The organism is Nostoc parmelioides FACHB-3921 (genome assembly GCF_014696625.1).
GTDB lineage: Bacteria > Cyanobacteriota > Cyanobacteriia > Cyanobacteriales > Nostocaceae > Trichormus > Trichormus parmelioides.
Window position 1 is genome coordinate 1 of sequence record NZ_JACJQL010000019.1, and the last position, 57,671, is coordinate 57,671.

Genomic DNA, 57,671 nt, shown 5'->3' on the forward strand with positions numbered 1-57,671 from the left:
TTATTGCAGACGTTCTGGTAAGCCGAGGCTTGAGCCGGATGATTGGTAACAATCTTGTCCGGTTCTTAGGGGAGGAGGATACGGCGACGTATGCCTCCTTACCCGACGGCATGGCATAAATCAGGAAAGTGCCTAAAAATAGTTCTTCTATCGCATTTTAAACGCCTAGCTACCTCTTCCATTGATGGTGCAGGATACTCATCACTCTCAAGTACTGCTTCTAAGTTTTGTTTTACTTTATCAGCATCAAAACGTTTGATAGCTAATCTACGGCTGGAATCCCACGCTATAACTAATGATTAATAATGGTTGTGACGTGTTGTAGCTTTGTTTGATACACCTTGACTAATCTATCAATTCCTTTAAAACGATAATCTCCCATTTTTTGAAAATCATAACGTTGTGAAAGTAATTCATAAGTGGCTTCACTAATGACGCATTCGCTAGGTGGACAAACTGCTTCCATACGTGCAGCCAAATTAATTGTTCCGCCTAAGGCTGTGTACTCTACCCTTTGAGAACTACCAACATCGCCGACAACGGCTTTACCACTGTTAATGGCTATACGTAACTGTAGCGGTTCTTGCCAGAAACCGTTGGCGTTGAGATGTTCCATCCGAATGAGCATAGCTTTCGCCGCAGCAGTGGCGCGATCGGCGTGGTCTGCTTGGGGTTCGGGCGCGCCAAAAAATGCCATGATACAATCACCGATATATTTATCTAAAGTGCCGCCACAGGCAAACACTTCTTGCAACATCTCTTCAAATAAGTTATTTAATAATTGAGCGATCGCTGTTGGTGTTAATCTTTCGGAAATGGCTGTAAATCCCACTAAATCAGCAAACAAAATACTGATTTCGCTTTCCGCCGGCGGTAAGCGACCATCTGGTAAACCACCAATAGAAATCAACTGTTGGACGACGGCCGGAGAATGATAACGTTCTAGGCGATGGCGAATGACTTCTTCTGTTTTCAGTTTCTCTGCTAATAACCAACGCTGGACGCTAGAAGCCACAAGATTTGCCAAAGCGGAAAAAAAGCTCAGTTCTTCTTCGCCATCTCTTTCCCAGTGATAAGAAGATAAATGAGCATCAGCATAAAGCACGCCTACAACTTTATTTTCATCCCATAACGGTACAGCCATCGCGCTACGAATGCCTTTGAGTAAAATGCTGTGTTCACTAGAAAACCGCTCATCTTTGTGAGTGTCGGCAGTTTGGATGACGATTTTTTCTTCAAATACCTTTTGACAGATACTACGACTAATCCAACTAGCATCAGCTAATAAATATTGCTGTTGAGTTTTACTTCGAGTACCAGCATTGACTAACTCTAGATGACCGCAACCATTGACATCAATTAATAATGCTAAACGGTCAATACTACCGAGGTAACGAAATACAACCTGTTGCACCTGAAAAAAGATTTCCTCAATGGATGCAGCTGCACACAGATTTTTGGCAATGTCTACTAAGTCCTTAAGCCGGGCAATTGTTTTATTCTTATTGCTGATGTCACCATCATCACTATCAGCTTCTATCCATTGCTGTTGTAGTTGCTTGGCACTGCGAAAAATGGTTCTCTGTTCGCCAACATCAGAAATTTGTACTGCCTTAATCGGAACGACTGACACAGGCGTTTGCAACATAACGACTAAACTCACATTCCCCAACCAAATGACATCACCATGCTGCAACTGTCGTGGATGGCTCACTATGCTTTGATTAACTTGTGTTCCGTTTTTACTACCCAAATCCTCAATTATCCATTTACCATCGGCTTTTTTTACCAATTGAGCGTGCTTACGAGAAACACCAGCGAATGGTAAGTATAAATTACATTCCGGCAACCGACCAATTGTGAACACATTTCGATTCACGGTAACAGTTGTTTCCGTATCTCCTTGTTGTAGGCGTAAAGTCAGTTCAGTCATGGGTGTAATATATGTATCCTGACAGATGGGAACACAAAGTTGTCTAAGGCAAAGAATAGAAGGATCGTCTTTACCTTTTCTTTATGGCATTCTTAATGAAGATCGACAACTATATGTAGTAAATATTACGCATTTATTATATTAAAAACTTTTTAATGTTCTGTGAGGGGCAACTCAGAGAAATTACTTAATTTTCTCTAAATGTCACTTGTATATGTACAGAAAATAATCTCATTTTGTCTTGGGTTATACAATGTTTATCACTAACCAAAATAAAATCCACAATTTAAGTATCAGCAAGGGTCTTTATTTTTAATTTATAATATCTTTATAGGAAAAATATATTTACTTAAGCATAATATTATTTGAGCAAATAATATTGGAGTGGTGTCAGCATTATCTAGATTTAGATACTGAGTATTCACCAGTAGTTATTAACAGTTATTCCTTATGGTGAGAAGCCAACAAAATCCACAGAAATATAATTGTCTATTTTTCTTTATTAGCATTTTTATTGTATTAATAGCTACTCTTTACCCTTTTAATTTTTCAAAATTAGTAAAATTTTCAATTCCTGAACTTATTGCCAGCTTTAATAATTCAAGCTCTTTTCAAGACCAGGTTAATAATATTTTATTATTTTTACCTGTGGGTTGGAGTTTCGGGAATTTATGCCAAAAGTCGATAAGAAAAATTACATTACAAATTCTTTTTGTAATTTTGATCAGCTTTGGCTTGTCATTAACGGTTGAGTTTCTCCAGATATTCTTACCTTCTAGAAGTCCTACACCTGCTGATTTATTGAATAATAGTTTAGGTGGATTATTTGGTTTTATTGCTTTCTATATCTGGAATGCAAAAAGTTTCGGTAGTACGGTAGAAAAACTAGAATCAAGTAGAGTAAGTAAATCATCTAAACTAATTATTTGCTTTTTCTGTGGATATTTGGTTTTGATATTGTTTATCTCCCTACTCTGGCAAAGTACAACTAATTTAAGTAATTGGGACAGTAATTATTACTTAAGTGTTGGTAATGAAATTACAGGTAATAAAGCATGGGCAGGATATGTATCGGAAATCTCTGTCGTTGATATAGCTATATCAAAAAATGAGGCATCACAAGCTTTAACTGATGCCAATTACTTTCATAAACTCGGTAATTCTTTAGTAGCTCACTATGAACTGAATGGTGAATGTTGCTATCAAGACCAAACAGGAAATCAGTCAGAACTATTGTGGCAAGGAAGGTCTGACAGTACACCAAAAAGCCAAGGTGCATTTTTAGATGCTCATCATTGGTTGAAAACATCTGCTCCTGTCAGTCATCTTAGTCAAAGAATGAGTCAGACATCGGAGTTTACTATTAGTACAGCGATCGCTACTTCCAATGTAAATCAGAAAGGCCCAGCACGGATTATCTCTGTTTCTGGCGGTTCTCAACGCCGCAATTGGACGCTAGGACAGCAGGGAAATAGTCTAGACTTCCGTTTACGTACACCGCTTACGGGAGAAAATGGCACAGAATTGAAACTAAATATACCTAATTTCTTTACAGACACTTATCTTCATCATCTTGTTATTACCTATTCCAGAGGTAATATCCAAGTATATGTAGATAAGCCAGAACATTTTCACTCTTTTAACTTGCTGGATTTAATACCCAAAGAGCAGCGAATTTTCTATTATGCACTCACCTTCATGCCTTTAGGAATAGGTTTAGGAATAATCACTTTCCTAGCTAGAAAGAGACTAATATTTTATAGAATTTTATTTTATAGTGGAATCTTGATACCTTCTTTGATGTTAGAAGGTATTTTAGTTAGTGAAAGTGGCAAAGATTTCAGTATTAAACACTTACTGCTGGGTATCTCTTTTACAGCAGTGACTATGATATTTTTGAGAATCCGGGCAGCTAGATTAAAAATGATCAGTTAGTGGTCAGTCAAACTATTTGGGAATTCACAAAAGGTCAGCAGTGGTTTAATTCCTGCGATTTACATTGGTGGTAACTCTAAAGGTAAAGTTCCTAATAAGCCTTTGCGATAGTCAGTTAATAAGTGCCTTGCCGTTCTTTCCACGTCCCCCTTGTGGCGATATTCTGCTAAAGCGTGTAAATATCCTTCTCCTGTGTGGGGTGTGGGGTCGAGTTCGTACCGTGCGTATAGGGGTGATTTTGGTAATAACTCACCGGCTTGTTCTTGGAGGGAGTTGACTAGATCAATCAAGGCCGCAGCTACTAGCTGATTGTCGTAAGATGCTTGACCAATATCATCACAAATTGCTAGTTTCACTGCTGCTTCTTGATTACCCAATTTGACTGGGATAACTCCAGGAGCATCCAACAGTTCCAACTGGTCAGAAATTCGCACCCAGCGTAGTTGACGTGTTACCCCAGGACGAGCAGCACTTTCTACAACGCGTTTTCCTAATAAACGGTTGATTAAGGCTGATTTACCAACGTTAGGAAAGCCGATAACCACTGCACGCACTGCGCGAGGTAGCATTCCTCTATCGCGTCTTCTTTGATTCAGTTCTACCCCTGCAGCTTGGGCTGCTTTTGCCACACCAACTACACCTTGACCATGTTGGGCATTGGTACAATAAGGAACTTCACCGCGATTTTGGAAATAATCTATCCACAGCGATCGCACCTGTGGAGGTATCATATCTAATCGGTTTAAAACCAAAATTCGCGCCTTATTTCCCACCCACTCATCTATTTGTGGATGATGAGTAGCCAAAGGAATTCGCGCATCTCTAACCTCAAATACCACATCTACCCGCGATAGCTGTTCTTTAAGATTCTTTTCCGCTTTGGCAATATGCCCCGGATACCATTGAATTAGATTTAATTTGTAGTTATCAGTTAAGCCCATAATTTGAGAGAGTAGGGAGTATTAATTTTGAATTTTGTTGGCGCAGCCTTCCCGAAGGGTATTTTGAATTTTGAATTTATTACCCTGCTTCCTAATTATTAGCTGTGATGGCTTGATGTAAAATCAGACGGTTGCCATCTGGGTCGTAAGCGTAAATTTCTCTACCGTGGGAGGCGATCGCAATTTCTCCTGGTGGGGGATAACCTAAATCGGTGATATGTGCGATCGCTACTTCTAAATTACTGACTTCTAAACACAAACTCACCTTACTTTTAGTTGAATTTTGAAATTCTGACTCGTGAATCTGTTTAGGTTGAAAAATACCTAATCGCATTCCAGCGACATGAAACTCGGCATATACATTAGGTATGGAAGTTATTGGTTGTTGTTCTAAGAAGTTAGTGTAAAAGGTTACCAATTTATTGATATTGAGTGTTGCGAGAGTGATTAGTGCATCTGTGTAATGGAAACCCATAATTATTGATGAATATAGCGTCTGCCATTGAGTCACTAGAGGATAAATTGTCAAAGGAGTATCGATCATGCTCAATACTCCTGTTGATTTTCGCACTTTTATTAACTTATTAATCAGTTTATGCAGTTACAACTGCTGGTTGCGGCCAGCGTCCTACAGCTTTACCAATAACGGCTAATTCCTGCATTAAGCGATCGAAATGTTCTGGTGTGAGGGATTGCGGCCCGTCGGATAGAGCTTTTTTAGGATTGGGGTGTACTTCAATCATCAAAGAATCAGTACCAGCTGCGATCGCTGCCATTGCCATTGATGGTACATACTCAGCCCAACCCGTACCATGACTGGGATCAATCATAATTGGTAGGTGAGTTAATTTCCTCAATACTGGAACTACCGACAAATCTAAAGTGTTACGTGTATATTGACGGTCAAAAGTACGAATACCTCGTTCGCATAAAATTACATTAGGGTTGCCTGCTGCTAGAACGTACTCGGCTGCCATCAACCAATCTTCGATAGTAGCTGCCATCCCTCGCTTCAGTAATACTGGTTTTGGTTGCGCCCCTACTTTTTTCAGTAGGGAGAAATTCTGCATATTTCTTGCACCTACCTGAATGACATCAGCCACTTCTGCAATAATATCCAGTTCCGACGCATCCATCACTTCGGTGATAATACCCAAGCCGCTAACATCTCGCGCCTTTGCCAACAATTCCAAAGCGCTTTCGCCATGACCTTGAAAAGCGTAAGGTGAAGTACGGGGCTTGTATGCACCACCGCGTAAAAACTTAGCGCCGGCTGCCTTGACACGTTGCGCCGTCTCAATAATCATTTCCTCATTTTCGACGGAGCAGGGGCCAGCAACCACCACCAAGGCTTGGTTTTCACCAAATACGACTGAACCATCTGGAGTATTAACCACTACTTCTGAGGCTTCACCGTGACGATATTGGCGGCTAGCACGTTTATAAGGCAGTTCTACCCGTAAAACTTGCTCAATCCAAGGGCTAACTTCTTGAATTTGTAAGGGGTCTAAGTCGGCGGTTTCACCTACTAAGCCAATTACTACTTTGTGTTTGCCGATAATTTTTTCTGGTGTCAGCCCCCAACCAGTTAATTCATCATTAATCCGGTTGATTTCCACTTCTGGGGAACCGACTTTCATGACTACTATCATATAAAAATCCCTATTTATATAGTGATCAGTTCTCAGTCACCTTGGTTCTTATATATTAATTGGTGACTTCCTTAACGATTTAAATATAGGTTTAATAAATATAAAAAACACAAGCGCTCAGTGCTTTTGTGACTGTTTATTGGGTTTATTTGATGATTATTAATTTTTACTTAGTAATGTTGAAGTTATTCAAGTGTAAACTTCAACATCGACTCCAAAACTTACCCAACAAGACAGTTATCTGAACACTTGAGCGCCGTTTTTCACACCTTTTTTTGCCGCGTTTCGCGCCAACCTTCTACCATTCGTCCCCAGTTGGTGCCAAATTCACCTAAACCTAAGAGACTACCAGCCCTTTCTTCATCCCAAGAGGCAGACAGAACACCATAGGTGATCCCCAAAACCCCCAAACCAAAAAATCCCATATTCACCAATAAAACAGCGATGGGAGCTAGTTGGATATCAGAATAAATGGCCAGCAGGTAACTAGCAACTAAAGTAGTGATACCCAAAGCTGTTGGTATACCGCAGAATGCCGCTACACGGCGGATCATCCTTTGGCTTACCACTTGGGGAATTGCCATCTCTTCTTTAGTGTAAGGTCGTTGCTTTTTGTCCTGCTTGTCGGCTTCTTTTAGCTGTACTGTTGGCTTACTGGGAGCTTTTGCAGGTTTTTGGCGCTTTGTTTTTGGTTCAAAAGGCAAACGACCGCGTTCAGATTCTTCAGCAGGCATAAAGAGTATTCCTTATCCACGAATACCAAGACGACCAATCAAAGCCTGATATTTTTCCCGACTTTCTTGTTGCAAGTAAGCTAGAAGGCGCTTGCGATGACCAATCAGTTTTAGCAATCCCCGACGAGAAGAATGGTCTTTTTTATTGGCTTGTAGATGCTCGCTGAGACGGTTAATCCGTTCAGTCAGCATAGCGATTTGGACATCGGTAGAACCGGTGTCAGTTCCGTGAACTTGGTAGTTATTAATTATTTCTTGTTTGCGCTGTTGCGTCAGAGCCATGATTGATTCAATTTATATTCATTCTAAATGTATGCAGCAGTCTCCCATCATATCACAGCCCTTAATTTGTGTGGTGTTTTGCCGAAATATAGGGACTAAGGGTTGAGGGTACTCTGGTTCGTCAAGCATTTGGCATGGTTTCCCCTCACAAGTTCCTCAAATTATTTTCCTATAAACAATAGATATAAGGTCAAAACTTGAGTTATGAGTGCTGAGTAAAAAATTACTTCTCACGCCTCAGAGGTAAATATGTTAAAAAAAATTTTAGTTGCATTGGATCGCTCCGACATAGGGCAGCAAGTTTTTGAACAAGCGCTGGTTTTAGCAAAAGCAACACAAGCAAAATTATTATTGCTGCACGTCCTATCGCCAGAAGAAGAAGGTAGTCCGCATATACCGATGGTTTCTGGTTATGACTACTATCCTGGTTTAAGCGGTCAAAGTTTTGAGATATATCAAAAACAATGGGACACCTTTAAAAATGAAGGTGTGCGGATGTTACAAACTCTGTGTGCCAAAGCAAATGCCCAAGGAATTTCCACTGAATTTTCCCAAACCCTGGGCAATCCTGGCCGCACCATCTGTAAATTAGCAACTAATTGGGATGCCGATTTAATTGTGATGGGACATCGGGGCTTATCCGGGGTCAAAGAATTATTTCTTGGTAGTGTCAGTAACTACGTCCTGCACCATACCCCTTGTTCAGTTCATATAGTGCATGATTTAGGCAGGGTTAAGGATACACAACCAGTACAGGATTCAACTCAAGAACCCCAGGTATTACCTGCATAGTTAGAAATAGGGGTGTAGGGATTGAAAACCCTCACACCCTCACACCCTCACACCCAGTAACGACCTCCAATTCCCTATGAATACTACAACACCACCTCATCCCCATCCCAGTGGTGACAAACGCTTGAAGATGCTAGATGCAGCTATCAAGCGTCACCAGTATCAGCAAGACGCTTTAATTGAAATTCTTCACAAAGCCCAAGAACTGTTTGGTTACTTAGAAAACGACTTATTGCTTTACATAGCCCATAGCTTGAAGCTACCACCTAGTCGAGTGTATGGGGTAGCAACTTTCTATCATTTGTTTTCTCTAGCGCCCCAGGGAGTCCATAGTTGTGTGGTGTGTACAGGTACGGCTTGTTATGTGAAAGGCGCACAAGCAATTTTGACAGATTTAGAAAAATCTACTCGCATTCATGCTGGGGAAACTACTGCCGATGGTCAATTATCACTGCTGACGGCGCGGTGTTTGGGTGCTTGTGGGATTGCTCCGGCTGTGGTGTTTGATGGCAAAGTCTCAGGTAATCAAACTCCGGAATCAGTGAATGAGCGCGTGCAAGGATGGCTATAAACAATTAAAAATTCAAAATACCCTACGGGAAGGCTGCGCCAACAAAATTCAAAATTAAGAAAGCCTGGTTTTATTTGAGTTTTTAGGTTGATATTTGTTGCCTTGTTTTGGAGAGTTGAGAGAAAACATGGAACTGACTGAATTACTAGATATTGGCAGACAAGAACGCTCTCAACAGAAACCAGTGCAGATTCGTTGCTGTACGGCTGCTGGTTGTCTGTCTGCTAATTCGCAAGGGGTTAAACAACAATTAGAACAGGCGGTGAAAGCTGAAGGTTTGGAGTCCGAGGTGCAAGTCACTGGTGTTGGCTGTATGCGCTTGTGTTGTCAGGGGCCGTTGGTGGAGGTGGCGGAGAGTGGGGAAAAAAGAACAAAACAAAGGCTTTACGGGAAGGTTACGCCTGAAGATGCGTCAGCAATTATTGGTGTTTTGAGGGGGAAAGAGTCACAATTGTCAGTTGTTGACTTAGAACAGCCATTTTTTACTTATCAAACGCCAATTGTTTTAGAGAACAGTGGCAAAATTGACCCGGAAAGGATTCAAGCTTATATTGCGGCTCAGGGTTATCAGGCGCTTTACCAAGTGTTGCGGGAGATGACACCGGCGGGAGTTGTAGACAGCATTAGCCGTAGTGGTTTGCGGGGGCGTGGTGGTGCTGGTTATCCTACAGGGTTGAAATGGGCGACGGTGGCTAAGGCGAAGGGAGAGCGCAAATTTGTCATCTGTAACGCGGATGAGGGAGATCCAGGGGCTTTCATGGATAGGAGTGTGTTGGAAAGTGATCCCCATCGGGTGTTGGAAGGAATGGCGATCGCTGCCTATGCTGTCGGTGCTAGTCAAGGTTATATTTATGTTCGGGCAGAATATCCCATTGCTATCAAACGTCTGCAAACTGCTATTCATCAAGCCCAAAGGCTCGGTTTGTTAGGTAGTAATATTTTTGATTCCCCCTTTGATTTTAAAATCGATATCCGCATCGGTGCGGGAGCCTATGTATGCGGCGAAGAAACAGCCTTGATGGCTTCCATTGAGGGTAAACGTGGTGTTCCTCATCCCCGCCCCCCTTACCCGGCTGAGTCTGGTTTATGGGGTTATCCGACTTTAATTAATAACGTCGAAACATTCGCCAATATTGCCCCCATCATTCGTAAAGGTGCGGACTGGTTTGCTAGTATTGGCACTGCTAAAAGTAAGGGGACGAAGGTTTTTGCTCTGGCTGGTAAGATTCGCAATACTGGCTTAATTGAAGTGCCAATGGGTACTTCTTTACGGCAAATAGTGGCAGAAATGGGCGGCGGTATTCCCGATGGTGGTGTTGCCAAAGCCGTGCAAACAGGCGGCCCTTCTGGGGGTTGTATTCCAGCTTCTGCCTTTGATACTCCTGTAGACTATGAATCCTTGACTAACCTGGGTTCCATGATGGGTTCTGGTGGAATGATTGTTATGGATGACACCACCAACATGGTAGATGTTGCCCGATTTTTTATGGAATTTTGTATGGATGAATCCTGTGGTAAATGTATTCCCTGCCGGGTGGGGACGGTACAACTACATGGACTATTAACCAAGATTAGTGAAGGTAAGGCTTTAGTTACTGACTTAGAACTATTAGAAGAACTGTGCGATATGGTAAAAAATACTAGCTTGTGTGGTCTTGGTCAGTCTGCACCTAATCCCGTATTTAGTACATTACGTTACTTCCGCGATGAATATTTGGCATTGATAGCTCTAGGATCTGTTTCTCTAAATTCAACAGATTAATTAGACATCGCACTCCTCAAAACTACCAAAAAGCGATCGCACTTCCCAACATTACACACGCTATCGCACTCAGCAAATTGTTTTGATGTGTGGATAGTTGAGAATTTTTTGATCGCAGGTCATGAGTTCTATATTGCGGCGGTAGGCGATCGCAACAATAATACGATCAGCTGGGTCTTTGTGGAAGTCGCCAGGTAATTGTGCTAAATCGCCAAAAGAAAACCCCCATAGTGCTTATGAGGGTTTTGTTTTGTCCCTATGTCATCTTTTAGGTACGGAAACGTCTTTTGCTCTGTTTGTGCAAGGCGAGTTTTTTGCGCTTGCTTTTTTCAATAGGCGTTTCAAAGTGACGGTGCTTCCTCATGTCTTGGAAAATTCCCGCTTTGGAAACTTCTCGCTTGAATCGGCGTAAGGCTGACTCAATGTGTTCATTCTCACCCACTACTATTTGGGTCATTATCTCTCCTGCTAAATTAGCTTAATTAATGGCTCATAATGGTAAGCCGTTCAGTTGACTCAAGTTTAAAAAAAAGGCGTACTCTTTGTCTAATCTGAAAATCGGCTACAAAAATTTCAGCTTTAAAAGCTTAGTAGCGGTTGCGTCCACCGCCTCCACCGTATCCTCCCCGATTACCACCAGAAGGACCTCGGTCTTCTCTGGGCTTGGCTTTGTTAACTTTTAGGTCACGTCCCATCCATTCAGCACCATCAAGAGCTTCGATAGCGGCTGCTTCTTCAGCTTCACTTCCCATTTCCACAAAACCAAAGCCCCGTGGTTGTCCTGTTTCGCGGTCAGTAGGTAGTTGAACACGCTTTACAGTACCGTATTCTGCAAAAACGGCACTTAAGGTGTCTTGGGTAACTTCGTAAGAGAGGTTGCCTACATAAATTGACATCGATGGTCTCCAAAATTGTTACTGTCTAGAGATGTAAATTTCGGAGAAAAGCCTGTAAATACTAAAAGGGAAAAGCCCGTCAATACTAAAAACAAAGATACTCACCGAATTAACTCTCCTTTTCTAGGATGACATAGAAGCCAATTCTCTGCATCTATAATTTAGATGATTAATTACATAAGATCGGCCAATTGCCGAAGATAGGGCTTTTAATTCCGATTAATCCGAATCAATTCCGTTAAAATGCTGTCTAAACTGCCATTGACTTGGATTTTCTCAATCTTCTCGGCAATTCGCTCTAACACCTCCAATTCTTTTAAACGCAAGGCTACGGGGTTATCTTCCATGACCTTGGCAGTATTCAACATACTGCGAGTGGCGGCTGTTTCTTCACGACGACGAATTACGTTGGCTTGGGCAGCTTTCTCTGCTTCCACAACTTTGCTTAAGATTGTTTTAATTTCACCAGGAAGAATAATATCTTTCACCCCAACAGAATCTACTTCGATTCCATAATCGGCAGTTTTCTGACGAATGTATTCAAAAATGCTTCTATCAATTGCGCCTTTATCCTCCAACAAAGCATCCAAGCTTTTCTCACCTACAGCTCCACGTAAAGCAAACTGCAATTCCTTATATAAGTAGTTGATGATATCAGATAAGCCGTTTTTGGCTCTCAAGGGGTCGAGAATGCGATAGCCAGCAGTTAAGTTCAAGCGTAAGGGTACTTTATCCTTGGAGAGGATATCTTGCCCGGATACTTCCAATGTTTGTTGACGTAGGTCAAAAACTTCCGTTTGCCAAGAACGTCCAAACAACCACCATGCGTGCTTCCCTGAGGGTAGTTGTGTCTGAAACTCTTGATTGATGTATAGCAAGCCAATGTGTTGTGGTGGTACTTCGCAAAGGTGTAAGTAATTGTGGCTCAAGGCTACAACCTCTCGTGAACCAGACACTAACTCACCAATAAGGGAGGTTGGCAATTTAGCATCGCTGCTGATGTCAATTACTTCTACTTCCACGCCTTGCCAGAATAGCTTGCGGCTAGTTGGTGGTAGGATGGCAATGACTTTACCTTGATAACGAGCGATCGCTACTTGTTGACTTTGTAACTGTACCGTTTCGCAATAAGTAGCCACAAAATCAGGGTGTCGCTCAATCAATATTTCTTCTAAGGGAAAGTCTGGATTGGGGATAAGACGACTGATAGTCCGCACCGAAACATCTCGATCAACCGACCAAAAAGCGTACTCTCCGGTAGAGAGCGATCGCACAAAGTTGTTCTGCACATACAGCAAACCAAGCTCATACTCAGAAATTGGGAACTTCTTAATTCCACTCAAAATAATTCCCCGTAGTTGCTGTACAAACTCAGCAGGTAATTCCAAATTTGTTTCCAAATTGAAAAAATGAGCTTGTACCTCAATAAAACCGCGCCAAAACACCCGCAATTGATTAGGTAAAACACTAAGCCACGTTTGCCCACACCTGACTAAAGCAGCTTGATTAAATGCTGTCCTGACTATTAGTAAATGTTCCTGTAATTCTGCACCATGATTTCGGAGCAATAATTCCAAGTTCTCAATCTTAGCTTCAGGTTGATTGAGGTCATAAGTTTTAACTTGCCAATGCCTACCAAAATAAATATAAGTCCCAGGTTGTAAGATTTTCTTGAAATCACTGCGATTATATAAAATACCGATTTCGTTAGGTTTAATATAAAAATATTTCCACATATCAATTTGCATAAAAAATTCAGATGATTTGATTCAATTTCAAGGCATTTATAACTTAGTAATTTTGTTTTGTAATGCTAAATTTATAGTTTCCTCAATTCGCTTCAGCCTTGTTTCCGGACGTTTAGCGCTGGCAAGCCGTAAAAGAATATTTTTCTTAGATGAGTTACTTAATCCTAAAAAATATGTACTAGCTGTTTCATTAGCTGCTAAGGCTTGTTGTAAGTCATCGGGAATAATTAATGCTTCTATGTCATCTAACGTAGTCCATGAACCATCTTGTTTTGCAGCAGTAATTTTCGCTAAACCAGCCTCAGTCATCAAACCTTGCTCACTCAGTTCTTGGATATATTGTTTATTTAATTTCGACCATACACTTTTCTGTTTTCGGGGAGTAAATATCTGCATATAACGTTCTTCATCCAAGGATTTAACTTTACTGTCAATCCAACCAAAACATAAGGCTTCCTTGACTGCCTCATTATATTTAATACTTGGTTTGCCACTTTTGACTTTGTAATAAATTAGCCATATTCCAATTGATGTTTGATAGTTTTTCTCCAACCATTTCCGCCATTCTTGGCGATCGCTGGCTTGGAATGTTTGTAATTGATTATCAAAGTTTGACATAGCAGTAACTTATGAATGAAGAAGTCGATATCCTATCAAACCTACTTATATTACATATACTACATTATATTTTAAAACTCTGCAAATGTAGGTGTTTACAGTTCAGTTGCGGGCGAATATGTCTCCAAAACTGGATTAAGATTACTGCTACTTGCGTCTAGAGTACCCAAGGGTTATCTAGAAATAGACAACAGCATCAAATATGTCGTTCAGTTTGCCTAAATAGGAAACCGAAGGAACATACTCAAGTTAGAGAGAGAACATCCGCTCTAGCTCCTTCACTGCTACTACTGAACATCACCAGGTGATGACCAACAGTAAACCTACATTACAGAGTTTTTCTAAAGTTAAATGGGCTACTTTTGCAGAGTAGTGTCTTTTGACCCTGACAGGGTGGGGAGAAAGTATAGGAATCGAACCTACAACATATCGATTTACAGTCGATCGCTTCTACCAATGAAGCTCACTTTCGGTGTGTTTGATGTAGCATAAGCTTTATCGGCTCTGCCACTGACCTTATCAAACGGTGCAAAACAGTAACTTATTACTTTGCGGTATACGCTCAATCCAAAGGTTGGCGCACCAGTTGGGTATACAGAACCCAAACCATAGCTCGGCAAATGTATTACTATCTTGTAACCCAATGTAGCATAGGAAAATTTGAGGCGGTAGTCTAAGTATTAAACTAGACCGTCTCCCCCTGGTGGACTAATAACCAAGCGCAAAACTGACAAAGCTAAAATTATCAAAAATAGTACGAGTCCAATGGTGCAGGCGTAGCTGATTTCTAAATTACTGAAGGCTTGCTCATAGAGATAATAAACAATGGTTTTCGAGCTATTAAGCGGCCCGCCTTGAGTCATGATGTAAACTTCCTCAAATACCTTAGTAGCAGAAATCGCAGAAATTACTGCTACTAGTGCTAAATAAGGTTTCATTAAAGGGATGGTAATATCCCAATGTTTACTAATACCATCTGAGCCATCAATGGCGGCGGCTTCATACACATCTGCGGGAATTGATTGCAACCCAGCTAGATAAATCACCATGTAATAGCCTAGTCCTTTCCATATCGTCACAGCCATAACGCTGGCTAAGGAAATTGGCACAATCCCGAAAATTTTAGCGGAAGTTGTGAGCCAGGGAATTCCTTCTGGGAAAAGACCGATTGTTTTGAGCAACTGATTAAGTAAGCCATTTTCGGCGTATAGCCATTTCCACGCGATACCTGCAACCACCATAGAAATTACTACTGGTGTGTAGTATGCGGCTCTAAACCAATTAATTCCTCGTAGTTTTTGATTAACTAAGATTGCCAACCCTAGAGGCGCAATCACCAAAATCGGCACTACAGCGACAAGATAAAGAAATGTATTTTCTAAAGTTTTCCAGAAAACAGCATCTTTCCACAACCGGAGAAAGTTTTTAAAACCTATCCACTGCGGTGGTTGGCTTAAGTCTTCGTAGCTAGTAAAACTCAGGTAAAAGGCTTGCAACGCTGGCCAAAAGACGGTTAACCCCAACAGAATCAAAGCAGGTAGCAAGAACAGATAGGGAGTCATCCGCCCTTTGATGAGTATCCAATCTTTAACCGTCAATTGATTCATAAAAGCGTTTTATCTATGCTATCTACCAAAGCTAATTAATATTACACGAACAGTTGCCACTAATTTCGCAGGAGACGGGCGAAAAGCCAATAGCTATCTTGAAGTGGCTCAAGCTAGTAGATGTTTTCTTGTCATTCCCCTTGCCGATCTGATATGTTATGCTATATTAAACGTAGTCGTTATGAGTTCGCTATAAATATTATGTCTAACCCAACTGTAGAAAACTTAGTCATTATTGGTTCTGGGCCAGCAGGGTACACGGCTGCTATCTATGCGGCGAGAGCTAACCTAAAACCCGTTGTGTTTGAAGGTTTTCAAGCTGGGGGTTTGCCTGGTGGGCAGCTCATGACCACAACTGAAGTAGAGAACTTTCCAGGGTTTCCCCAAGGAATTACCGGGCCGGATTTAATGGATAGGATGAAGGCTCAAGCAGAACGCTGGGGGGCTGAGTTATATACTGAAGATGTTATATCAGTTGATTTGAGCCAACGTCCATTTACTGTGCGCTCAGAGGAAAGAGAATTTAAGGCACACACTATTATTATTGCTACTGGTGCAACTGCCAAGCGTTTAGGTTTACCTAGTGAGCATCAATTCTGGAGTCGGGGGATTTCCGCTTGTGCAATCTGTGATGGTGCAACCCCAATTTTCCACGGTGCAGAATTAGCCGTGATTGGTGCTGGTGACTCGGCGGCGGAAGAGTCCATATATCTCACCAAGTACGGCTCGAAGGTTAATTTATTGGTGCGTTCTGAAAAGATGCGGGCTTCTAAAGCCATGCAAGACCGGGTTTTGAGTAACCCCAAAATCCAAGTGCATTGGAACACAGAAGTTGTCGATGTGTTTGGTAATGGTTTCATGGAAGGGGTGAAAGTCCGCAACAACCAGACTGGGGAAGAAACCACAGTACACGCCAAGGGTTTATTCTACGCTATTGGTCACAAGCCCAACACTTCTTTATTTCAGGGACAACTAGAACTGGATGAAGTTGGTTATGTTGTCACCAAACATGGTTCGCCTGAAACCAGTGTAGAGGGTGTGTTTGCGGCGGGTGACGTACAAGACCATGAGTATCGTCAAGCAATTACGGCGGCTGGTAGTGGTTGTGCGGCGGCGTTGTTAGCGGAACGGTGGTTGTCATCGAATGCGTTGATTCAAGAGTTCCATCAAGAAGCAACAATCAATAATGAGTTAGAAACTCAGCCAGTAGCGCAAAAAACCGAAGCGGAACAAGAAGCGGGATTTGAATTGAGCGCAACTCGCCATGCTGGTGGTTATGCTTTACGGAAATTATTCCATGAAAGCGATCGCCTACTCATTGTCAAATATGTCTCCCCTGGTTGTGGCCCTTGTCATACCCTCAAGCCCATCTTAAATAAAGTAGTCGATGAATTTGACAGCAAAATCCACTTTGTGGAAATTGACATCGACCAAGACCGGGATATTGCCGAAAATGCTGGCGTAACTGGTACACCAACTGTCCAGTTCTTTAAGGATAAAGAATTGGTGAAAGAAGTTAAAGGTGTCAAGCAAAAGAGTGAATATCGCCTGTTGATTGAAGCTAATCTTTAGGAAATGGGGAATGGGTACAATTATTTCTAGTGCTTAGTACCCAATACCCATCATCCTTTTACGTGGTGAATCAAGCTATGCCATATCCACTAGCACCTTGGACACTTAAAGGTTATGCTATCGAAACTTTGCATTTGGTGAATATTGACCAAGTGCGCTCACTAATTCCTACTGGGTTAAACCTGTTCTCTGTATGGCCAGGTAAAACCATCGCCACAGTATATCTATCATCTTACGGTTCTGGCTCAGTGCTGGAGTATAGCGAGTTAATTGTAGCTTTAGCTGTGGTGGCTGATAAGGGAAAAATCGGTGGTTGGATTTCTCATATATATGTAGATAATGCTGACTCTGTAGCTGGCGGTCGAGAAATTTGGGGATTACCAAAGGAATTTGCCGAATTTACTTGGCAGGAAAAATCCGTTACAGTCCATCAGGGAAACCAACAATTGTGTACTCTGAATTACGACCAACAAAGTTTGGCATGGCGGCAAAAGTTAGCTGTACCGGGTTTTAGTAGGCTGGCTAACGATTTACTGACATTTACTGCTAAATTTGAAGCTTTAGTTGGTTTTATAGGCTCTAGTTTGGATGTTCCTACTACAAGCCCTTTTTCTAGTATGGGCTTAGGTAATCCTTTTTTAACCGTGCGTTCTGAGCAGATGACTTTACAGGTGGACGCACCGAAAGTGCTGGGAGTAGGGAGTGGTAAATGTTAGAAATTGGGGCAGAAGGAAGGGGGGAAATATTTGAGTAAGTTCCCCTGCTTCTGCTTACCTCTACACAGGACAGATGTGATTACAAACAAATTCAATTACATCGTTGAGTCCTTGTTGAGTTTTTAAATTAGTAAAAATAAAGGGTTTATCGCCGCGCATTTTTTTTGCGTCTCTTTCCATGACGCTTAAATCTGCGCCAACGTATGGGGCTAGGTCAGTTTTATTAATTACTAATAAGTCAGATTTGGTAATTCCTGGCCCACCTTTGCGGGGGATTTTATCACCGGCTGCTACATCAATTACGTAAATTGTTAAATCTACTAACTCAGGGCTAAAGGTAGCAGCTAAATTATCTCCACCGCTTTCTAAAAAGACTAAATCTAAATCGGTGAAACGCTGTTCTAGCTGTTCAATTGCTGCCAAATTCATGGAAGCATCTTCTCGAATTGCTGTGTGTGGACAACCGCCTGTCTCTACGCCTAAAATGCGATCGCTTGTCAAAGCTTGCGAACGTACTAAAAACTGGGCATCTTCTTGAGTATATATATCATTTGTCACCACTGCCAGCTTATAGCGATCGCGCAATGCTTTACACAAAGCATCAACTAAAGCCGTCTTCCCCGAACCTACCGGGCCTGCTACCCCAACACGAAAAGCGTTCATAAGTCAATAGTCAACTGTTAACTGTTCACTGTTCACTGTTAACTGTTCACTGTCAACCGTCAACTCCTAAACAATCTTGTATATTGGGTTTCGTGCTGCATACTGGCTAAAGATAAACCCCAACTACAACAACTGAGTTCATCATCTTTTAACGACATAATTTCCACTGTTGCATGACTAATTAACGGTTGCAACTGGAGTAATAATTCTTGTCCTGCTGTTTGTCCGAGGGGGATGAGTTTGACACCAGCCGTAATTAAATTAGTTGCCCAACTATGCAGATATGCTAGTAAGGCGGCTTGAATATTAATTTGCCAATGTGCAGACGCAATTCCAAAAGCGATCGCATAATTACAAGGATTACCTACAGCATTGGCTAAAGGTAGAATTTCTGGTTGTATTTTACCAAGTAACTGCATGAGCGATCGCCCCATTTGCCAGCTAGAATTGCGTAATTCTTGGGTTTCCCTCGCCGCAGATAACCACAGATTCCAATAGCGTAGAGTTTCCATATCATCCATTGTGGCAGCTTGATAGGCTCTCACCATCACCGCAGCTTCTAGACGAATCGCCCCATAACTGAGTTCAGCCTCTAACCATTGTTGCAGAGTTGATTGACTAGCAATTGTCCCATTTTCTACGAGTGTTTCTAATCCTTCCGAATAGCTATAGGCTCCCACAGGTAAAGCGGAACTAGCTAGTTGCAAGATATGTAAAAAATGCTGATCAGTGAGGGTGATGGTGTCCATAAGCGCCCAATTCTGGCTGAAAGGGGAGAATTTCTGCGGTAATTTCTAACCCCATGTGTTCCAACATTGTCTGCAAAACGGTATCAGGCGATAAGCGTAAATAAGTCGGGGTAATCTCTACAGGTACATGACGATTACCTAAATGATAGGCTGCTCGCATTAATAAAAGTTGAGTTTGAGCAACCACCGTTAATACTGGTTCTGGTTTAGCCGCAATTCTGATTAAATTGCCATTGGTTTCATCTTGGAGGATATCCCCATCCTGCAAAACTGTACCTCTAGGTAAACGCAAAAACACAACCTGACCATCTTCTGTCTCAAAGCGGTGACGACTACGACAGCGTTCTTCTGCTGTGAGAGGCAAAGTTAGAGTGACTGCTATATCAGGATTGGGTGCTACAAGTTGCGTCAAAGTCAACATTATTTAGTCATTAGTCAATGGTTATTAGTCATTAGTTTAGGACTTACGCACGGAAGTTGGAAATTTTGATTCCCCTTTAAAAGATCATTGCCCAGATGTCTCACCAACTCTTACAACCTTAGTCCAGAGTCTGTAGGGGCGAGTTCACAGATATGCTCGAATCATTCATGAGTATTTTGCTCAACCCGCCCCTACTGTTGGTGAGAAATGCGGGATTAGAGCATTTGAGTGGGTCAGTTTTGTATTCAACAGCCAACAGTCAACTGTTAACAGTTAACAGCCAACCATTTTCAAGTTAATTCCAACCAACCTTGATAACCAGTAACAATGCGGTTTCCATCTTTGAGAATGTGAACTTCTATTTGATCACTAGCCCAGGTAACTTTATCTACAAAGGCGGGATTAAAAACATGAACTTTTTGATTTTTGGAAGAAACTGGGGAATCGGGAGAATTAATGGCTAAAGACTCCACAAATGGCCCATCAATTAAAATATCGAGTTGTTCTAATAATGCTTGAGAACCAGGGGGAGCAGATTCAGATTGTAGTTGTTTCAGGGTGAAGCCTGTAAAAGACATGACACTTAAACCAGCAGCTTTCAGTTTACGAGCTAATTCCGCCAATGCTGTTGCTTGATGAAAAGGTTCTCCACCAGAAAATGTCACACCTTGATTTTGCGGTTTGCTCAAAATTTGCTCGACAAGAGAATCTACAGAAACTAGTTGGTTGATTTCAAATGTCCATGAATCAGGATTAAAACATCCTGGACATTCACGGGGACAACCTTGTACCCAAACTACTGCACGACAGCCAGGGCCATTTACCTCTGACTCATCAATGTAACCCATAATGTTGAGATAGCCAGGGGGAATTTCTGGAAGTGTAATTGGTGGGTTGGTTGACTGAGTTTCCATCTGTTTCTCCTTGGAAGCGTTAGTTGTTAACTAGTTGAACGACGCAGAAATATTGTTGGTGGTGGGTGTAAGGGAAAGACAGATTTACCCCCACACCCCTAGTTTATCGGGGCGCAACGTACAGGAATTTTTGTGGCATAGTGGATTGTGTCAGCCAGTGGCTTGAGGATATTCGCACTGAGACATTTAAGTTGACGTATACTATCTGAGATAGATTCAATTGCATCATTTCCCCTAGCATCTAATTGTCGAACTAAAACACGGGGACGAGTAGGAACGTTAAGTTGAATTTCTTGAGGGTTGACACGTTCTATTTTTTGGATGTAAATCTCTATCATTTCTGTTGTCCACGGAGACAACACCATCGTTTGAATAGCGAGATTCCCTTGATATTCCTCTCGAAACTGCTCAATACCTGCAAGGATGTGTGGTAGATTAATTGTCGCTACAGGTTGATTGATGCGCTGCAATTGATTTGACGAAATAGCATCTAATTTAACAGCCACAATATCTGCTGATTGCAAAGCATGACGGACTTTAATGTCACTCAGCAAGGTACTGTTGGTCAAGACTACTGTTGGTCGTTGTGTTACCTGTTTTGCGATCGCCAAAATTTCCTCTAGGTTTAGTGCTAAAGTAGGTTCGCCACTGCCACTGAGGGTGACGACATCTACCTGGTCATAAGGTGCAAGTGCTTGCAAATCCTCCCATAATTGGCTTGTAGGTACGAAAATTTGACGCTGACTGGTATGTGCTTGAATTTGCCCTAACTGACAGTAGACGCAGTTAAACGAGCAGGTAGACACAACCCCAATGGGATCGATACCAAGAGAATTTCCAAATCGCCAAGATTTGACAGGCCCATACACAGAGGAACAACTAAAATTTTTGGGGGATTGCATAGCACTCATATTTGTTCTATCACCGTAATGGCGATCGCCTAAGAGTCATTAGCAAAAATTTATAGCCATAACATGAGGAACTTGTGAGGCTGGTCGTACAAAGCAGCAGTTAAAAGTTCTTGTTCTTTCTCTTGTCTCCATACTCACCAGTCTTTTGTCATTTATGTAACAAATGTGCGTTATAGTTGTGGATAATTATCGGGAGAATCATTACTAATTAAGTTGTTTTGGCGAAAATATCGCCAAATTGCTGACTTTTCATGATTTTGTTCATATTTAATTTTTTTGATTAGTTTATCTCTTTTAAAATTTGCTGCCTAATTTGATAGTATGCTCACAGATTATCAACGAACAAAAATTTTACTAATTGATAATTCTTTGGAAAATTGGCACTGTTTATCAGGTTTTCTAGCAGAAACAAAGTACTTATTAAAAAGGGTTAGCACTGCTAAAATATCAATCGACAGTGTTATTGAATTCATGCCTGATTTAATTTTAATAGATAGTTCTATCGATAAAATAACCGGACATTCTTTCTGTGAAAATTTACAATCTGATAAAGCTCTCCAAAATATATCTGTTCTCTTGCTAACTTATGCTGATCAACTTTCCGAATATAGCAGTTATTTTCAAATAGGCGTATGCGACTTTATTAGTAAGCCATTACGCCAAGAAGAAGTTTGCCTGAGAATGAGAAATCAATTAAAAATCTCCAGTAAACATAAAAATCAATTAGAAGAATATCATGATAATTTGGCGGTTTTGAATGGGTTAATATTAGTGAATAACTCAGTAAATCAGAATATCACAAGTAATAAAAAAGAATGTTGTTTGCAACTATCAGACTTAACTAACGAAGAAATTATTAATAGAACATTAAACTTAAATTACCTAGTAAGTAGTAACAGCAAAATTACAATAACAAGAAATAATACACAGGACTACCAGATTAATACTATCAAGCTGTATAAGCATAATTTAATATTAACGAAACTGGCAAAAAATCAAGTCCTATATCAAGGGAACTTAAAAATAGCCTTTGCAGAAATTACAAACATTGCTGCTCATAATTTAGGTATAGAGCGAGCAAGTATTTGGTTATACGACGAAACATTTACCAAAATTCAATGTGCTGATCTATTTGAATATAGTCGCAATCAACACAGTGCAGGACTGTCTTTATCAGCAAAAGATTATCCCACTTATTTTCAAGCCTTACATCAAGATGAAGCGATCGCCGCAGATGATGCTTATACAGATCCGAGAACGAAAGAATTTGCTCAATCTTACCTCACCCCTTTGAATATCACAGCCATGCTAGATACACCCATTCGTCTAGCAGGTGAAACCGTCGGGGTTTTATGTTTGGAAGCAGTAAAATTACCTCATCACTGGACACCCGAAGACCAAAATTTTGCTCGTTCTTTAACTAATTTAGTATCCTTAGCCTTAGAAGCACGAGAACGCCAGCGTGCAGAAGCAGCACATCGGATTTCCGAACAAAAACTAGCATCAGCCTTCAGAGCATCCCCTGACCCCATCGCTCTTTGTACTTATCCAGAAACACGTTATATCGAAGTTAACGACAGTTTTTGTCGCTTATTTGGTTATTCTCGTTCTCAAGTCATTGGTAATACTGATAAAGAATTAAATATTTGGGTAAATCTAGAAGAGTGCCATTTTCTGTCCCAAATTCTGGAAAAAGCCAAAGCCATTCGCAATCATGAAGTCGATTTTCGCACTAGCAATGGAGAAATTAAAACGACGCTGTTTAGTGCAGAAATGATTGAAATTGATGGACAAAAGTACATCCTGGGTACAGCAAAAGATATTACAGAACGCAAGCAAGCCGAAGCGGAAAGCCGTTTATTACTATTAACAACCCAAGCGATCGCCCGTGCAGTTGATGTGAAAAGCGCCTTAACTTTAGTATTGCGGGTAATTTGCCAAACCATTGGCTGGGATTTTGGGGAAGCATGGACACCCAATCGTGAATCTCACGTTTTAGAACATAGTTTGGTTTGTTACTGCGAGGAAGCAAGTTTAGAGGAATTTTGTCACCAAAGTCAAAATATGACAATTGCACCGGGTGACGGACTACCAGGACGAGTTTGGCAAACCAAACAATCCGAATGGATTGAAGATGTTTCTCAGGTCAAGCAAGGACAATTTTTGCGATCGCCACAAGCAGCCAAAGTAGGTTTAAAAGCAGGTTTTGGTATTCCCATTATTGCGGGAAAAGAAGTATTAGCAGTTTTGATATTTTTTAAGCGCAGTTCTATCCCCATAGATAAGCGTTTACTCATGCTGCTAGGTGCAGTTGCTACCCAATTAGGTAGCTTGATTGAGCGCAAGTTAATAGAATCTGCTCACAGAAAGAGCGAAGAACGTTTACAACTAGCCTTAGAAGCCAGCGATTTAGGGTTATGGGATTGGAATATTGCTACTGGTAAAATTTATCGGGACTGGCAGTGGCAAAAGATGTTAGGTTACGCACAAGAGGATATAGAAGATGATGAACGAGTCATTGAGCAATTGTTACATCCTGAAGATTTAGCCGCAGTCACATCAGCCATCACCACTCATTTGCAAGGTGTTACTCCCGTTTATGAAATGGAATTTCGGATGCGTTGCGCCGCCGGGGGTTGGAAATGGGTACAGTCTCGTGGCCAGATTGTGGAACGCAACGAGCAGGGTCAGCCTTTACGGATGACAGGTACGACCAAAGACATAACAGAGCGGAAAATTTTAGAAAAAGAACTAGAATTGCGAGAAGCTCGTCTCAATGCCTTTTTCAGTGGCGCTCCCGTGGGTATGAGTATTTTCGATAATCAACTACGGTTTGTGCAAATTAATGAATTAATAGCAGATATTCACGGTAAATCTGCTCAAGAGCATATTGGCAAGACTCTGGAAGAGATAGCACCCCAAATCGCACCTTTAGTCACACCATTCTGCCAACAAGTACTCTTAACTGGTCAACCAATTCTGAATGTAGAATTGAGTCTGCCCGCAGTCAACCAACCAGATAGCCTACGTCACTTTTTAGTTTCTTATTTTCCCATTCCTGGGGAGGGTAATCAGCTTTCTGGTGTAGGTAAAGTGATAGTAGAGACTAGCGATGTCTACGACGAGCTGCGCTTACGCAAACGAGCAGAAGAAGCTCTCAAAGAAAGCGTCGAGAGGGAAAGAGCGATCGCCCAAGTAATTCAACGAATGCGCCAAACCCTAGATTTAGATACCATATTTGCTGCTACCACCGAAGAACTAAGACAAGTCCTCAACTGCGATCGCGCCGTAGTTTATCGTTTCGATTCCCAAGGGAGTGGTGAATTTGTCGCCGAATCTTGGGGAAAAGGTTGGATTTCTCTCATAGAAACACAAAAAAATGCACCCCATCTGACGGAAAATAAAGTGAAAGATCAAAGTTGTCTAGGCAAGCTGTTAGAATACACGCCACAAGCTACCCTAGACAAAAATTTTCTCTGCGTTTGCGACATTTATCAAGCTGGATTTGATTCTTGCTACATTGAATTTTTAGAGCGCTTGCAAGCAAAAGCGTATATTATTGTCCCCATTTTATCTGGTGATCAAGTTTGGGGATTATTAGCAACTTACCAAAACTCTGGCCCTCGTCAATGGAAAACTGGCGAAATTAATATCGTCATTCAAATCGGCAATCAGTTAGAAGTTGCTTTGCAGCAAGCACAACTGCTGACACAAACCCAAAGACAATCACAAGCCCTAGAAGCAGCTGCGATCGCCGCAGATGCAGCAAACCGAGCCAAAAGTGAATTCCTCGCCAACATGAGCCACGAATTGCGAACACCACTCAACGCAATTTTAGGCTTCACTCAAATTATGAGCCATGACAAAACACTGTCGAAAGATAACCAACAGAACCTAGCGATTATTAACCGTGCAGGAGAACATTTACTAGACTTGATCAACGACATTCTAGAAATGTCAAAAATCGAAGCAGGTAGAACCACCTTAAACATTAATAGCTTTGATTTAATTCACCTCTTGGATAACTTGCAAGAAATGATGCAAGGCCGAGCCACAGCTAAAGGTTTACACCTCAAATTTGAATACGCCCCTAACATAGCCCAACATATCCAAGCTGACGAAAGTAAACTACGTCAAGTCTTACTCAATATCTTAGGTAATGCCATCAAGTTCACCGAAACGGGCAGTATCATCTTACGGGTAAAGATGGGGACTGGGGACTGGGGACTGGGGACTGAGGAAGATACCAAAACTCATCTCTCCATACCTAACACCCAATCCCCAATCACTAATCCCCAGTCCCTAATATTTGAAATACAAGATACTGGCATCGGCATCTGTGATGATGAAGTATGTGTATTGTTTGAAGCATTTGGACAAACGGAAGCCGGACGAAAATCCCAACAAGGTACAGGATTGGGTTTGGCTATTAGCCGCAAATACGTACAACTGATGGGGGGTGATATTAGCGTCAGTAGTGCTGTGGGGGTGGGGAGTACATTTAGTTTTCAGATACAAGTGGGCTTGGTTTCTGCCCATGAAATTCCCTATCAGCCCACTACACGCTCAGTCATTGGTTTAGCACCACAACAACGAGAATGTCGCATCTTGGTAGTGGATGATGTAGCAGACAGTCGATTGTTATTGGTGAAACTCCTGTCATCTGTTGGTTTTATGGTGCAAGAAGCTGCCAATGGTCAAGAAGCTCTGGCTATATGGCAACAGTGGCATCCACAGTTAATCTTGATGGATATGCGGATGCCAATAATGGATGGTTACGAAGCCACCCACTTCATTCGTTCTGCTGAAACAGAGAATCACTCCAGCATCCCCAACCCCCACACGATTATCATTGCTTTGACTGCTCACGCTTTTGAAGAACAACGTCAGGCAATGCTGCAAGTGGGCTGTGATGATTTAATTAACAAGCCGTTCTCCGAAAAAGAAATACTAGAAAAGCTTAATAAATACTTAGGAATCCAATACCTTTATCAAGAAGACAGTTATCCAGCACTCAAGGCTAAGACAACAATATTTACACACGATAATTTGTTACCTTTGTTATCTACATTACCAAGAGATTGGCTAATAAATTTATATAATGCCGCCGCCCAATGTAGCGATGATTTGATTTTAAAGCTAACCGAAGAAATATCTTGCGAAAATACCGCTTTGAAAGAGTATTTTGTAGATTTAGCCCATAATTTCCAGTTTGAAAAAATTATGGAGATAGTTGGTACTATCAAAGATATTTCGTAATCCTATCCTTACACCCAGTCTTAACAAACAACCTGGGTGTAAGTCCTCATTGAATCAGTATAACCATCACGTACTACGAATTAAATCTGGCTCAATTAATGAGTTGAGTAACGTCCATAAATGTAAATCTGTAAAATCAGGAATCGCCATAAATGAGCCAACTTCCAGCAAAACATTAGGGTCGTGAGTAGAAGCAATCCCAATAGTACGAATACCTGCACCAACTGCTGCGCGAATCCCAGAGGGGGAATCTTCCAAAGCGATCGCCTTTTCTGCTGGAATCCCCAACTTACTCAAAGCAACTTGATAAGGTGCGGGATCTGGTTTACCCGCTACGCAATCATCAGCCAAGACAATTTGATGAAAACTATCTGTTATTCCCAATACCTCCAACATAAACTCTGCGTTTAATCTCGGAGCATTCGTGACTAAAGCACGTTTTAACTGATGTACTTCTGTCCAAGCTATGAGTTCAGCAAATCCGTTTAATGGTTGAAGATGGGAGGCTAGTTCCCGAAACAAGGCTTCTTTTTCATCGGCAAATTCTCTACCTGCGGCTGATGATAATTCTGGCAGTATGTCCTTAACAATTTCTGGGTTTAAACGTCCACTAATTCGAGATTTATAAAATTTTTCATCAATTTCTATGTTGTATTTGCACAACATTTGTTGCCAAGCTTGGTAATGTATAGGATCAGTATTGACGATAGTACCGTCTAAATCAAAGAGAATCGCAGTTAGCATGATGTTTGGATGTAATGTAAATAATTATTAACTTAATTTAGATAGTCTACATTGTTTTGTGTTCCTAGGTCATCTCGGACTGCCATGAAGCTTAAAGGTTAGATTAAAGGTATTACCCAGTCCTCAGTTCTCAATATGGTAGCCGCTACAAACTTTTTTCGTGTTGATCATCTGTCAGTCCAAATTTACGAATCTGAAGCCGACATGGCCCAGGATGTGGCAGCGATTGTACGCAAGTATCTACAATCTTTACTAGAAGAAAAAAAGACTGCTGCTGTGTTGTTAGCAACAGGAAATTCTCAACTCAAATTCTTGGATGCGTTGATAGCTTTGGGTGGTGTAGATTGGTCAAGAATTACCTTATTTCATTTGGATGAATATTTGGGAATTACGGCTGATCATCCGGCAAGTTTTCGCCGTTATCTGCGGGAACGTGTAGAAAAGCGAGTTGTTCCCCAACAATTTCACTATATTGAGGGTGATACATTAGAACCCTTGGCAGAATGCGATCGCTATACTAAATTACTGCAAGCACAACCAATAGACTTGTGTTGTCTTGGCATTGGTGAAAATGGACACTTAGCTTTTAATGATCCATCTGTAGCGAATTTCCAAGACCCTTACAGCGTCAAGCTGGTGAAACTAGATCCGGTAAACCGTCAACAGCAGGTTAATACAGGACAATTTCCTCACCTTGATAGTGTTCCTCAGTACGCTTTTACTGTCACCTTGCCATTGATCTGTTCAGCTAAAAAAATATTCTGTCTAGCACCAGAACAACGTAAAGCACAGATTGTCAAACAAATGCTACAAGGGTCAATTAGTAAGACTTGCCCAGCTTCTGTATTACGCCAACAAGCACAAGCAACTTTATTTTTGGATATCAATTCAGCTAACTTATTAGCCGCTTAACTTTTCACGTTGCGTTTGATCTAATTTTTCCAGTATTCATGTCCAGAGTTTTACACCAGTTGGTGGTTAAAACCTTGGGCATTTAAATATCGATTGATTTTCATTCTAAGTATAAAGACATAGATACATGAGTATATTAATTAACATACAGAATATAACTGTAGTCAAAGATATTATGACATCAAGCTAATATGAAACCCTGGCAAGAAAAGGTTTTTAAGTCTGTCAACAGTCAACAGTCAACAGCTATATATAAAAATCTGATTATGTATTCGCCTAATTCTTCACAGTAATTATCTGGACTAAATAGGTTTTAAGTTTTTAATAACTTCATTATGGCAATTGATTTATAAAGAATTGGTATAGCTTATATCCGACATTTTTAATACAACCACTCTTTATATTACTATAACATTGATAATTTTCCGAAAAATCAGGTTAATTTAACAACCATGCTACAGCATATAAGTCTTAAAAAATTAAGCCATATCATGATGTTTTTATCTTTGATATGGGGAATTTATATTTTAAGTTTTGTTGTCATAAATTTCAGTGATTATAGTGGCGATCAAATCAACGATGCCTACAGAATTATGGCAGCATGGGATGGCAAGTGGCCTACATTAGGTTCAGGCCCTACTGCTTGGTCAGGGCTGGTCGGCGAATTTTATCTGCCACCTTTATATTACTATTTAGTATTTCCTTTCACCGCTTTGACTGCTGATTTATCTGCTCAAGCAATGCCGAATGCGCTCCTTACTTTCTTTTCCATTCCTTTAATTATTTTAACAACTTATAAGCTGCTGGAAAATGTTGAGCATGATAAAAGGTTATTTTTATCAGCATTAGCAGGATTTTGGTATATCTGTCTATTTCAGAATATTGTCATGAGTACAGGCAATAGTATTGCTGGGAATCCCGTATCAATTACATTTTTCCTGCTTTGTTTTGTATTGCTATACACTTATCAAATGGAAGGCAAATTATCTTCAAAAATAGAGATATTGTCTTGGATAGCTTATGGTGTTGTACTAGCAATAATATCAAATTTACACTTTTCTACTCTCTATGTAATGCCAGTAGTTTTTATTATTACGATTATTTTTTATCTTTCTATAAATTTCCGCCAAAAGAGAAGATGGATGTTATCTGGTGTAGCTGCTTTATCTGCTATCATTGCTATGACACCGTATTGGGTAGGTGAAATTGGCAGAAACTGGATAAACACCGCCAGAATTATTGCTGTAGCGACAAAATCTAGTGGTAGTGAAGAATATGGCACTTCACTATTATCAAGATTCAAGGCTATATTCAACGGTTATTTTGGACTAGGTCAAGAAGTTTATTTTGCTGGTGAATCTTGGAAAAGTGGCTTAATTTCTCTCATCTTTCTCTCTTTGATATTAGGATTAGGCATTATTAAATTTCGAGGCAACCGTATACTATTAAATTTATTATTCTTAATCTGGCTGGTATTCCTTGCTGCTTATTCATCCACGGATATGGAAAAGACTTATAACCCTACATTTTATAAATTGTTAATTTATCTGGCTCCTATATTTTTTACAGTTTGTAGTTTAGCTTATCTAAACTTTCCCAAGAATATTAATAGTTTTATATCAGTCTTTATCATTGCCTGTATTACTATTTCTATAATCATTAATTTAAACTTACATTTTAATTATATTAGCAGTAGATCAGGGATTCCCAGGATTATTAGTACCCGTGATGTAGCAGATAGCCTGAGAAATTTACCAGAAAAATCTACTCTTTGTCACCCTAATGGTAATTATCGAAATCTGAGAAATTATGAGTATATTGACCGTTATATTACTAAACGGGAACTGAGTTTTATAGCTGAATGTCAAACAGGTTTTTACATTATTCATGCAAAATATAAATCATTGGGAAACTATAAACTTAAAAAAAATGATAACTTTCCCCAAGGATTAGCGAAATATCAGGAAAAATCTCAAATCATTGTCGAAACTCCCTTATATTATGTTTATCGGCTATCGGATAGTTAAATTTTCTGAATAATTATTGTTTCTTGATGGTGCCTTCATCCATTGAAAAGCTACAAGATTCAAGCATAATCCAATGAAGAATAACAGCACCATTAAGGTGATTTGATACCAAATAATTTGTGGTAGTAGCAAATCTAATACTAAATGAATGAAATTTAAACCGCTATAAATTATAGTCAATCCAAAATGTACTAATCTATAGCGTTTGTTATCAATGAATATGGTACCAACGATTGCCAACATCGGCAGCACAAAAAAGCCCAACATCAACCACATAATTCCTGATATCTCATTGATGTTTGTGGCTTTTTGCGATTCAATTACACTCAAACCATGAAAAAGTGGCATTAAACCCAGTTGAGTATGAAATAAAGTTCCTAAAAGGAACACTATCCACAAAATGGCAATTTTCGTCGGATAATTTGTTGGCATATTATCTACCTAACTCCTTTCCCTAGAAACTTGTTCTATCAAGATTTACTTCTTAGTATACTGAGCAGGATTAAATGAGGATTCCTACATAGTTGTGAATTATCAAAGGGTTTAGGTATAGTCATTTAGGGGGATGTCAACAATTCAAGTTGTCATCTAGCTTGGGAAAGTCCAATGATTTAGATTGAGCATGACTTATCCCACAGCTATTTCGATTCCTGAACCACAAATTCCCAACCCTGAACCAAACCCGTTACCTGGTTCTGAACCTACACCAGAGCCAAGGATTCCCCAACCAATACCGGAGCCTGTACCGGCTCCTATTCCCCAAACAGTTCCAGGGACTATTCCCCAAACTGTACCAGAACCTATTCCCCAAACCATACCGGGGCCTGTATAAACTCAAAATCCCACATCTAAAATGCTAAGAGCCGGAATTGTCGGACTTCCCAACGTTGGAAAATCTACTTTATTTAATGCTGTAGTCGCTAATGCCAAGGCAGAAGCGGCTAACTTTCCATTCTGCACAATTGAACCGAATGTCGGTGTAGTTGCAGTCCCAGATGAGCGGCTAAATGTGCTTTCACAAATTTCCGGTTCGGCACAAATTATTCCCGCACGAGTTGAGTTTGTGGATATTGCCGGCTTAGTGAAAGGCGCAAGCCAAGGTGAAGGATTAGGTAATCAATTTTTATCTCATATCCGAGAAGTTGATGCGATCGTTCATGTGGTACGTTGTTTTGAGAATGATGATATCATCCACGTTGCTGGTTCCGTTGACCCAGCCAGAGATATTGAAATCATTAGTATCGAATTGGGTTTATCAGATTTAGCCCAGATTGAACGCCGGATTGAACGCACACGTAAGCAAGCGCGCACCAGCAAAGATGCACAATTTGAGGTAACAGTTTTAGAAAAGTTAGCGGCTGCCTTAAATGAAGGTAAATCAGTGCGGCAAATAAGTTTAACTGAAGAAGAAGCGGAAATTATTAAGGGACTGGGACTGTTGACAAATAAGCCGATTATTTACGCGGCTAATGTTTCTGAAGAAGAATTAGCAACTGGGAATGAATTTGTGGAAAGAGTCCGCCAAGTTGCAGCCCAGGAAAATGCTCAAGTTGTGGTTGTTTCCGCTCAAGTAGAAGCAGAACTGGTGGAATTACCGGAAGAAGACAAGGCTGATTTTTTAGAATCTTTAGGGGTAAAAGAAGGCGGATTAAAATCTTTGATTCGTGCCACTTATGCTCTATTGGGACTACGGACTTATTTCACCAGTGGGCCAAAAGAAACCCGTGCTTGGACAATTAATGCAGGAATGTCAGCACCCCAAGCCGCAGGTGTAATTCACTCTGATTTTGAGCGAGGATTTATTCGTGCGGAAACCGTTGCATACAATGATTTAGTCGCAAATGGTTCTCTGAGCGCTGCGAAAGAAAAAGGGTTAGTTCGTAGCGAAGGTAAAGAATATATTGTGCAGGAAGGCGATGTGATGTTATTCCGATTTAACGTCTAATTATCAAGACGCGATTCGTCGCGTCTCTACAAAACGTTATCACCCAAACTATAAACGTAAGCACCAAAGTTCTCATCATCTGTACCCACGATTAAGCCACCATCTGCACCAGGAATAAGTTCTATCCCTTCAATTTTATGGTGATTAAAGCGGTAGAGGGGGATTAATTGGGGACTTTGCCGCCAAATAACTTGCCCAGAACTATTGTTTAAGGTTAAGTAACCAGCAGCGTAAATAGCTGATTGAAAAGGGCCATTATCTCCTGCATCACTGGCGGCAGAAATATACACAATTCCACCTGAGTCTATTTTTATATCGGAAATATGCCGCACATTTCCAGTGGGAAATGGCACTTTTATCTTGGCAGAATTGGTAGATATAATTTGATATTTATTTAAATCTAAGACCCCCCAATATACAGTAGATGGTTGTTCTCCTTCTCCTCTGTGCGCCCACATAGCAACTAACTTACCTTCTATATTTTGTAGGGCAAATCCTTCAAAATTACTACCTGTAGGTATTGCAGGTAATTCAAATTCTTTCAATACAGATATAGTTTTTTTACTAGAATCTAATTTAAATTTGTAAGCTTTGCCACTGCTGCTTAAAGCAATAAAATTATTTTTCGTGTTGGGAATAGAAGTTAAAGCTTCTAAATCAATAGGTAATTGAGTATTACTTTGCCAACTTACACTCAAATATTCCGGTTGATTTTTACCCTTAATTGTGATGATTCCTAAACGTTCTTGGTCGGCTTGTTTATTGTCGTGGACGACGAGAAAATCTAGGGACGATTTTTGTTGACTAATCAGCGCCATCCCACTGATACCAAAAAGAATACTACCGCGAACAGGTCGCCAACTTTGCGCCAAAACCTGTTGAGATATGAGTAAGCATAACCCCAAAATCAATATTTTGATAAATAACTTTGATCTTATATATTTCATCGATAGTACTTTTGTGTGGAGAGAGAGCGCAGGTCATCTCATAATCTGTGCAAATTAAAACAGATACATTTGCTAAACCGCAACAGTACTATTTGGGGTAAGATAGTTTCGTAAGACTATTGAGAATTTTTTCTATTAGATTATATGGTATTCTCATTTGGCATCGAACATGAAGTCGCTTTTCTCAACAGAGAAGGAAAGCTGGCAGATTTTGACTCTACAACATTTGCAGAGTTCAATCAAGTCGTGGACAGATTACCCATATACCCTAATGATCATTTGCAATTACGCGTGGGTGATGCAGGTATTAGAAAAAAGCGATGGTATATTGAGGGGTTTGAAAGATTTGCTGATTCAGATGAGGTAATTGATTGTCTGTCAAAGGGGATAGAAATTAGAACAACCATTCATTCTAGTATTCAAAGTGCTATCACAGAACTATCAGATAGCTTTAATTTATTATGTGGCGTTGCGGCTGAATTTGGCTTTTCACCGGTATTAACTAGCTTTCATCCTTATAAAACATCTTTTGCACCCAATCCACCATTAAATGAGTATGAACGTAAACAGTTACAAGCTGATCCTGATGATCAAACCGCTAATATTTACATGGTCACATACGGGCCAGATTTAAATATTTCTGTTGCCAATTTGCCGAGTGAACGTGTAATTGATATTGGCAAAAAATTAACTTTTTACAGTCCTTATATTGTGCCTTTTAGCTACAGTTCACCTTTTTATAATGGCACTTTGTGGGAAGGATTATCAATCAGGACTTTTATTAGAACAGGCAAAAGACCAGCAACTTTAATATTTGTTCAAGAAAAAGAACAACTAATTAATAGTGTGCCGGCATTGACCAAAATTGCTCGCCTACCTGCTGAAGTAGGGCGTATAGAATTTAAAGCTTTTGATAGTTGTGATGACTTCTCTATTTATGCGGCATTGCTGGCGCTATTGAAAGGTTTAGTCATAGATGAATCTTTGCCAGGTAGAGCTACTGTCCCTGATGCCGAATTACATAAACTGTCTGCAAAATTTGGCTTCGATGATGAAAATATTCTTACGAATGCTACAAATATTTTGCAGGCTGCGGAGTTTGCATTGAAAGATGATCCAGATGTTGATCTATTAGCACCCTTAAAAGTAATGTTGACAAAAAGGAGAACAAAATCCCATACATTAATAGAATTATTTAGACATTTAGGTTCAATAGAAGAGGCATTAAAGTGTACTTATCAGACAGAGAGGAATCCAATTTGATACTCAGAACTCTATAAGTGTTGGTAGGGTGGGCAATGCCCACCTTATGATGATTAAGGGGCATTAATTACCAAAACTAAGGATATTTCAAATATCAGGGATGAATCCCATAAATTACAAACTTGTCATTACTTGGGTTAACTCCTTAGATAAATCAACCACAGATGCTTTTTTCTGAAATAACACACCAGCCAAAAAATAATATTCTCCAGAATAAAACGCCATATTATTTTTTCGCAGTTTTTCTATATGATTTTTAACTTTTGCTTCTGAACTATAGTAGCCAAATCTTAATGGTAGAATCACGAAGTTACTAATATGATATCCATTATTTTGTGCCTGCTTGATTGTACTGATAGGATTAGAAAAGCTAGACACTAAAAGTAAAACATTTTCATAACCTAAACACAGAAGCTCATTGGTAATCGTCGCCCCATCCTCACCACCGAATAATAAGGGCATATAAATATCAGCATCTGGTGCTGGTAAATATGGTGGATTAGCAATTAGATAGTTAGCTTCAGGTGTAGTAGTTTCAAATAGGCTGGAGTTCTTAACTATATATTTATCAGTAAGATGATATTCATCAATCGTTAAGTTGGCGGCTTTCCATGCAGATGTATTTAACTCAAACCCATGTATAACGCCATTGAACTGATTTCTTAGTAATGAGTTAATCACCGGGCTACCATCACCAGAACCAAATTCAACAATGGAATCAGATTGATCACTATTTCTGAGAATGAAATTTTCTAGACAATTTGAGTAGAAATTAGATTCTTCAGGACAAAAAAAAACATCTTTCATGGGATTTTGCCTCAACATTAATGTCAGTTAAATTAAACAAAAATTTAGACACAAAATTGCTCCTTTAGTGATGAATTATTCACTAAAGAGATTTTGCTATTAGCAGAAAATACCTGAGTTCTTAATTAATTGATTCAGCTTGGCGAATAGAACTGACAACAGCTTCAGCCGCGCGATCACTCATTAATTTTTCCTGGTCATATCCCAGCACCAACTCCCAAGCATCATCGGGGTAACGTTCCACTAAGGGTAAAGCCACATCATCCAACATCCAACGTCCGTGGCGTTCATCTTCCTTGATGTGCAGTTCCCAATAACCCATCGCTGCATTTGATAATCCCAATCTTTGCGCTGCTGCAAGATAATTGCGATAAGCCGCAGGCCCAGCTACTTCAAAATATGTCAGTCCACCACTGTAACGCAGGTAATAACGTCTGCGTTCAGTCAGCAAAAAATTGTGATTGGCACAAGCTAAAACTTCCCAGGGGACTAAATCAAAGTATGCTTCTGGTGTGGTGTTCATGCCAAACTCAGCCAACATTTGGGCAAAAAAGGTCGAATGCTTGCGAGATAAACGACCGTTGCCGTACTCTTCCAATAGCACCCGCACGAGGGTACACTGCACCTCATTAGCCGCGCCGCCTAAAATCCGGGAAAGACGACTACCTTCAACCAAACCATCGAAAGAAGCGATCGCCAACAAATGGCGGTAGCCAGCTTCGCTCATATCTTCACGAATGTAGCAACTAGCGGCTGATAGTGGCGGGTCTAAATCAGCAGCAGCACGGTCTATTAATGCTTGTTTGACATCTAATTTTTGTATTGCGGCGATATCTACTTGTGCAAGTTCCCACTTTTGCCAAGCAGCCTCAATTTGGTTACGACATGAGGATAAATAGAGCGATCGCTCATTAGTATATTGTCGCAAATCATCAAACCAAAACAGATTCAGCCGATTAATCCGATAAAGAATCCGTTGCAAAAACCTATGTGCTAACTGATCTTGGCGTTCTTTTTTATAAGCCGTATTAATTGCCGTTGAAACCGCCTGTTCAAAATCACTGACAATTGCAGCTTGTTTATCTAAATTATCGTCTAAGTTCTCAGTTGCCAAAAGTAATAAAAATTGCTGCTCGGTACGTTCGTAATCAGTAATATCTCTTTTCTTTACTTGTGTACCTGGCCTGACAACTTCGACAATTGGGAACATAACTAAATTGCTTTGCATGGAATCTTCAGTGACTTGGCAAAGGTGTGAAATTAGTTCCACCCTTAATATCTAAGATTCCACACGAGTAACATTGTCTACCTCTTTCTCCGGTTATAAAGAAAGAAGTCATTGGTTATGAGTCAATAGTCATTACCTATTTAAGGTTTTTCCTCAATTGGCTGACTGGGTGCAAGACGTTCAATAGGAATTAGTGCTTCCATAACGGATTTGACAATGGGGGCTGCGACAGTTGAACCGTATGCGTTCGCTCCTTTTGGCTCATCAACTAAGGCCAAAATTACATAGCGGGGTGATTCAACGGGTAAAATAGCAACAAAGCTGGTAATCCGAGCGCCCACAATATAGCCCCCGTTAGGACTGGCTTTTTGGGCTGTACCTGTTTTACCGGCAATGCGATAGCCAGGGATTTGAGCAACCTTGCCAGTACCTTCTGTAACTACCGTTTCCATCATTTCCACAACTTTTTGGGTCGTTGCGGCTGAGAAAATTTGTCTTGGTGCTGGGTGATTGGGCGTGTAGTGAATTTGTCCTTTAGTATCAATTAGTCCCCGGACAACGTGAGGTGTGACCAATTTCCCACCGTTAGCTAAGGCTCCTTGCATCTGCACTAATTGCAAGGGAGTCAAAGAAAAGCCTTGGCCAAAGGAAGTAGTTGCTGGTTCAATGGGGGAGTGAATAAATTTTTCTTGGCTTTTGAGTGTTCCACTCACGGCAAAGGGTAAATCTGTATCTACAGGTTGTCCCAGCCCTAAACGCTCCAGCCAATTGTAGTAAATCGAAGGTTTTAAACGTTGGATCATCTGCACCATGCCAATATTGCTGGAGTTTTGCAGAATTTGAGCAATATTGATGCGTCCGTAACCGTTGCGTTGAGCGTTTCTAATTGTGTGAGAACCGATGCGAATTGCACCAGAATCATTAAACACATCATCTGCTTTGATTACACCATTTTCCAGAGCGATCGCCACATTCAATGGTTTAAATGTTGAACCAGGCTCATAGAGATCAGCCACCGTCCAGTTTTTAAACAGAGAAAGATCAGCTTTTGAGTATTCATTCGGATTATAAGTAGGTTGGGATGCCAAAGCGAGGATAGAGCCATCCATCGCATCCATCACAATCACTGCTCCTCGTTTCCCGCCAAACTTTTCGAGCTGTTCTTTCAGCGCAGTTCGAGTAGCCCTCTGCAAACGACTATCAATAGTCAATTGCATCCGCAAATCATCAGAATTTAAAAAACCTTCAGGAGCATAATCAGGCATCAAAGCCCCATTACCCGCCCTACTTAAACGTACTGTTTTCACAGAACGTTCGAGCCATTTCTCTTGGCTACGTTCCACACCAGCCTGACCACGACGGTCAACGTCTACATATCCCACTACATCAGCCACTAAATCATCCTGGGGATAATAGCGGGAATATTTGGGAATCATTTCCAAGCCATCTAGGCTTAATTTCCTGACGCGCTCGGCTAGTTCCTCTGGTAAAGAGGAGGTCAAAGTAATACCACTTTTTTGACCTTGAAAAATCTTGACTAAATCAGCAGGGTCTCTATCAATAATGGGAGCTAGGCGATCGCTTATTTCTTCATTAGTTTTTTTAAATAGCTTCGGGTGGGCATATAAAGTATAAACAGGGCGGTCAACAGCTAACACATTATCATTGCGATCCACCACCAAGCGGCGAGGCATATAGGGACGCAAGCTTACCATTTGTTGGTTTCGCGCTCTTTCTGTCAGTTTTGCTCCCTGCAAAATTTGCAAGTTATACACATTAATTGCCAACCCCAATCCAGCCGTCATCAATATACCCCAGACAGTCAAAAGTCTGGTTTTGGTAGTTGTTAATGGCTCTTGGGTATTGGGGGCAGTTGTCTTTACTGCCACCTTTTGCGTTACCCTTTTATGCCTGGTGAACTCCGGCTTTTGAAACTTTCTCAACTTCAATCTACTTGGTGACTTTTGCATGACTCTGCTCAGTTAGTCAGTTGTGAGTTATTCAGTTTTCAGCTATCAGTCTCATCACAGGTGTGAACAACAATAACACACACTCGATAGCTGTTTACATGGAAAGTCCATTCCTATGAACTTTGTTCATCGCCAAGCATAAAAGTGGTTTTTCCCACTCCCCATATTATTAATATCCCATTCGTGGAGGATTTAATGGTTGTGCTTGCGGATTCGCTGTGGTGCTGGGGGATACTACCTCTGGTTTCTGAGGTAGTGGAGATAAGAAAATAGTCCTAGCTGGAGTTGGTGATATCAATCCCGCCGATGGCGTTTCTGCTTCCTCAGCCATTTTGTGAGTTAGTGTCGCGTTAGTTGTGGTAATTTGTCGCTCATCGCGTTGTAGTTTTTGTAGCCGGCTGTAGCCTTGACTCCACAACTCCTGAGTATATACTGTCAATCCATAAACCGTTAAAGTTCCTGCTACTAATAAAAATGCAGCAATTGAAGAGTAACGATGTATGCTATGTAGTCGCAGTAACCATAAAGGCAAAGCTTTGGCGGTGGGTACTACAGGCAGTTGCTGTGAATTTGATTGAAGACCTCTTTGTCTGCGATTGGGCTTGGCTGTGACATTAGAGGTTTGCTGTATTGCCGGACTCTGTACCCTTGTTTTCACAGAGGAAGATACATTGTTCGAGGAACGTCTTTGTTTTGTTGGAGGCATTAATACAGGTTCAGGAGCAGCTGTAGAATCATTGCGTGTCCTTGACCCCGGACTAGTCCGTCGCTTTCTTAACGATGGGGTAGAACCTCGCCGAAACCAACCACCGGTTACAGAAACATTCGATTTGTGAACAGCAGCCATAATTTTTACAGATATAAAATTGATGTATTCTAGACTTGGTCTTGTACATAATAACTAAATCAAATAAATATGTAATATGTGCGGTTTTAAAAACTTGCAATAAATAGGTTATCGTATTCAACAGGCGAAAAATTTTATTGCCACAATTGGTGAAAGAGGAGTTATATGAGAACTAAAATCTTTGGTTTTGCTCTAATGTTAAGTCTGGGTGCATTTCTCGGAGCCTGCGGTGAGACAACAACAACCCCCCCTGCTGCTACAGGTGAGCCAACTGACACTGGAGCGGCAACCCCTGCGGCAACAACCCCTGCGGCAACCCCTGAAGCTACTCCTACGACTACCCCTTAGATAATTGATAACGTTTTTAAGAAAGATTTCCGGTAAGTCTTTCTTTCATTGGTGCAGGTCATGAGTTTCAACAAAAGTACTAGCCTCATCAAGTAGCAAAAAGTTGTCTACTGGAAAGGCAGAAGGCAAAAGGAGAGAAAAGCAGCAACAAGGGGTGGAAGCTAAAAACCTCTTGACAAAGGGCAAAGTTATTTTCTCAAGCCTTCTCCTCTCTGTCTTTCTTCTATCAAAGTCTACTCAGAACTGATTGAAACGCAAATATTAAGTAGGCTTGTAATTTAAGACACTTGTAGTCAAGACTTACTCTTCAGCCAAGTGTCAAATATTTTAGAAAACTAAAAAACTAATACGTCGGTGCAAACTGCCGTTACATATAAGAAAATTAAATATACTACAGTGATACTACTGTCGTCCGTCTTGGTGCCGAAGCTTTTGAGTAACTTATTCACCTTATAAGAATTAGTAATTATTTAAACGCATCATCAAAAATCACCTTATATTCCTGAAAGAATACCAAAGTCAGACTAGATATATATGAAGTCAACTACATTTGATCTGTAGTTCAGTGTTTTAGTTCCTTGGTGATTGAAGAACAACATGAGTACAGCACATAGGTGTTTGATGTCATTAATGCAGAACTTCACAAGACATCCAATGAAGTGGATAAGACTATCTATTATCGCTATCAGCAGTAGTATTCTGGTTTGGTCGAGTAGTAATTGGGGAAATTTAGTCTTGGCGTTACCTCCAGTCAAGGATATCCCAGAAGAAATATTACGAACAGAAATTATTATAGATGCGCGATCGCCTATAGATGGTCAGCCTCTCACTGCGGCTGAGTATGCACAACTACAAGAACAACTACAAATCAGCCCTCCCCCGAAACTTAGCAGCAACATACGACAAACCATTTTCCTGACCCGCATCCGCAAATTTCTACTCCAGTTTTTCCCCTTCTTAAATCTGTAAGGTTTAGTCAACAGTCAACAGTCAACAATCAGCTGTCATTCCCCCGTATCAATGACACATTGTGCGATACGATAACGGTGGCGACAAAATTGCAAATAAATGTAAAGAATATATATATACAAAACTCAATTTAGTCAACCAATTTATTCTACGTAGGTAGCTTAATGCCCATGACCACGATCGCTCCTGAACAGGTTAACCGCATCGTCTGGAACCAGCATCATGATCCTTTTGAAATCCTTGGTTCTCATCCCATAGAACAAAACGGCAAAACCGTTTGGGTTGTGAGAGCCTACCTACCAAATGCTAGTGCAGCATGGGTAGTTCTTCCAGAACAACGGCAGGAATACCTCATGCAGACGGTGCATGATCCACATTTTTTTGAATGTATTATTGAAACTTCTGAACTATCAAACTACCAGTTAAAAACTAAAGAGGGAGAACATGAGCGTGTCTCCTACGATCCTTACGCTTTTCGTTCCCCTCGTTTAACAGACTTTGACTTACATTTGTTTGCTGAAGGTAATCACCATCGCATTTACGAAAAACTGGGAGCGCATTTCACAGAAGTGGATGGCGTTAAAGGTGTTTACTTTGCAGTTTGGGCCCCTAATGCTCGAAATGTCTCTGTTTTGGGAGATTTTAACCTCTGGGACGGACGTAAACATCAGATGCGTAAAGGCGCTACTGGCGTTTGGGAATTATTCATTCCCGAAATCGGGGTAGGGGAGCATTACAAATACGAAATCAAAAATTTTGCAGGGCATATTTATGAAAAATCCGACCCCTTTGGTTTTCAACAAGAAGCCCGCCCCAAAACAGCCTCAATTGTTAGCAATTTAAATTCATACAACTGGAGTGACGAAGACTGGTTAGAACAACGTCGTCATACAGATCCCTTAACCCAGCCGATTTCAGTTTATGAAGTACACTTGGGTTCTTGGTTACACGCTGCTAGTGCAGAACCAGCTAAACTACCTAATGGTGAAACTGAGCCTGTAGTCATTGCTTCAGAACTCAATCCAGGCGCACGTTTTTTAACATATCGGGAACTAGCCAGCAGACTCATTCCCTATGTTAAAGAACTGGGATATACCCACATAGAATTATTACCGATCGCCGAACATCCTTTTGATGGGTCTTGGGGTTACCAGGTAACAGGGTACTATGCTCCTACTTCGCGTTTTGGTACTCCTGAAGACTTTATGTATTTTGTTGATCAGTGTCACCAAAACAACATTGGTGTACTGGTCGATTGGGTTCCCGGTCACTTCCCCAAAGATGGGCATGGTTTAGCCTTCTTTGATGGTACTCACTTATACGAACACGCAGACTCCCGTAAAGGTGAACATAAAGAGTGGGGGACTCTAGTTTTCAATTATAGCCGGAACGAAGTCCGCAACTTTTTGGTAGCAAATGCCCTGTTCTGGTTTGACAAATACCACATAGACGGTATTCGTGTTGATGCAGTGGCTTCCATGCTTTATCTCGACTACTGTCGTAAAGAAGGAGAATGGTTGCCTAACCAGTACGGTGGTAGAGAAAATTTAGAAGCAGCAGATTTTCTCCGTCAGGTAAATCACTTGCTTTTTAGCTATTTTCCTGGTGTGCTTTCCATTGCGGAAGAATCGACAGATTGGCCGATGGTGTCTTGGCCTACCTACACAGGCGGTTTGGGATTTAACCTCAAGTGGAACATGGGTTGGATGCACGATATGCTGGATTATTTCAGCATGGATCCTTGGTTTAGGCAATTCCACCAAAATAACGTCACCTTTAGTATGTGGTATAACCACAGTGAAAACTTCATGCTGGCTCTATCCCATGATGAAGTCGTACATGGTAAGAGCAATATCATCGGCAAAATGCCTGGCGATAAGTGGCAAAAGTTGGCAAATGTGCGTTGTTTGTTTACCTATATGTTTGCTCACCCAGGAAAGAAAACCATGTTTATGAGCATGGAATTTGGTCAATGGAGTGAGTGGAATGTTTGGGCTGACTTGGAGTGGCCTTTGTTACAGTTTGAACCACACCAACAGTTGAAAAAATTCTTCACAGAACTGAATAAACTTTACCGTTCTGAACCTGCTTTATACACTTTAGATTTTGCTAGGGAAGGGTTTGATTGGATTGATTGTAGCGATAATCGCCACAGCGTAGTCTCGTTTATTCGCCGTGAAAAAGATACCGAGAATTTCGTTGTGGTAGTTTGTAACTTCACACCCCAACCGCATTCTCATTACCGTATTGGTGTCCCAGAAAAAGGTTTTTACACCGAGTTATTCAATAGTGATGCTCGTCAGTATGGCGGTAGCAATATGGGTAACTTAGGTGGTAAGTGGACTGATGATTGGTCAATGCACAATCGCCCCTATTCACTGGATTTATGCTTACCACCTCTGGGAGTTTTGATTCTGAAGATGGATAAGGAAAAAACGGCTCAAGCATTAGGTTCTTAATCTCACGCGAGTTCAATAGATGCAGAATCAACCGCTTTGAGGCTGCGGTATACACACAAGTTGAAGAAAACCTTAACAAGTCAACAGTCTAAGATAACTAATAATAGCTATGGACTGTTGACTATGCTCATACAATACATCACATTGTTTTATCTTAGGGATGGGCTAAATGCTCATCCTTTACGTTTGTCAAGCATTTCCAATAATCACTCTAGAATAGATATACCGCACACAAGTGTAAAATGACCCGGTAAAAATTTAATTTTTAAGCAGCGTAATGAAAACGATAACTTCACTTTTTAGCGAAGAAAGTAATCAACTTCAGACAGAAATTAATAATTTAAGTAATATTGAAGATGTAGTTAAACTCGTTCAAAATAAACTTGACAATCTAGAAAGAATTTATATTAGCGAACTCAATATAACTCAAGTGCGTTTCGCTGCATTTTTCTTAGATGTGTTGCGTCAGTCAATACCTATTCTTGGAGCAGTTGAAATCGCTCAGATTGAGGCAACAGAACATAAACAAATAACTAATCTAGCACTTACGTCTTCCCCCAATCGATTAATTTTAAAAGTGCTAAAAGTACTAATTTATATAGGTATTTTAGGTTGGTTATTTTATCTAACAAATACTACTCCAGGCGCATGGATGGGGATTTTACTTACTGCCGTGCTGCTAGGATTGGAAGTGGTGCTGCAACTTGATAAAAATAGGTCAAGCTTACCGGAGGTCAGGGAAGTAGCTCAACCTATCCTCAAAGTAGATAGCAGAATTATTTTAGCCCAACTGGCTGATGCACTCAACACTATCGATTTAGTAATTGCTGGATTTGCTGAATCTGACAAAGCCAAAGATGAGCGGAATATGGAAGAATTGCCGGAACTCTTGAATTTCTTGCAAAGACTCGTAGGTGCATCGTCTTTGAATAAACCCCAGATGGTGATGGAACTAACGAAAATGTTGCCACAAATTTTGATGTCTCAGGGGATTCGCACTCAAATTTACCAAGCAAAAGCACCTCATAGTGATCGCACTTACTTCGATTTTGAGCCAAGTATCGACCCTGATAACCAAGATTATGTCACAATTACGCCAGCTTTGTTGAAAGGCGATCGCTTGCTGAGGCGCGGTAGGGTAATTGAACCAGCATACTCCCAAGCCAGAGAATCCTAGACAATATATAGTATGGAAATTTTAGAAACAGTCGGTTTTGATTTGGGACATGGTGAAACAGCAGTAGCTAAGGCAATTGTGGAGAGTATCGAACCGCCCCAAATGTTGGAGATTAATAACAAAAAAAACCAAATCACTGCACTAGGTTGGCATCCTCAATTAGGTTATCTAGTCGGGGAACAAGCCTTAATTCAAGCTGGTGTGACGCAACTAGCAATTACTTTCAAGCAAAAACCCAATAATGATCCCAAATATCGCAAAACTATTAGTACTTTTATTGCCACCTACTACCACTTATTAAAAGAAAGTAGACAAATTGAAACTCAAGATACTACTTACTTTTACGTTGGTTGTCCTTCAGGATGGTCAGTTAAAGAACGTTCAGAATATCAACAACTACTGCAAGAAGCTGGTATTCCATTACTAAATGTTGTTCCCGAATCACGTGCGGCTTTTATGCAGGCCAAAGAAGCAGGGAAACTGGAATATGAAAAACTTCTTTCGTCGGTGCTAATTGTTGATATTGGTTCCTCAACTACAGATTTTACCTTAGTTAAAAGCTTACAAGAAATTCCCTTAGATTTTGGTAATAACACTTTAGGTGCATCTTTAATTGATAAAGCTATTTTTGCTAATACTCTTGCTAAACACGAACAAAAATCATTACTCGAAAAAGTATTTAAAGAATATCCCCATCATCAAGCGCGTTGTGAATTAGCTTGTCGCAAAGCCAAGGAAGATTACTTTTCTAATGAACAACTTTACAGCGATTCTCAATCCTTTGCCCGTGGTTTTGAATCTATCAATGAACAAATTTATTTTATCCCCCAAGTCAACAAATTGATAATGAAGGAAATATTGCACCAACCTTTACCTGAACTAGGACAAAAAAGTTGGTTGCAATCATTTCACGCAGCTTTAAGCGAAGCAAAGCAAAAGTTAGACCAGCAAGGAATTATACCGAAACTGCTACTCATGACTGGTGGTGCATCGCGGATGAAATTTACCCACCAACTTTGTCAGGAATTTTTCCCCGAACCACAAACCTTACTGCGTCCAGATCCAGAGCCAGAAAGATGTATTGCATTAGGTTTAGCGCGGGTGGGACGTTGGGACTTACGAGCTAATGCTTTCAAACAAGAAGTAAATAAACTGTTGGAATCAAACAAACTCAAAGAATTAATTGGTAAGCACATTCCAGAGTTAATAGAATCATTAACCAAGCCATTAGCCGAGGGGTTAATTGAAAATGCAGTTAGACCGGGGCTAAAAGATTGGCAAACGAACCAAATACGTACTTTAGCTGATTTGGAAACAGCGATGAAGCAGCGAGCAGAACAATGGCTGCAAAGTGACATAGCACAACAGACAGTTAACAAACAATGTATAAGTTGGTTTAATCAGAAAATTCAACCCGATTTAGCCGCAGAAACTGACCCAATATGCCGAAAGTTCCAGATACCCAGAAGCAGTTTGAGGTTTGAAGATAGTATCGAGCCTGCTTTAGTCAACCCAGAATTACGCATTGGTGATGCTATTTTGGGGGACACCGTAGCATTCATAGTTAATGTATTAATTGGTGGTGGTACTCTCGCCAGTATTATTACTCTTATATTGACTGGACATTTAACATGGCCTATTGCATTAGTATATGGTGCATCGGTAATAGCAGCAGGTATGGAGCTAAATCGAGAGACTGTGAAAGAGGCAATTAAAACAAATGTCAATGTTCCTAGTTGGATTCGCCCTAGTTTTGTGAATGACCGAAAAATTGACGATATATGTAAGCAAGTCAATCCTGAGTTAGACAGGATTATTCAAGAACAACTAATAGCAAATCAAGACGCTTTTGACAAACTAATTAGTAAGGTAGAGCAAGGACTACAAAAAACTCTTTCTACAAAGGTTCAAGAGGCAATAATTTTGATTCAATAAAAAACTCCATCTACAGGGAGATTAAGTTTTTGTTAATGTTCAGTGGCAAAAATGACTAAAAAACACCCACAAGGGGATGGGGTATTAAATCAGTTCCTTTTAACCATTGACACGCGATCGCAAAGCGTCCCGTAGGGAAGCGCAATAATGTATCTAAATTGTCAATTTGCTTATGTAACTGTCTTAGGGCTTGAGAGCCGATTCAATTGATTACTGTGCTTGACTTTGTAAACTAGTTTGTGGGGGTTCGCTATTAGCCTAATGTTGATGTGAGTTTTGCAGCTAGTCAGGGAAAACTAAACTTAGTCGGATGTCAATAGCACTTAAGGAATAAATTTTGAGGCTTCGCTGGCTTTCCTTTCACCAAATGCTATTGATTTAGCTTCTATGTCAATTTTCAGGAACTCCATCATGGTTCAAACATCTCCGCTCGACCACCAAGTACAGTCTTTAGAATTACCAATTGAGCGTGATCGATTTCTCCGCACTATCATTCGGGAATTGGCTGGAACTTTACAAGATGTTGTTGGTATTGAAGAGGCAGCAGGATTTTTGAATGTAGTCGGCTATCGAACAGGACAGCAAGTTAATCAGATATATCATCACGGTTTGCAACTATCTAATCTTTCGCGTGAGCAGGTAACTGCTGTCCTGGTAGATTGGAAACGCCGGATTCAAGGTGACTTTTATGTAATTGAAGAAAGTGATGAAAAGATAGTTTTAGGCAATCGCAAATGTCCTTTTGCGGAACAGGTAGAAGGGCGCGAAGCTATGTGTGTCATGACATCTAATATTTTTGGTGCGATCGCAGCAGATAATCTCGGCTATGCCAGAGTCCAGTTATAAGACACAATCGCTAGAGGTGCAAAGGAATGCATAGTTGTGTCCCTAGTTCCTGGCTCCCCAATCCCAAGCAGATATATAGAACTCATCTTTGATTTCTCAAAAAAAGTAAGTACACTCCTAATTCTTCTTATTTGTTCCCTGTTTTCTGTTTTCTCCCTACACAAATAATTTGATGCATCGAAACGGATTCCTATAGTATGACAACAACTTCAGAAACTGGATTAATTTTGATTGTTGACGACAACCCAACAAACTTATCCGTTCTTTCTGCGGCTTTGAGTAGTGCTGGTTTTAAATTCCGAGTAGCAGTTAATGGAGAAAGCGCGATCGCACAAGTCGAACGCAACCCCCCAGAGTTAATTTTACTAGATGTGCAAATGCCAGGAATTGACGGATTTGAAACCTGTCGTCGCCTGAAAGCAAATCCGCATAGTCAAAATATTCCGATAATTTTTACCACGGCTTTAGGACATATAGATAGCAAAAATAAAGGATTTTCTCTAGGTGCTGTCGATTATATACCTAAACCGTTTGCCCAAGAGGAAGTTATCGCTAGAGTGCGCGTACATTTACAACTAAAACGGTTTACCGAATCATTAGAACAGCAACTTAGCGATCGCACTATTGCTTTACAGCAAGCTCAGATTCAATTAGTGCAGCAAGAAAAACTGTCAACACTGGGAGAATTAATCGCCGGAGTTGCTCACGAAATTAATAATCCGATTAGCTTTATCTCCAGTAATATTAAACATTTAGAAGAACACATTGCCTCTATTACCGAAATTCTGCGACTTTATCAACAAGAGTATCTCCATCCCTCAGATCAAATTACAGATGCCAGCAAGGAATTGGATCTAGAATTTGCCCTGCAAGATATAGTGAAAATTATCGACTCATTCAAGTTAGGTACAGATAGACTGACAAATCTTTCTTTCTCACTCCGCAACTTCTCCCGTGCAGATATTGACACTAAACAACCTGTAGATTTACACCAAGGGCTTGATAGTACGTTGCTGATTTTACAACATCGCCTGAAAAGTGTAGGCGATCGCCCTCCCATCGAAGTTGCCAAATCTTATGGCCAGTTACCAGAGGTTAATTGTTATCCAGGGCAAATCAACCAAGTGTTCATGAATATTCTGGCCAATGCCATTGATGCCCTTGATGAAGCCATGATTCATGGCAAAATGAGCGCTTCTATCCCCCAAATCCAAATTACAACAGAGTTAGATGCTCAAAATTGCGTCATCATTAGGATTACTGATAATGGCATGGGTATCCCTGACTTAATTCAAGAGCGATTATTTGAACCTCTATTTACGACCAAGCCTGTCGGTAAAGGCACTGGACTGGGTTTATCAATCGCCCATCAAATTATTGTAGAAAAACACAATGGCACATTAGCAGTAAATTCTCAGCCTGGTCAGGGAACTGAATTTACTATCAAAATTCCTAGCAAGGAGTAGGGATTAGGGACTGGGGATTAGGGATTGGGGATTGGTAATAGTCATTAGACTTGTCCCCCCATCTTCCTCATCCTTTCAAGGGTAGGTTTTTCAGAATCTCAAAAATAGTTGGGAAAATTCTCAACTTGTACTTTGAGATGGTAATCATATAAGGCCAAATCAGTGATTCATCCAATGATGTTGACGTTATTTAAAGACTTCTATTTAATCGGTTTCATTCCCCACGGACATTGTTATCTCTGGCAAACAGGGTTGGTATGGCTCAACATCATAGGGGATGCAACAATCGCCATAGCCTATTATTCAATTCCTTGTCTACTGGTTTACTTTATTTTCCAACGCAAAGATGTTCCTTTCAACGGAGTTTTTCTGTTATTTGGTGCTTTTATTATTGCCTGTGGTACAGGACACCTAATGGATATTTGGACATTATGGTATCCAAACTATTGGATTGCAGCCGGACTGAAAGCCTTCACAGCTTTAATTTCCATATACACATCATTTGCGTTAGTTTATCTCATTCCCCTAGCTTTAAAACTACCCAGTCCTGAACAGTTAGAAACTGCTAATCAAGCGCTGAAAAGTGAAATTGTAGAGCGTAAGCGAATAGAACAGGAGCTACGTATAGCAGAAGAAATTGCTACCAACTCCAGCCAAGCTAAAAGTGAATTTCTGGCTAATATGAGCCACGAACTACGCACGCCCCTTAATGGCATTCTGGGTTATACACAAATTCTACAACGTACAGAATCCCTCACCGAGAAAGGACACAAAGGTGTAGATATTATTCAGCAGTGTGGTTCCCATTTGTTGAGTCTAATTAATGATGTACTGGATCTTGCCAAGATTGAAGCAAGAAAGCTGGAACTGAACCCGATTGATTTCTACTTTCCGGCATTTATTGACAGCGTGACAGAAATTTGTCGTATCCGCGCAGAACAGAAAGGTATTGGGTTTTATGTGCAACTATCGGCAGATTTACCTGTCGGAATTCGTGCTGATGACAAACGTTTACGTCAAGTTTTGATCAACCTACTTGGTAACGCTATTAAGTTTACAGAAAAAGGTAGTGTCACTTTCAAAATTGAAGTTAAAGCTACTCAAGAAGAATTTCAGAAATTACCAATTCATAAAATTAGATTTGAGGTAACGGATACCGGAGTTGGGATGAACCCTGAGCAACTACAAAAAATCTTTTTACCTTTTGAACAAGTAGGAGAACAGAAACGCCAGATTGAAGGTACAGGGTTAGGACTAGCAATTACCCACAAAATTATTACATTGATGGGTAGTCAAATAGAAGTGAAAAGTACGTTTGGTCAAGGTAGCAGTTTCTGGTTTGAACTAGAACTACCAGAAGCTAAAGATTGGGCAAAAGCTTCGAGAGCAATTCCTCAGGGAACTGTTGTTGGTTATGAAGGGAAAAAGCGAAAGATTTTAGTAGTAGATGACAAATGGCAAAACCGCTTGATAGTAACTAATTTACTAGAGCCAATTGGATTTGTAGTCATAGAAGCTAGTAACGGTAAGGAAGCCTTATCACAATTAAACAGTCATCAACCAGACTTAATTATTACTGATTTAATGATGCCTTTAATGAATGGATTTGAATTCATTAATCAGTTACGTTATTCTTACCAATTCGAGAAGACACCTATTATTGCCTCTTCAGCTAGTGTTTTTGAAACAGATCAATATAAAAGCATAGATGCCGGTGCAAACGCATTTTTACCAAAACCTGTAGATGCTGAAATGTTGCTAGAAGTACTGCGAAAATATTTGCTATTGGAATGGATATATGATGATAAAGCTAAGAAAAATAATGCAAATCAGGCTGCAAATGCAGATAATCAAGAAAATATAACTCCTCCTACTATTGAAGTTTTACAACAGTTAATGGAACTAGTAAAAGATGGCGATATTGAAGGAATTTTAGAGATAGCGCAGCAAATTTCTATATTCGATGAGAAACTAAATAAATTTGCTGGGAAAATTACTCACTTCGCTAGTAATTTCCAAATCCAACTTTTAGAAGAATTTGTACAACAATATCTACCTATAAATTGAAAATGGGCATGGGGCATTGAGACGGCAGTTTTTCTACCCTGCTCTCTGCCCCCCTGCTTTTTCTAGTCTCATATCACAGAGCCATTATTCTGTAACACTTTAAGCTTTTCTGAGTGCCATTCGGTATTAACCTAAGTTGATGTGAGTTTTGCAGCTAGTCAGGGAAAACTAAACTTAGTCGGATGTCAATAGCACTTAAGGAATAAATTTTGAGGCTTCGCTGGCTTTCCTTTCACCAAATGCTATTGATTTAGCTTCTATGTCAATTTTCAGGAACTCCATCATGATTCAAACATCTCCGCTCGACCACCAAGTACAGTCTTTAGAATTACCAATTGAGCGTGATCGATTTCTCCGCACTATCATTCGGGAATTGGCTGGAACTTTACAAGATGTTGTTGGTATTGAAGAGGCAGCAGGATTTTTGAATGTAGTCGGCTATCGAACAGGACAGCAAGTTAATCAGATATATCATCACGGTTTGCAACTATCTAATCTTTCGCGTGAGCAGGTAACTGCTGTCCTGGTAGATTGGAAACGCCGGATTCAAGGTGACTTTTACGTAATTGAAGAAAGTGATGAAAAGATAGTTTTAGGCAATCGCAAATGTCCTTTTGCGGAACAGGTAGAAGGGCGCGAAGCTATGTGTGTCATGACATCTAATATTTTTGGTGCGATCGCAGCAGATAATCTCGGCTATGCCAGAGTTGAGTTACAAAACACAATCGCTAGAGGCGCAAACGAATGTACAGTCGTCATTCATCTTCAACCTAGCGAATCATTAGATGGGTTTGCCGGACAAGAATACTTCAAAGCATAATAGTAGTATTAAATAGAGTATAGACAGCCTAATTAGATTAAAATACTCACACCCTACACCCTAGCCTCAACTCTATTACCTGTTCTCTGTTACCCTGCCATACGTCCTGGCTAAAGTTGATTCCCTAAAACATGGCTGAGTCTGTTAACTATTACTCCGTTAGTATTTTGGACACAGGAAAAGATCCTATTGCCATACTTCAAGCTGATGACACCTGATCAATTTTTAACCTTTGCCCAGGTTTTGCCAGAACCTCTGCTGCTTATAAATAGCACAGGGGAAATTTTGGCAGTCAATCAAGCTGCTACTAAACTGTTTAGCAAAACCAGTAAAGCACTGATTGGTCAGCAGTTGAGTGAGTTTGTCACTGATTCACCCCAAAAAGTGAGCGACTATCTGCGAGTTTGCGCCCAAAGTCGGCAAATGATTTTGGGTGCTTTTACTATTCACCAAGCTGTAGGAGAAGGAATTCCTTGTCGTAGTCAAGGAGCAGTTATCCAACCGCGATCGCATGATAGTCCAGCTATTAATTTACTGCGGTTAGAAAAGCGAACAAGTAATGAATTTGTTGTGCTGAATCAAAAAATTCATGCCCTGAGTCAGGAGATTCAACAGCGTCAGCGCATTCAGCTAGAATTGGCACAATCAAATGAAACCTTAAAACATACTCTAATTAAATTACAAAATGCTCTTGAATCCGTCCAAAAAGAAAAAATGTCCGGCTTAGGACAGTTAGTTGCCGGAATTGCCCATGAAATTAATAATCCAATTACTTTTATTCATGGGAATCTAACATACGCCAGTGAATACTATGATGATTTACTAAACCTAATTCATCTTTATCAGCAAGAATATCCCCATCCAAGCAAAGTTATTCAAGAGACAATTGAAACACTGGAGCTTGATTTTCTTCAAAAAGATATCGAAAATTTACTCTCTTCCATGATGATGGGTTCCCAGCGTATTGCTGAGATTGTAAAATCCTTGCGAAACTTTTCTCGATTAGACGAAGCAACCTTCAAACTAGTTGATATTCATGAGGGTTTAGAGGCTACATTGATGATTTTACAAAGCCGCTTCAACCCTAGTACTCAGTGTTCTGGTATTGAAGTAATTAAAGAATATGGTGAATTGCCTTTGATTTATTGTTCTCCTGGGCAAATCAATCAAGTATTTATGAATATTTTGAACAATGCGATTGATGCTTTAGAAGAAGCTGAAAAATTGCAAACAGAGCGTAGCGCATCGCCAGAATCATCACAAAATCATTGTCGCATCTGGATTCGCACAGAACAACTCAGCGATCGCTACATTGCCATTCGCATCAAGGATAACGGTAACGGTATTCCCACCCATATTCATCATCAAATATTTAATCCCTTCTTTACTACTAAGCCAATTGGTCAAGGGACAGGATTAGGGTTATCCATTAGTTACCAAATTATCGAAAGCCATCATGGGCGAATTAATATGATGTCCGATTCCGCTTGGGGAACGGAATTTAGTATTGAGTTGCCTATTGTGGAAGAATCAGACCGAAATTATGGGAATCCGTTTTGATTATTGAAAATATCTAATAATTAGCATAGCGGCGATGACTCACCACATCTTAAAAGCCACCAAATCAACCGTCCATTTAGGCGGTTTCTCTCATCTATTAGAACCAGCACTAAAAGTTGATTCTAGCGACACCATGGATGTAGAAACTTACACTGGTTATTACATTTATGACAAAGCACCACCAGAGTTTCTGACACCAGAATTTTTGGACATCTGCCAAAATCTGCCACCGGAACGCAAAATTGCCGCCGGGCCGCATTTACTCACGGGGCCAATTTATGTCAAGGATGCTGAACCAGGGGATGTTTTAGAAGTAAAATTAGAGGCGATCGCACCTAGTCTACCAGTTGGGTTTAATGCCATTCGTTCGGGTTGGGGAGCCTTACCCAATCAGTTTACTCAACCAGCTTTAAGATTTATTCCCTTAAATTTAGCCAACAACACAGCTGAATTTCCTCCAAATAGCGGGATCAAAATTCCCCTCACCCCCTTTTTTGGTATCCTTGGTGTCGCCACTCCTGAAAATGCTCGCTCATCTGTTCCCCCTGGCTATTATGGCGGTAACATTGACAACCGGGAACTCCAAGCAGGTTCTCGCATATTTTTGCCGATATTTGTCCCTGGTGGCTTATTTTCTCTTGGTGATGGACATTCAGCTCAAGGGGATGGCGAGGTTAATGTGACTGCGATTGAAACTTCGATGAATGGTCGTATCCAGCTAACACTACGCAAAGATTTGCACTTCACCGCACCCATTGCAGAAACACCGACTGATATTATCACAATGGGGTTTGCACCAACTTTAGATGCAGCATTAGAACAAGCCCTCAAAAATATGATTGATTTTCTGGAACGTTTCGTCAATTTATCTCCAGAAGATGCCTATGTTTTGTGTAGTTTAGCCGTGAATTTTCGCATAACTCAAGTTGTCAACAGTCCCAATAAAGGTGTGCATGGTTTACTACCGAAAAAATTGTTTGAGGAAGCCGTGAGCGTAAAGCCTTTTATCAGGAGAAGTTAGGTTTAAAACCTCGCCCCTTGTGGGCGATAGCTCCCCTGCTCTCTTGCTCCCTTGGTTGAAGCCGAACTACGTTCCGCTTCGCTAACACCCCTTGTGGGTGGTTTTTCTCCCCTGCTCCCTGCTCCCCTGCTCCCCTGCTTTTTTACTCCGCCTCTTGCCACCCATCGATTGAAGCCAAGAGAATATTTACCAGGGGATGATCTATCATCTCTTTAAAAGCTTCTATTCCTCCCGCCTTCAATGCGCCAACTACTCGCGCTTTTAAAGTGGGATTGCTTTCAATTTCATCCACAACCTTAGCCACAACTGTCATCTTTTCCGATGTGGTTGTTGTGGGGTGTGTTTGGCTGAGTTGATTGAGTAACTGTTGAATTTCTGTAGCGGCTGCGGCCAAATTCTGCTTTTGCTGTGGGCTATTATTAGTCATGTTTCCAGTGGCAATTTGCTGCCCGGTTACAGTATCAGCATTTACCAGACCACCACCGAATTGGGCATTTGGTAGGCTGTTATGAAAAACTTGTTTTGAGCTTTCGGACATAACGGTATCCCCCTGATTTTGATAGGTTTGGGCATAAAAACTAGGACGCTGTAATGCTGTCATCACCATAGTTTGTAAATCAGAAATTCTGCTATCTTTTTCGGCTATGAGCGCTTGTAATTCTTGCTGTGCTAAAGCGTGTAGTTGATTATATGTAGTGAAATATTCAGCACTAAGTTCAGATTTATCAGCCTGAGTTGCGGTTTTGGCTCGTAACAGAATTTTGTCTTGTCCGCGTTTCTCCATTGCGACTATTTCTAGTTCCGCCTCTGGGTGATTTTCTGCTAGTTCCTTAAAAGAAATGGCGATCGCACGAGGATCAACACCCTGATTATGGTATAAGTCAAGTGTGTCAAAAATTGGTTGAATAAAATCGCCAAACTCTCCATCGGCAAAGACTTCTTGGCGATTATCAGGTTTACGATGGGGGTCTGGATTATCTTGAGTAGGCAATCGCATATAAACATACTCACACCGCACGCCATCAAATTTGGTATCGGTAGTAATCCCCCAGTCTTCAATGTAGGCTCCGGTGAGAATTGCACCGGTGAAATCTGTACCGTCCAGTTGGGTTTGTACCAGCTTTGCTCTAGATAAATCTGCGTCTTGTAAGTTGGCTTGGCTCAAGTCTGCACCGATAAAATTAGCATCTGCTAAGTTTGCACCCTGTAAGTTAACTCCGCGTAAATCTTGACGCTCAAGCTGCTGCTCTTGTCCTTGTCCTGTGATTAATAGTTGGTGTATTTTCGTGTTTTGTAGGTAAGTGAAACCAGGAAGTACACGGTCAAGTTGATTAACTTTGTGGAAACTAGTACGTGTCAGGTTCGCTTTTCTCAAATCTGTACTTTTAAGTATAGATCCCGTAAAGTTAGCATCAGTCAAATTAGCATTGCGAAAGTTTGTCCCTCCTATCGTTGCTAGAAAAATCAAAATAGTACGCATCCACCCATCTATTTCATGATTTTTTAATATCCGGTGACCAATATAAGTGGAAAATCCGATAAATATCAATGCAAATACCAACGCTAGAAATCTCGCCTCAACTACCGCACCTCTTCCCATCGTTGAATAAATCAACGCACCGAATATTGTGGACAGCAAAACACCAAGCACGGTGAAAGTCCCAAACAAATCCCAGGCTTCCGCAATAGCTATAGCTCCAAGCATGACACCTGTGAGCATACCAATCATGGAAAAGGCAAAATATCCCGCACCACTGCCAGTTCCAGACCCCGATGTTAATACACCGCCTGTAAACGCCAAAATCAATAAAAGCCCTGAAACATAAAAAGCGTCCGTTAAACTTTTGCTAACACCAACTGTAAAAAAGATGGCAAATCCCACCATCAGTAATAGACCAGTTGCTTTATTTAACCAATTCGGATTTACCAGTAAAAATCCCAGATAACCGCCTGCAAATGCACAAATCACCCCTGATATTAGTGCTAGCAATAAACATATAACGGCTAAACAAGTTCTCCACGTGCTTTGCAGTCCCGTTTTGGTGCAGCTAAAATTTGCCCCTCGCAGATTGGCTCCACTAAAATCTACGCCTTGAATATCTGCGTAACTAAAATTGACTCCTACAAGATTTTGACCTTTAAAAGAGAGACCTCTAAGATTTTGGTGAGAAAAATCTTGGGGCATAGCAATGACAATAGATGTTAAAGTTGATACAGAATACATCTAGAGTATGCGCTTTTAGCCGATTTTGCACGATATTTATATTGTTGACTGTTGATGGTTGACTGTTAACAGACTTGAAAGCCTTTGATTGTTGGGGTTTTATCTTAGATGGATGTCCGAATTTTGTAGATAAAAGGAATTGTTAGCGATCGCACATCTCAGATCCAGACTACCCTAAGACGAACCTACATATTTTTTTGTCAACAGTCAACAAACCTCATCACTGAAAACAGCCTCTAAACCAATCTTGTCACCTAAAATTATTTGTAATTCACAGAGAAATCACACGTTTGTATGTCTAATTTACTTATACAACTGTTGCTAATTGGACTGGCTGCTGGTGTTGCCGGAGGAATGTTTGGCATTGGTGGTGGTGCAATTATGGTTCCAGCAATGGTTCTTTTGATGGGACTTGATCAAAAATTTGCCACAGGTACGTCTATTGCAGCCCAAATCTTACCTATTGGACTCTTAGGAGCAGCAGTTTATTATCGTAGCGGTAATATTAACTTTAAATATGCTGTGATTATTGCAGTAGGCTTATTAGTTGGCAACTTATTTGGCGCGATGTTTGCCAATCAGCCATTTATTAGCAGCGAAACCATGAAAAAACTGTACGGCGTATTTTTGTTAGCCATTGGTTTCAGATATTTATTAGTACGTTAATTGAGGAAGTAGGGAGTCAACGGTCAACCGTCAACAGTCAACCGTGACTCTCACCTCTTCTCCCTACACCCTTATTCCACCTGTTGAGTTGGGAAAGCGCCTGCTTGTACAGCTAAATTAACATTTCGACCATTGCGCCATAATTCTAGCTGCAATTGTCCGCCAACTTGAGCGTTTTCAACGGCTCTCTGTACATTGCTAGCATCTGTAACAGCTTGACCATTTAGCTTTTGAATGACATCGCCAGCCCGTAACCCTGCTCTTGCGGCTGGCGAATTTGGCATGACTCTGACCACTAAAACACCCTGGTCTCTATCTACGGTTAAACCGCTATTGGGGTCGGAGTTAATATTTTGTTTAACTTGGGGTGTTAAACCTACCATTTGAATACCCAGGTAAGGATGCTGTACTTTACCTGTGGCTATAAGTTGATTAGAAATACGTTGTACTGTTTTGATAGGGATGGCAAAACCTAGACCCTGTGCGCCTTGAATAATGGCGGTATTCATCCCAATAACTTCACCACGGTAATTCAGCAAGGGGCCACCAGAGTTACCTGGATTAATTGCCGCGTCAGTTTGAATATATTCTACGCGCTTATCAGGTGCGCCAATTTGATTGCTGGTGCGTCCAGTTGCACTAATTATACCTGTGGTGACGGTGTTATCTAAACCTAAAGGATTACCAATAGCGATCGCCCATTGTCCAGGTTGTAATTGGTCAGAATTACCCACTGCTAAGGTTGGC

49 protein-coding genes, 1 tRNA gene and 1 pseudogene (1 of these 51 running past the window's edge) are annotated in these 57,671 nt (G+C 40.6%); 24 read left to right on the plus strand and 27 right to left on the minus strand.

Annotated elements, in window-relative coordinates:
• Nucleotides 1–292 precede the first annotated feature (292 nt).
• Nucleotides 293–1,933, minus strand: a complete 1,641-nt coding sequence (locus H6G14_RS14535; protein WP_190568086.1) for an adenylate/guanylate cyclase domain-containing protein — start codon at nucleotides 1,931–1,933, stop codon at nucleotides 293–295.
• Nucleotides 1,934–2,383: 450 nt separating this feature from the next.
• Here H6G14_RS14535 and H6G14_RS14540 point away from each other — a divergent pair, with 450 nt between their 5' ends.
• Nucleotides 2,384–3,868 carry a VanZ family protein gene (locus tag H6G14_RS14540; protein WP_190568087.1) on the plus strand — a complete coding sequence of 495 codons (1,485 nt, stop codon included), beginning with the start codon at nucleotides 2,384–2,386 and terminating at the stop codon, nucleotides 3,866–3,868.
• 59 nt (nucleotides 3,869–3,927) lie between these two features.
• On the opposite strand, the gene ylqF is transcribed toward H6G14_RS14540, so the two are convergent.
• From ylqF to rpsO, 5 genes are all read right to left on the minus strand, one after another.
• Nucleotides 3,928–4,809: a ribosome biogenesis GTPase YlqF gene (ylqF, locus tag H6G14_RS14545; RefSeq protein ID WP_190568088.1), complete on the minus strand. Its 882-nt coding sequence runs from the start codon at nucleotides 4,807–4,809 to the stop codon at nucleotides 3,928–3,930.
• 91 nt (nucleotides 4,810–4,900) lie between these two features.
• Nucleotides 4,901–5,284, minus strand: a complete 384-nt coding sequence (locus H6G14_RS14550; protein WP_190568166.1) for a VOC family protein — start codon at nucleotides 5,282–5,284, stop codon at nucleotides 4,901–4,903.
• A gap of 118 nt (nucleotides 5,285–5,402) precedes the next feature.
• Nucleotides 5,403–6,461, minus strand: coding sequence for a 3-deoxy-7-phosphoheptulonate synthase (aroF, locus tag H6G14_RS14555; RefSeq protein ID WP_190568089.1), 1,059 nt, complete (start codon nucleotides 6,459–6,461; stop codon nucleotides 5,403–5,405).
• A gap of 263 nt (nucleotides 6,462–6,724) precedes the next feature.
• Nucleotides 6,725–7,195, minus strand: coding sequence for a PAM68 family protein (locus H6G14_RS14560; RefSeq protein WP_190568090.1), 471 nt, complete (start codon nucleotides 7,193–7,195; stop codon nucleotides 6,725–6,727).
• A 12-nt stretch (nucleotides 7,196–7,207) separates the two neighbouring features.
• A complete protein-coding gene (rpsO, locus tag H6G14_RS14565) occupies nucleotides 7,208–7,477 on the minus strand; it encodes a 30S ribosomal protein S15 (protein ID WP_010994923.1) in 270 nt (89 codons plus the stop codon).
• 249 nt (nucleotides 7,478–7,726) lie between these two features.
• Here rpsO and H6G14_RS14570 point away from each other — a divergent pair, with 249 nt between their 5' ends.
• The 3 genes from H6G14_RS14570 (at nucleotide 7,727) to H6G14_RS14580 (ending at nucleotide 10,602) form a co-directional block, all read left to right on the plus strand.
• Nucleotides 7,727–8,269: a universal stress protein gene (locus H6G14_RS14570; RefSeq protein WP_190568091.1), complete on the plus strand. Its 543-nt coding sequence runs from the start codon at nucleotides 7,727–7,729 to the stop codon at nucleotides 8,267–8,269.
• Between the two features lie 76 nt (nucleotides 8,270–8,345).
• Nucleotides 8,346–8,840, plus strand: coding sequence for a bidirectional hydrogenase complex protein HoxE (gene hoxE, locus H6G14_RS14575; protein WP_190568092.1), 495 nt, complete (start codon nucleotides 8,346–8,348; stop codon nucleotides 8,838–8,840).
• Between the two features lie 127 nt (nucleotides 8,841–8,967).
• Nucleotides 8,968–10,602: a NuoF family protein gene (locus H6G14_RS14580; RefSeq protein WP_190568093.1), complete on the plus strand. Its 1,635-nt coding sequence runs from the start codon at nucleotides 8,968–8,970 to the stop codon at nucleotides 10,600–10,602.
• A 69-nt stretch (nucleotides 10,603–10,671) separates the two neighbouring features.
• On the opposite strand, the pseudogene H6G14_RS34220 reads toward H6G14_RS14580, so the two are convergent.
• The 7 genes and pseudogenes from H6G14_RS34220 to H6G14_RS14610 form a co-directional block, all read right to left on the minus strand.
• A pseudogene (locus H6G14_RS34220) lies at nucleotides 10,672–10,803 on the minus strand (type II toxin-antitoxin system VapC family toxin); the annotation flags it as partial.
• A gap of 67 nt (nucleotides 10,804–10,870) precedes the next feature.
• On the minus strand, nucleotides 10,871–11,059 hold the full coding sequence (gene rpsU / locus H6G14_RS14585; protein WP_010994916.1) for a 30S ribosomal protein S21: 189 nt from the start codon (nucleotides 11,057–11,059) through the stop codon (nucleotides 10,871–10,873).
• Nucleotides 11,060–11,189: 130 nt separating this feature from the next.
• The gene (locus H6G14_RS14590) at nucleotides 11,190–11,498 is read right to left on the minus strand and encodes an RNA recognition motif domain-containing protein (RefSeq protein ID WP_010994915.1); all 309 of its coding nucleotides are present in this window, start codon (nucleotides 11,496–11,498) and stop codon (nucleotides 11,190–11,192) included.
• Between the two features lie 209 nt (nucleotides 11,499–11,707).
• A complete protein-coding gene (locus tag H6G14_RS14595) occupies nucleotides 11,708–13,234 on the minus strand; it encodes a slipin family protein (RefSeq protein ID WP_190568167.1) in 1,527 nt (508 codons plus the stop codon).
• A 48-nt stretch (nucleotides 13,235–13,282) separates the two neighbouring features.
• A complete protein-coding gene (locus tag H6G14_RS14600; RefSeq protein WP_190568094.1) occupies nucleotides 13,283–13,864 on the minus strand; it encodes a YdeI/OmpD-associated family protein in 582 nt (193 codons plus the stop codon).
• 398 nt (nucleotides 13,865–14,262) lie between these two features.
• Nucleotides 14,263–14,336 (minus strand) — tRNA-Tyr (locus tag H6G14_RS14605).
• Between the two features lie 208 nt (nucleotides 14,337–14,544).
• Nucleotides 14,545–15,471, minus strand: coding sequence for a carbohydrate ABC transporter permease (locus tag H6G14_RS14610; protein ID WP_190568095.1), 927 nt, complete (start codon nucleotides 15,469–15,471; stop codon nucleotides 14,545–14,547).
• A gap of 201 nt (nucleotides 15,472–15,672) precedes the next feature.
• Here H6G14_RS14610 and trxB point away from each other — a divergent pair, with 201 nt between their 5' ends.
• Both trxB and H6G14_RS14620 read left to right on the plus strand, forming a co-directional pair.
• On the plus strand, nucleotides 15,673–17,043 hold the full coding sequence (gene trxB / locus H6G14_RS14615) for a thioredoxin-disulfide reductase (protein ID WP_190568096.1): 1,371 nt from the start codon (nucleotides 15,673–15,675) through the stop codon (nucleotides 17,041–17,043).
• A 77-nt stretch (nucleotides 17,044–17,120) separates the two neighbouring features.
• The gene (locus tag H6G14_RS14620) at nucleotides 17,121–17,759 is read left to right on the plus strand and encodes an acetoacetate decarboxylase family protein (RefSeq protein ID WP_190568097.1); all 639 of its coding nucleotides are present in this window, start codon (nucleotides 17,121–17,123) and stop codon (nucleotides 17,757–17,759) included.
• Between the two features lie 60 nt (nucleotides 17,760–17,819).
• Here H6G14_RS14620 and ureG read toward each other — a convergent pair whose 3' ends face one another.
• The 5 genes from ureG to H6G14_RS14645 all read right to left on the minus strand — a co-directional run bounded on the left by ureG (nucleotide 17,820) and on the right by H6G14_RS14645 (nucleotide 21,417).
• Nucleotides 17,820–18,422, minus strand: coding sequence for an urease accessory protein UreG (gene ureG / locus H6G14_RS14625; protein WP_010994909.1), 603 nt, complete (start codon nucleotides 18,420–18,422; stop codon nucleotides 17,820–17,822).
• Nucleotides 18,423–18,481: 59 nt separating this feature from the next.
• Nucleotides 18,482–19,171, minus strand: coding sequence for an urease accessory protein UreF (locus tag H6G14_RS14630; RefSeq protein WP_190568098.1), 690 nt, complete (start codon nucleotides 19,169–19,171; stop codon nucleotides 18,482–18,484).
• On the minus strand, nucleotides 19,149–19,592 hold the full coding sequence (gene ureE / locus H6G14_RS14635; RefSeq protein WP_190568099.1) for an urease accessory protein UreE: 444 nt from the start codon (nucleotides 19,590–19,592) through the stop codon (nucleotides 19,149–19,151). Before ureE ends, H6G14_RS14630 begins: the two co-directional genes overlap by 23 nt.
• Before the next feature lie 290 nt (nucleotides 19,593–19,882).
• Nucleotides 19,883–20,506 carry a 4Fe-4S single cluster domain-containing protein gene (locus H6G14_RS14640; RefSeq protein WP_190568100.1) on the minus strand — a complete coding sequence of 208 codons (624 nt, stop codon included), beginning with the start codon at nucleotides 20,504–20,506 and terminating at the stop codon, nucleotides 19,883–19,885.
• 98 nt (nucleotides 20,507–20,604) lie between these two features.
• Complete coding sequence (locus H6G14_RS14645) at nucleotides 20,605–21,417, minus strand: radical SAM protein (protein WP_190568101.1); 813 nt, start codon at nucleotides 21,415–21,417, stop codon at nucleotides 20,605–20,607.
• 321 nt (nucleotides 21,418–21,738) lie between these two features.
• Between H6G14_RS14645 and H6G14_RS14650 the strand changes: the two genes are divergently transcribed.
• Nucleotides 21,739–26,676 (plus strand): GAF domain-containing protein, encoded by a 4,938-nt coding sequence (locus H6G14_RS14650; RefSeq protein ID WP_190568102.1) that lies wholly within the window; start codon nucleotides 21,739–21,741, stop codon nucleotides 26,674–26,676.
• A gap of 66 nt (nucleotides 26,677–26,742) precedes the next feature.
• Here H6G14_RS14650 and H6G14_RS14655 read toward each other — a convergent pair whose 3' ends face one another.
• Nucleotides 26,743–27,420, minus strand: a complete 678-nt coding sequence (locus tag H6G14_RS14655) for an HAD family hydrolase (RefSeq protein WP_190568103.1) — start codon at nucleotides 27,418–27,420, stop codon at nucleotides 26,743–26,745.
• 135 nt (nucleotides 27,421–27,555) lie between these two features.
• On the opposite strand from H6G14_RS14655, the gene H6G14_RS14660 reads away from it, so the two are divergent.
• Both H6G14_RS14660 and H6G14_RS14665 read left to right on the plus strand, forming a co-directional pair.
• A complete protein-coding gene (locus tag H6G14_RS14660; RefSeq protein ID WP_190568104.1) occupies nucleotides 27,556–28,332 on the plus strand; it encodes a glucosamine-6-phosphate deaminase in 777 nt (258 codons plus the stop codon).
• Nucleotides 28,333–28,784: 452 nt separating this feature from the next.
• The gene (locus H6G14_RS14665) at nucleotides 28,785–30,359 is read left to right on the plus strand and encodes a hypothetical protein (protein WP_190568105.1); all 1,575 of its coding nucleotides are present in this window, start codon (nucleotides 28,785–28,787) and stop codon (nucleotides 30,357–30,359) included.
• Here H6G14_RS14665 and H6G14_RS14670 read toward each other — a convergent pair.
• Complete coding sequence (locus H6G14_RS14670; protein ID WP_190568106.1) at nucleotides 30,345–30,791, minus strand: hypothetical protein; 447 nt, start codon at nucleotides 30,789–30,791, stop codon at nucleotides 30,345–30,347. The two genes, H6G14_RS14665 and H6G14_RS14670, sit on opposite strands and share 15 nt — an antisense overlap.
• Before the next feature lie 190 nt (nucleotides 30,792–30,981).
• On the opposite strand from H6G14_RS14670, the gene H6G14_RS14675 reads away from it, so the two are divergent.
• Together H6G14_RS14675 and ychF are read left to right on the plus strand one after the other, a co-directional pair.
• Nucleotides 30,982–31,191, plus strand: coding sequence for a hypothetical protein (locus H6G14_RS14675; protein WP_190568107.1), 210 nt, complete (start codon nucleotides 30,982–30,984; stop codon nucleotides 31,189–31,191).
• 21 nt (nucleotides 31,192–31,212) lie between these two features.
• Nucleotides 31,213–32,304 carry a redox-regulated ATPase YchF gene (gene ychF, locus H6G14_RS14680; protein WP_190568108.1) on the plus strand — a complete coding sequence of 364 codons (1,092 nt, stop codon included), beginning with the start codon at nucleotides 31,213–31,215 and terminating at the stop codon, nucleotides 32,302–32,304.
• A gap of 26 nt (nucleotides 32,305–32,330) precedes the next feature.
• On the opposite strand, the gene H6G14_RS14685 is transcribed toward ychF, so the two are convergent.
• Nucleotides 32,331–33,251: a hypothetical protein gene (locus H6G14_RS14685; protein WP_190568109.1), complete on the minus strand. Its 921-nt coding sequence runs from the start codon at nucleotides 33,249–33,251 to the stop codon at nucleotides 32,331–32,333.
• Between the two features lie 144 nt (nucleotides 33,252–33,395).
• On the opposite strand from H6G14_RS14685, the gene H6G14_RS14690 reads away from it, so the two are divergent.
• The gene (locus tag H6G14_RS14690; protein WP_190568110.1) at nucleotides 33,396–34,514 is read left to right on the plus strand and encodes a glutamate-cysteine ligase family protein; all 1,119 of its coding nucleotides are present in this window, start codon (nucleotides 33,396–33,398) and stop codon (nucleotides 34,512–34,514) included.
• Nucleotides 34,515–34,628: 114 nt separating this feature from the next.
• Here H6G14_RS14690 and H6G14_RS14695 read toward each other — a convergent pair whose 3' ends face one another.
• The 4 genes from H6G14_RS14695 to H6G14_RS14710 all read right to left on the minus strand — a co-directional run bounded on the left by H6G14_RS14695 (nucleotide 34,629) and on the right by H6G14_RS14710 (nucleotide 39,366).
• Complete coding sequence (locus H6G14_RS14695) at nucleotides 34,629–35,321, minus strand: class I SAM-dependent methyltransferase (RefSeq protein ID WP_190568111.1); 693 nt, start codon at nucleotides 35,319–35,321, stop codon at nucleotides 34,629–34,631.
• A gap of 121 nt (nucleotides 35,322–35,442) precedes the next feature.
• Nucleotides 35,443–36,549 carry an iron-containing redox enzyme family protein gene (locus tag H6G14_RS14700; RefSeq protein WP_190568112.1) on the minus strand — a complete coding sequence of 369 codons (1,107 nt, stop codon included), beginning with the start codon at nucleotides 36,547–36,549 and terminating at the stop codon, nucleotides 35,443–35,445.
• Between the two features lie 140 nt (nucleotides 36,550–36,689).
• Entirely contained in the window at nucleotides 36,690–38,519 is a 1,830-nt protein-coding gene (locus tag H6G14_RS14705) for a peptidoglycan D,D-transpeptidase FtsI family protein (RefSeq protein ID WP_190568113.1), read from the minus strand.
• A gap of 169 nt (nucleotides 38,520–38,688) precedes the next feature.
• Nucleotides 38,689–39,366 carry a hypothetical protein gene (locus H6G14_RS14710; RefSeq protein ID WP_190568114.1) on the minus strand — a complete coding sequence of 226 codons (678 nt, stop codon included), beginning with the start codon at nucleotides 39,364–39,366 and terminating at the stop codon, nucleotides 38,689–38,691.
• 165 nt (nucleotides 39,367–39,531) lie between these two features.
• Between H6G14_RS14710 and H6G14_RS14715 the strand changes: the two genes are divergently transcribed.
• From H6G14_RS14715 to H6G14_RS14765, 11 genes are all read left to right on the plus strand, one after another.
• Nucleotides 39,532–39,714 (plus strand): hypothetical protein, encoded by a 183-nt coding sequence (locus H6G14_RS14715; RefSeq protein WP_190568115.1) that lies wholly within the window; start codon nucleotides 39,532–39,534, stop codon nucleotides 39,712–39,714.
• A 654-nt stretch (nucleotides 39,715–40,368) separates the two neighbouring features.
• On the plus strand, nucleotides 40,369–40,683 hold the full coding sequence (locus H6G14_RS14720) for a hypothetical protein (RefSeq protein WP_190568116.1): 315 nt from the start codon (nucleotides 40,369–40,371) through the stop codon (nucleotides 40,681–40,683).
• Between the two features lie 164 nt (nucleotides 40,684–40,847).
• Entirely contained in the window at nucleotides 40,848–43,142 is a 2,295-nt protein-coding gene (gene glgB, locus H6G14_RS14725) for a 1,4-alpha-glucan branching enzyme (protein ID WP_190568117.1), read from the plus strand.
• Nucleotides 43,143–43,419: 277 nt separating this feature from the next.
• Nucleotides 43,420–44,319 carry a hypothetical protein gene (locus H6G14_RS14730; protein WP_190568118.1) on the plus strand — a complete coding sequence of 300 codons (900 nt, stop codon included), beginning with the start codon at nucleotides 43,420–43,422 and terminating at the stop codon, nucleotides 44,317–44,319.
• A 12-nt stretch (nucleotides 44,320–44,331) separates the two neighbouring features.
• Entirely contained in the window at nucleotides 44,332–46,254 is a 1,923-nt protein-coding gene (locus tag H6G14_RS14735) for an Hsp70 family protein (protein WP_190568119.1), read from the plus strand.
• Nucleotides 46,255–46,665: 411 nt separating this feature from the next.
• Nucleotides 46,666–47,100 carry a methanogen output domain 1-containing protein gene (locus H6G14_RS14740; protein ID WP_338421195.1) on the plus strand — a complete coding sequence of 145 codons (435 nt, stop codon included), beginning with the start codon at nucleotides 46,666–46,668 and terminating at the stop codon, nucleotides 47,098–47,100.
• A 197-nt stretch (nucleotides 47,101–47,297) separates the two neighbouring features.
• Nucleotides 47,298–48,566: a hybrid sensor histidine kinase/response regulator gene (locus tag H6G14_RS14745; protein ID WP_190568120.1), complete on the plus strand. Its 1,269-nt coding sequence runs from the start codon at nucleotides 47,298–47,300 to the stop codon at nucleotides 48,564–48,566.
• 174 nt (nucleotides 48,567–48,740) lie between these two features.
• Nucleotides 48,741–50,633 carry an ATP-binding protein gene (locus H6G14_RS14750; RefSeq protein ID WP_190568121.1) on the plus strand — a complete coding sequence of 631 codons (1,893 nt, stop codon included), beginning with the start codon at nucleotides 48,741–48,743 and terminating at the stop codon, nucleotides 50,631–50,633.
• Between the two features lie 283 nt (nucleotides 50,634–50,916).
• Entirely contained in the window at nucleotides 50,917–51,453 is a 537-nt protein-coding gene (locus tag H6G14_RS14755; protein WP_190568122.1) for a methanogen output domain 1-containing protein, read from the plus strand.
• Between the two features lie 207 nt (nucleotides 51,454–51,660).
• Nucleotides 51,661–53,013: a sensor histidine kinase gene (locus tag H6G14_RS14760; RefSeq protein WP_190568123.1), complete on the plus strand. Its 1,353-nt coding sequence runs from the start codon at nucleotides 51,661–51,663 to the stop codon at nucleotides 53,011–53,013.
• 34 nt (nucleotides 53,014–53,047) lie between these two features.
• Nucleotides 53,048–54,034: an acetamidase/formamidase family protein gene (locus tag H6G14_RS14765; protein WP_190568124.1), complete on the plus strand. Its 987-nt coding sequence runs from the start codon at nucleotides 53,048–53,050 to the stop codon at nucleotides 54,032–54,034.
• Between the two features lie 142 nt (nucleotides 54,035–54,176).
• Here the strand turns inward: H6G14_RS14765 and H6G14_RS14770 are convergent, their stop codons facing one another.
• Nucleotides 54,177–56,258, minus strand: coding sequence for a pentapeptide repeat-containing protein (locus tag H6G14_RS14770; RefSeq protein WP_242053435.1), 2,082 nt, complete (start codon nucleotides 56,256–56,258; stop codon nucleotides 54,177–54,179).
• Nucleotides 56,259–56,552: 294 nt separating this feature from the next.
• Here H6G14_RS14770 and H6G14_RS14775 point away from each other — a divergent pair, with 294 nt between their 5' ends.
• Nucleotides 56,553–56,924 carry a sulfite exporter TauE/SafE family protein gene (locus tag H6G14_RS14775; RefSeq protein ID WP_190568125.1) on the plus strand — a complete coding sequence of 124 codons (372 nt, stop codon included), beginning with the start codon at nucleotides 56,553–56,555 and terminating at the stop codon, nucleotides 56,922–56,924.
• Between the two features lie 71 nt (nucleotides 56,925–56,995).
• On the opposite strand, the gene H6G14_RS14780 is transcribed toward H6G14_RS14775, so the two are convergent.
• Nucleotides 56,996–57,671: the 3' portion of an HhoA/HhoB/HtrA family serine endopeptidase gene (locus H6G14_RS14780; RefSeq protein ID WP_242053436.1), read on the minus strand. 566 nt of this gene lie beyond the right edge of the window; only the last 676 of its 1,242 coding nucleotides appear in the window; its start codon lies beyond the right edge, outside the window; it ends in the stop codon at nucleotides 56,996–56,998.

Bases quoted from the DNA above. Each gene is read 5' to 3' on its own strand.
- H6G14_RS14535 (WP_190568086.1), bottom strand. From the start codon at position 1,933: ATGACTGAACTGACTTTACGCCTACAACAAGGAGATACGGAAACAACT.
- H6G14_RS14540 (WP_190568087.1), top strand. From the start codon at position 2,384: ATGGTGAGAAGCCAACAAAATCCACAGAAATATAATTGTCTATTTTTC.
- ylqF (WP_190568088.1), bottom strand. From the start codon at position 4,809: ATGGGCTTAACTGATAACTACAAATTAAATCTAATTCAATGGTATCCG.
- H6G14_RS14550 (WP_190568166.1), bottom strand. From the start codon at position 5,284: ATGGGTTTCCATTACACAGATGCACTAATCACTCTCGCAACACTCAAT.
- aroF (WP_190568089.1), bottom strand. From the start codon at position 6,461: ATGATAGTAGTCATGAAAGTCGGTTCCCCAGAAGTGGAAATCAACCGG.
- H6G14_RS14560 (WP_190568090.1), bottom strand. From the start codon at position 7,195: ATGCCTGCTGAAGAATCTGAACGCGGTCGTTTGCCTTTTGAACCAAAA.
- rpsO (WP_010994923.1), bottom strand. From the start codon at position 7,477: ATGGCTCTGACGCAACAGCGCAAACAAGAAATAATTAATAACTACCAA.
- H6G14_RS14570 (WP_190568091.1), top strand. From the start codon at position 7,727: ATGTTAAAAAAAATTTTAGTTGCATTGGATCGCTCCGACATAGGGCAG.
- hoxE (WP_190568092.1), top strand. From the start codon at position 8,346: ATGAATACTACAACACCACCTCATCCCCATCCCAGTGGTGACAAACGC.
- H6G14_RS14580 (WP_190568093.1), top strand. From the start codon at position 8,968: ATGGAACTGACTGAATTACTAGATATTGGCAGACAAGAACGCTCTCAA.
- rpsU (WP_010994916.1), bottom strand. From the start codon at position 11,059: ATGACCCAAATAGTAGTGGGTGAGAATGAACACATTGAGTCAGCCTTA.
- H6G14_RS14590 (WP_010994915.1), bottom strand. From the start codon at position 11,498: ATGTCAATTTATGTAGGCAACCTCTCTTACGAAGTTACCCAAGACACC.
- H6G14_RS14595 (WP_190568167.1), bottom strand. From the start codon at position 13,234: ATGTGGAAATATTTTTATATTAAACCTAACGAAATCGGTATTTTATAT.
- H6G14_RS14600 (WP_190568094.1), bottom strand. From the start codon at position 13,864: ATGTCAAACTTTGATAATCAATTACAAACATTCCAAGCCAGCGATCGC.
- H6G14_RS14610 (WP_190568095.1), bottom strand. From the start codon at position 15,471: ATGAATCAATTGACGGTTAAAGATTGGATACTCATCAAAGGGCGGATG.
- trxB (WP_190568096.1), top strand. From the start codon at position 15,673: ATGTCTAACCCAACTGTAGAAAACTTAGTCATTATTGGTTCTGGGCCA.
- H6G14_RS14620 (WP_190568097.1), top strand. From the start codon at position 17,121: ATGCCATATCCACTAGCACCTTGGACACTTAAAGGTTATGCTATCGAA.
- ureG (WP_010994909.1), bottom strand. From the start codon at position 18,422: ATGAACGCTTTTCGTGTTGGGGTAGCAGGCCCGGTAGGTTCGGGGAAG.
- H6G14_RS14630 (WP_190568098.1), bottom strand. From the start codon at position 19,171: ATGGACACCATCACCCTCACTGATCAGCATTTTTTACATATCTTGCAA.
- ureE (WP_190568099.1), bottom strand. From the start codon at position 19,592: ATGTTGACTTTGACGCAACTTGTAGCACCCAATCCTGATATAGCAGTC.
- H6G14_RS14640 (WP_190568100.1), bottom strand. From the start codon at position 20,506: ATGGAAACTCAGTCAACCAACCCACCAATTACACTTCCAGAAATTCCC.
- H6G14_RS14645 (WP_190568101.1), bottom strand. From the start codon at position 21,417: ATGAGTGCTATGCAATCCCCCAAAAATTTTAGTTGTTCCTCTGTGTAT.
- H6G14_RS14650 (WP_190568102.1), top strand. From the start codon at position 21,739: ATGCTCACAGATTATCAACGAACAAAAATTTTACTAATTGATAATTCT.
- H6G14_RS14655 (WP_190568103.1), bottom strand. From the start codon at position 27,420: ATGCTAACTGCGATTCTCTTTGATTTAGACGGTACTATCGTCAATACT.
- H6G14_RS14660 (WP_190568104.1), top strand. From the start codon at position 27,556: ATGGTAGCCGCTACAAACTTTTTTCGTGTTGATCATCTGTCAGTCCAA.
- H6G14_RS14665 (WP_190568105.1), top strand. From the start codon at position 28,785: ATGCTACAGCATATAAGTCTTAAAAAATTAAGCCATATCATGATGTTT.
- H6G14_RS14670 (WP_190568106.1), bottom strand. From the start codon at position 30,791: ATGCCAACAAATTATCCGACGAAAATTGCCATTTTGTGGATAGTGTTC.
- H6G14_RS14675 (WP_190568107.1), top strand. From the start codon at position 30,982: ATGACTTATCCCACAGCTATTTCGATTCCTGAACCACAAATTCCCAAC.
- ychF (WP_190568108.1), top strand. From the start codon at position 31,213: ATGCTAAGAGCCGGAATTGTCGGACTTCCCAACGTTGGAAAATCTACT.
- H6G14_RS14685 (WP_190568109.1), bottom strand. From the start codon at position 33,251: ATGAAATATATAAGATCAAAGTTATTTATCAAAATATTGATTTTGGGG.
- H6G14_RS14690 (WP_190568110.1), top strand. From the start codon at position 33,396: ATGGTATTCTCATTTGGCATCGAACATGAAGTCGCTTTTCTCAACAGA.
- H6G14_RS14695 (WP_190568111.1), bottom strand. From the start codon at position 35,321: ATGAAAGATGTTTTTTTTTGTCCTGAAGAATCTAATTTCTACTCAAAT.
- H6G14_RS14700 (WP_190568112.1), bottom strand. From the start codon at position 36,549: ATGCAAAGCAATTTAGTTATGTTCCCAATTGTCGAAGTTGTCAGGCCA.
- H6G14_RS14705 (WP_190568113.1), bottom strand. From the start codon at position 38,519: ATGCAAAAGTCACCAAGTAGATTGAAGTTGAGAAAGTTTCAAAAGCCG.
- H6G14_RS14710 (WP_190568114.1), bottom strand. From the start codon at position 39,366: ATGGCTGCTGTTCACAAATCGAATGTTTCTGTAACCGGTGGTTGGTTT.
- H6G14_RS14715 (WP_190568115.1), top strand. From the start codon at position 39,532: ATGAGAACTAAAATCTTTGGTTTTGCTCTAATGTTAAGTCTGGGTGCA.
- H6G14_RS14720 (WP_190568116.1), top strand. From the start codon at position 40,369: ATGAAGTGGATAAGACTATCTATTATCGCTATCAGCAGTAGTATTCTG.
- glgB (WP_190568117.1), top strand. From the start codon at position 40,848: ATGCCCATGACCACGATCGCTCCTGAACAGGTTAACCGCATCGTCTGG.
- H6G14_RS14730 (WP_190568118.1), top strand. From the start codon at position 43,420: ATGAAAACGATAACTTCACTTTTTAGCGAAGAAAGTAATCAACTTCAG.
- H6G14_RS14735 (WP_190568119.1), top strand. From the start codon at position 44,332: ATGGAAATTTTAGAAACAGTCGGTTTTGATTTGGGACATGGTGAAACA.
- H6G14_RS14740 (WP_338421195.1), top strand. From the start codon at position 46,666: ATGGTTCAAACATCTCCGCTCGACCACCAAGTACAGTCTTTAGAATTA.
- H6G14_RS14745 (WP_190568120.1), top strand. From the start codon at position 47,298: ATGACAACAACTTCAGAAACTGGATTAATTTTGATTGTTGACGACAAC.
- H6G14_RS14750 (WP_190568121.1), top strand. From the start codon at position 48,741: ATGATGTTGACGTTATTTAAAGACTTCTATTTAATCGGTTTCATTCCC.
- H6G14_RS14755 (WP_190568122.1), top strand. From the start codon at position 50,917: ATGATTCAAACATCTCCGCTCGACCACCAAGTACAGTCTTTAGAATTA.
- H6G14_RS14760 (WP_190568123.1), top strand. From the start codon at position 51,661: ATGACACCTGATCAATTTTTAACCTTTGCCCAGGTTTTGCCAGAACCT.
- H6G14_RS14765 (WP_190568124.1), top strand. From the start codon at position 53,048: ATGACTCACCACATCTTAAAAGCCACCAAATCAACCGTCCATTTAGGC.
- H6G14_RS14770 (WP_242053435.1), bottom strand. From the start codon at position 56,258: ATGTATTCTGTATCAACTTTAACATCTATTGTCATTGCTATGCCCCAA.
- H6G14_RS14775 (WP_190568125.1), top strand. From the start codon at position 56,553: ATGTCTAATTTACTTATACAACTGTTGCTAATTGGACTGGCTGCTGGT.